Below are 56,739 nucleotides of genomic sequence, written 5' to 3'. Positions count from 1 at the left end.
CGGTCGGTCAGGAGGCCCTGGGAAGTGGAAATGATTGCCACACCCAGACCACCCAGAACCTGTGGCAGGTCGGTGGACTTTGCGTACACGCGCAGACCTGGCTTGGAGATACGGCGGATACCGGAGATAGAACGCTCGCGGGTTGGGCCGTACTTCAGCTCGATCTTCAGAGTCTTGCCGACCTTTTCGTCGGAGACAGAGTAGTTAGCGATGTAGCCTTCCTGCTTCAAGATTTCAGCGATGTTCGCCTTCAGCTTGGAGGATGGCATTTCGACTGCATCGTGGTGCGCGTTCGAGGCGTTGCGCACGCGCGACAGCATGTCGGCGATTGGATCAGTCATGGTCATGGTGGATGACCGTGTCCTTTCTCGTCACGGTTCCCTACTCACCTGGCGTTATCTTGACGATTTCGGGAAACTCCCGCCGGCATAGTTCAGTAACTATGTCGGCTCGCTACCCGGGACGGCAAGGACGCATTAGGCAAGGGGCCTATAACAAAGTTGAAGTTTGGATTTCTGCCCGACTGGATACCAGTTGCTTTTCGACGTATTGGTCGTCGGTTCGAATACCGAGACAGCACAAAGCACCCAATATGGGACTGTGTAACGCTACCAAGCGCCCCGCCCATACTCCAAATCCCGCATGAGGAAAAACTGCATGAAGTAGCGCCTATCACCCCATCGCCACCACACCCACAGATCTGCAGCAAACAAGAGTGCAGCCCCATAGGCGGCCAGTTCCGCAGAATTGGCGGTAACGCTGTCTGGGCTGGCTGCGCAGCTGGACGCCGATTTTGCCGCATACAAAGTTGCGTGAGTCGGCGGATGCGTACTGTTCGACCGCGCCAAACTGCTTGAGTGCGGCGGTTTCGAGTTGTGGTCGGAGCCCCCGCCGGAGCATGCGGGCGAAGATGTCCTTGCGCAGTGGCGGACCGGCACTGCGAGGCAACGGACTTACTGTAACTCCACACTACCTGCACCAATGCCCCAAAACTAGACAGATGGGTCTGCTTTCTATACGCTACCAAAACAGACAGACCGGTATGTATAGATTTGAGGATTTGTGATGACACTATTGGACGACACCGACGAAGCTCGGTCATTAGCCGTAATTGGGCTTGGCCCGCGAGGAGTCTCCACGCTCGAGAGGCTCACCTCCGCACTTCGCGCAGGGCACTATCCAGGCCATCAATTAACGCTGCACCTTATCGATGACGCTCCCCACGGCGGCCGCATCTGGGACATCGACCAAACTGACACTCTGTGCATGAACACACCTGCACATGGCATGACCCTGTTCAGCGAAACCGACTCGACAGTCACCGCCCCCGTCGTCGAGGGCCCCACCTTGTACGAATGGCTTCAACTGCAGCTGGCAGCAACCGGCGCCCCCGCAAACACCGCCGGAATCAATAGCGCCAAGCACGCCTTGTTCGCGTCGCATCCCCCAGCTAACGACCTGCTGTCCCGGTACGGCACGGGGCGCCTAGTCCGCTTCCGTCCGGAGTCATTTCTGCCACGAGCAATCTATGGCTACTACGTCCGCTGGGTGTTCAGCACCTGCCTGGCGCGTCTGCCGGAATGGGTTCACGTCGAACGTCACATCGCCCGCGCCGAATCAGTCACCCGCAGTGACCACACTGACACCATTACGCTTTCCACCGGTGAACAGCTCACCGTCTCCGCAGTTATCGCAGTAACCGGCTGGCAGCAACAGCCTCTCAGCGCCACGGAAGTTCGGCTGCAGGACGCTGTCGACAGCTACCCGAATCTGCGGTGGTTCCGTGCCGACAACCCCATTGAGCAGCAACTCGATCGCATCCCAGCCCGCGCCGATGTCCTTATCCGCGGCCTGGGCATGAGCTTTTTCGACACACTGGCACTGACCACCATTGAACGTGGCGGGCGCTTCCTCCCCGATGACACCAGCCGGTCCGGGCTGCGCTACGTGCCTACCGGGGAGGAACCAACTTTCTATGCCACCTCTGGCCGCGGCTACCCATTTTTGCCACAGGGCGACTATGGCCAACTTCAACCGCCAGCAGCGCTGCCTCGTACGAAAGCCACCATCGCTGAACTCTCCGCGCGTGTGGCCCCAGGCGATAGCGCATGCATCGACTACGGACGTGATGTGTGGCCGTCCGTCGCCCGCGATTCCTACGCCGCTTTCCTCACCGTGTTGGCCCGCACCCAGCCAGACGCCCTCCGCGTTCCGCTCGCCGCGGCGCTGAGCGAAGTCGATAACACACCGGTCGGCCCGACGGTCGGCGCGGCGGGCCTGGCCGCCCTAGACGCCGTCATCGCCGCAGTAAGCACTCGAAGCTTCAGCTTGACACGCTGGATCACCCCACTGACCAGCACCTATGACAACACCGAGCAGCTGACCGACGCGATTGCCCGCTCGCTAGAGTTCGACATTGCCGAAGCTGCCGCGGGCGACAATAGCCCAGTCATTGCCGCGCTATGGTCCGTTGGTTGCGCTCGCAAACCCACCCAGGTGCTCGGCGCAGAAGGACGCTACACCCACGAATCCCGCGTCCAAGCCTTCGACCGCGCCATTGCTCTCGGCCAGATGGCCTGCTCTGGGCCGCCGCTATTTCGCACGCGTCAGCTCCTTGCCCTTATCGATGCCGGCATTGTCCAGTTCATCGGCGCGCAGCCAGCGCTGAAGGTAAGCGTCAACACGCCCAATGAAAAACCCAATGGCACCGCAACATGGTCGGTGACCTCGCACAATAGCGGTGGCCACCCCGTGACCGCCGACGTTTTGGTTGACGCATGGGTGCATAAACCCACCATCCGACAGGCCAGCCACACCCGTGGGCGCGATGGCTTCATTCAGTCGCTTATTGACGGAAACCTGGCCCGCCCCTTTGCCGAACGCACCAGCACAGGGGAAGCAGCGCCAACGGGTTCACCAGCGCAGGACCCGGAAACGAGGCGGCTCATCACCGCTGATGGTCAGCCGGACCCGCGGATTGCCATGGTCGGAATTCCGGCGCACGCACAATACCCGGATACAACAATCTCGCCGCCGGTGCCGGGCACTGACCCCTGGTTCATTCAGGAAACGGACCGCGCGGCTGTGCATACACTGCGGCTGCTGAGTGCGGCGTGGGCGGGCACACGGCAGCAGGCGGTGGTGTCTGCATGAGCCAAACGACGACTGCTACCCGTGAACACGCGGTCGCCGACGGCGGCGCGACCCGGTTCACCCAAACGCAACGACGCCGAACCATCAGTGCGCTAATGACCGCTCAAATTATGGCGGGGCTCGCGCACGGCATGACCTTTTCCATGGGCAGCCTGCTGGCAGCCAAACTGCAAGGACCCGCCTGGGGTGGCACGGCGTTGGCGCTGACCATGGGTGGCGCAGCACTATGGGCAATTCCGCTGGGAAAAGTGGTGCGACGCTATGACCGACGGTTGTCGCTGATACTTGGTCTGGTACTGGCGATGTTCGGCGCAGCCAGTGCCCTCACCGGCGCACAACTACACATTTTCCCGCTGGTTCTCGTCGGCTTCTTGCTGATTGGCGGCGAAATCGCGATGAACTACCAGGCCCGGTTTGCCGCCACCGACGTGTCGACTGGCAACAACCTGGGGCGCGACCTGTCCCTAGTGCTGTGGTCGACGACCATTGGTGCGGTCATTGGCCCACAGCTATTCGGCACGACCGAACGGCTGGGCGCGGCGCTCGGGCTGGCGGAGTTCACCGGCGCGTATTTGGTTTGCCTAGGTGTGCAACTTGTCGGCGTGCTGACGCTCGCTATTGCAATGCCGAAGGGGATCAAACCGGCGCCGGAATCCGGACCAGGTGCAGCTGCCGGCCGTCGCACCACCACTGACAGCCGGAAACTTGATGTGGTGACGGTGAGCACGGCAATCAGCATCGCGGCACTGTCGCACTTCGCGATGATTGCAATTATGGCGATGTCCGCGGTGCATATGAAGTCGCATCACGCCAGCCTCGGTTTCATTGGCATCGTGATTTCCGGCCACGTCGGCGCCATGTATGTGCTCGCACCGGTTTTCGGACTGTTGGTGGACCGCCGCGGACCGTGGACCACCATCGGAATCGGCGCGGTACTGAATATGGTTTCCGGAATCATCATTTACCTATCCGGCCACGACAATAATGGCGTGCTGCTGGGGATGGTGCTGCTGGGGATGGTGCTGCTGGGATTCGGATGGTCCGCAACCCTCGTGGGCTCCTCTGCCCTGCTGCTCACCGGCACGCCGCTGCACCTGCGCACCAAATTCCAGGGCCGCAGCGACCTCATCATGAACTTGTGTGGCGCCGCTGGCGGCTTGCTGGCCGGGCCCATCGCTGCGGCGATCGGCCTGAACAACATGTCCGGCATCATCACAGCGCTCATCGCTGTGCAATTCGTCCTTGTCGCAGCCGTGTTCAGTAAACGCTTCAGCAAACGCGCTGTGCCATCTTCTCTCACTCTCAATTCCTGAAAGGAAACACTCATGACTTCTTTGACCCCTAACCACACTGCAGGCCAGCCCCTGGAAGCAATCGACGCTGCGGCACTGAGCGCATTGGCGGAAAAGAACCAGGTCAATCCTGGTGTTGGCAAGAAGCAGATTCGCACGCACACCGAAGCAGACGGGCAGTTCCGGAACTACACCCAGGTCCGCGACCTGGAGCCGGTGTTGGTGTCGGAGCCAGAAAAGCTGCTTGGCGACAACTCGGCCCCGAACCCAACGGAAGTGGCACAAGCTGCACTGGCGTCGTGCATTTCGGTGGGCATTCAGGCCATCGCGACGCACCGCGGGGTGACGTTGACGGCGATTGACATCGATATCGAATCCGATATTGATATCTCCGCGGTCTGGGGCGTCGGCGACCTTGACGACGATAAGCGCACGGGTGTGTCTGATGTCCGAGTGCGCATTCACCTTGAGGGCGACGCTGACCGGGATACGTTGGACAAGATTCAGCGCGATGCAGTCAAGTGGTCGCCGGTTGTGAACACCTACACTCGCCCGGCGACGCTGACTTCTACTTTGGTGTAATTAGTTCAGCATCTAGGTACGCGACATCGAGATCGACACCGTTCGCTGGTGCGTAAGAAAACGAAAGGGCTACAGCTTTACAGCTGTAGCCCCAATTCGTCGAAAAGCAAAAGTACTAACTAATGCCTTTCAACCAACCTTGCGGAAGGATTTATGCCTGTTCTGGCATCTGACGGCCTTCACCATCGTTGCGCTTGAATGGGAAACCCAGTTCCAGCAGCAGCGCACGACCTTCGTCGTCGTTGGTGGCGGTGGTCACGATGGTGATGTCCATACCGCGTGGGCGGTCGACCTTGTCCACGTCAATTTCGTAGAACATGGTCTGCTCGGTCAGGCCGAAGGTGTAGTTTCCGTGGCCGTCGAACTGACGGTCAGACAGACCGCGGAAGTCACGAATACGTGGCAGTGCAACGGTCAGCATGCGGTCCAGGAACTCCCACATGCGGTCGCCACGCAGGGTGACGCGGGCACCAATTGGCATGCCCTCACGCAGTTTGAAGTTAGCGATGGACTTGCGAGCGCGACGGATCTGTGGCTTCTGACCGGTAATCAGGGTCAGGTCTTCCAGCGCACCGTTGATCATCTTGGAGTCGCGAGCAGCGTCGCCGACACCCATGTTCACAACGACCTTGGTCACGCCAGGAATCTGCATGACGTTGTCGAACTCGAACTTCTTCTGCAGGTTCTCGCGGATTTCTTCGCGGTAACGAGTCTTCAGACGAGGAATGTACTTTTCAGTCATGATTAGATGTCCTTCCCGGTGCGACGGGAGATACGGACCTTCTTGCCGTTCTCATCAAAACGGTAGCCGACGCGGGTTGGCACGCCGTCTTCGTCGACCAGCATGACGTTGGAAACGTGGATTGGAGCTTCCTGGGTCACGATGCCGCCGGAAGAAGCGCCGCGCTCACGAGAAGAGTCAGCGACGTGCTTCTTGATGCGGTTGACGCCTTCCACCAACACCTTTTCGCGGGTTGGGTATGCGGCAATGACGGTGCCCTGAGCACCCTTATCTGGGCCAGAAATAACCAGAACGGTATCGCCCTTACGGATCTTCACCTAGATCACCTCCGGAGCGAGGGACACAATCTTCATGAACTTGCGGTCGCGCAGTTCACGGGCAACTGGGCCGAAGATGCGGGTGCCCTTAGGCTCGTTGTCGTTCTTAATGATGACAGCTGCATTCTCGTCGAACTTGATGTAGGAGCCGTCCGGACGACGGGTTTCCTTCTTGGTGCGGACGATGACAGCCTTGACGATTTCGCCGGACTTCACGTTGCCGCCTGGTGCAGCTTCCTTGACGGTGGCGACAATGATGTCACCAATGCCAGCGGAGCGTCGGGTGGAACCGCCGAGAATACGGATGCACAGGATTTCACGTGCACCGGTGTTGTCGGCGACTCGTAGACGCGATTCTGGTTGAATCACTTGAGTCTCTCCTAGACCTGGATTTGCTTCGTACGCCGGATTACCGTCCCGAACGTACATGGTCTTGCAGCGCGAACGGCATGCTCGCTACCAGCGGTAGGGTTATGCGCAGTTGGCTGCAACAGGAAAACGATAGCACGCTGCATCGATAGAACCAAAAAACCTTCCACAGGCCTAATTTGGCAAGTCTTCTACAGTCACGCCCACTTAAACAGGCCATAACGATCCTGTTTCACCACGAAACATTCCGGAACATTCCGCCCGCCCCGCCCTATCTCATGTGTGAACGCGAAACACAGAGAAGGAAATTTAGCCCATGTTCAAGCGCACCACTTTCGCAGCGGTCAGCTTGGTGTCCGTCGGCCTGCTCGGCGCGGGTCCAGCGTTCGCCGCTCCGCTCGCAATGCCAAATCTTCAGTTCAAGAACACCGACGATGCCGACAGCACGCCCGCCGACGATTGCAAGTCTATCGATTTAGCCGACACCGATTTTGGCTCCTACGCAGACTCCGGCCGCATCCCAGTCACTCGCGCTAACGAAGCGCCCACCAGGGACGGCACCTCCGACATCTATTTTCACTTCAAGCAGATTGAAGACAACCAATTCGATCCATGCGGCCAGCTCAGTTGGGTCACTGTTTCCGGCGAAAATGGCAAAATCGCCAACCCCGACGGTAAATCCACTTCCGAGGCCGAGGCAGTGCTGCTTTTTGACGGAAGCAAGCTGATCAAGCACATCAAACCGACCGAAGCTGACCGCATCGCTGAGGTAAAGCGCCTCGAGGACAATGTGGTTCAGGTTATTTACGAGTACTCCCCTGCCGGCGACGGTAATGCAGCACATACCAAGCGATACACCGACGTATTCAAGCTGGAGAACGGTGAGGTGAAGGTGACGAACTCCACTTACCCGCAGACGGGCAACGTGATGAAGCTTGATTTTTCCAAGCCAGCAGTACCGGGAAACTACGCGAAGCTGCGTTATGGCAATAAATACCGCACTGGTTTCGACACGGTGGTGCCACGCGCAGACGACAAGCCCGTGACCCCAGTGGTCATTGAGCTGGATGACAATGCCACGTTGTATTGCGTCGTCCCGAAAGGCGATGGCACCCCGCGTTGGGGCGACGACATGGCCTGCCAGCTGGACCCCAACCCCGGTTGGAAGGAGTTCCCACGCGACAACAGCAATGCTCGCCGTGAGCCACCACAAGGCTCGGGTGGCAGCAACAACGCGTTTGCTTTCTCCTTCAACCCGGACGTGGTCCTGAATTACTACCAGACCAGTTTGACGGCAACTGCCGTGTTTTCCGGTGCTGCTACCGCGCACGCCAATGGGGTGACGCTGGTCGATAAGGAAATGGTTGTCGACACCCGAGAAGGCGGCGCCGTCAAAATCACCCGCGGTGTGAGCGACCACGGCATCACGGTCACTAAGGAGGGGGTGAGCTACATGTAGCTAAGAAACTGAGCATCTAGGCCGAACCAAAGTACTAACCACCACTACTGAACCTTTTCATAGAAAGGACTTGACCATGGCCACCACAATCCGCACCACCATTGCAACCGCCGCCTTCGCCGCTCTTGCTGCTTTCGCTCCTGTCGGCGCAGCGCTCACCCTTCCGGCTGCCGCCCCGACGGCAGATGCCGCGCAGATGTGCGCGCCAAACCACAATCCGATCTACGAAAATATGCACAGGGTTCCGCCCGCGGTGCCCGGCGCCGAATGGACATTTGACGGCCGCACCACCAACGTCGACTTCTGTAAAGACCTGAGCTACGCCGAACTGACCACCAAGGGCGGCACCGTCTCTTCCCCAAAGCAGCTGATACTTTTCCACAAGGGCGAGTACCTCGGGGTGGGTACTGAAGTCAGCATGCCGTACCAGCGAATCACCCATTCCGATGGCACTTCCGTCACCGTGCAATACGGCGTGCGCGGCAGTTCGAATGCCGAAGTCATTTGGCAGAACTACGTGACCTACCGCTGGGTTGGCGACCATGTCCGCATGGAAGGCAAGCTACCTATCGGCTAGTGCGCAACACCTCGCGGCACCACAATTGGTGCGCCACCGGCGGGGTCCGGCCACACCTCTGCATCGAGTTGATAAGCCGCAGACAACGTCTCAGGTGTGAGCGCAGTGTTTGGCGCTCCCGCCGCGACGAGCTCGCCATTCTTCATGAAGACCAGTTGGTCGGAGCAACCTCCGGCCAACACTAGGTCATGAAGAACCATAATTATTGTTTTGCCTTCGCGGGCAAGTTCCCGAACAACCGAGAGCATGTCCAATGCATGAGCTGGATCCAGGTAGGTGGTCGGCTCATCCAGCAGAATCACGTCAGTGGTTTGCGCAAGCACCATTGCTAACCAGGCTCGTTGACGCTGACCACCGGACAGCTCTCCCAAGTCACGATCAACAAATCCGGTGATGCGGGTGCTTTCAATAGCGCGTTCAATCGCTTCTCGGTCTGAGGCCCGCAGCCCGCTAAACACTCCTCGATAAGGGTGCCGCCCCCTGGCAACAAGTTCCCTGACGGTCAATCCCTCTGGGGCTATTGGCTGCTGCGGTAGCAGCCCGATACGCTGCGCAGCTTCTCGGTGCTTCCACGTGTGCACATTGTGTCCGTCAATAAGCACCGAACCAACCGCAGGGGAAAGCAGACGCGCAATCGTCTTCAGCAACGTCGACTTTCCGCATCCATTTGGCCCCAACAGCGTGGTTACCGCAGCAGGTTCGGCGACCAGGCTGACATTTCTGACGATTGGGGCAGCCTCCTTCGAGTAGCCAACGCTGAGCTCTTTGACCTCAACTAATGCCATGAGGAACCTCCAAATTTCTGTAGTGAGCGGCCACCGTAAGTACGCAACACCAGCACAACTAAAACCGGTCCGCCAACCACAGCTGTAACCAGTCCGACCGGCGCAGTAAACGGCAAGTAGACAGACAACACCGCACAGCTCGCCAGTAGCGCCGCACCAGCTACCGCAGATCCCAACGGCGGCGGCGTAGGCGCTGCCAAGACCAGCCGCGCCACTTGCGGGGCGACAAGTGCGACGAAACCTATCGGGCCGACAACCGCAACGCTCACGGCGACAATGGCGGTCGCACAGAGAAGCAACAGCGCGCGCACACGACGAACCGGGACACCAAGCGAAAACGCCGTCTGGTCGTCATGGGCCAATATGGGCAGATCTCGGGCAACCCACATGGCCAACACAACAAAAGGTGCTAGCCCAAGAAGCATAGGGACGATGACGTCCCCACGAACAAAACCCGTTGAGCCAGCAAGCCATGTTTGGGCATCAGCAGCGCGCTGGAGGTTTGCCCGGACCAGTAAGTAAGAAACTGTGGCGTTGGCGAGCAACGACAGCGCCAATCCGATAAGCACGACGCGTTGGGAAGAACCGAAACCACCTAGCACCAGCAAAACCAGCACCACTGCCGTAGCGCCGACCAATGCTAACGCAGCGCGCCACCAGAAGTTGTCGATTCCCTCAGCGAACGCAGGTCGCACAACAACAGTGCCCAAGACCACTAGGACGGCTGCCCCGCCTGAAACGCCCAAAATATCTGGCGAGGCAAGTGGGTTACGCGCCATTGTTTGGGTGAGCGCGCCGGCAAAACCCAACGCTGCGCCCACAATTAGGGTGGTGAGCGCCACGGGGATACGCAAGTCCCACACCACCCGGATCGACCGAGCATCACCGCCGCCAGTTAGAGTGTCAAAAACTTCTGCCGGGGAGAGCTTCACTGGCCCAGCCCCAAGCATCAGGAAATAGCTGACGGCTGCGATAAGCGCCAGGACCACCACACCGCCACCAGTGCGGATACGCTGGGCGCTTACTAAGTCACTCCTCATTGCACTGCCCCTCTGCTGTCCAGCACTGACGCACTTCGTGAACCTTGGCGCACCACATAAATCATCAATGGCGCGCCGATAAAGGCCAAGACAATCGACATTTCAATTTCTCCAGGCCGTAGTAGCAGGCGCCCCACAATGTCGGCAGTGAGCACCAAAAGCCCGCCAGTCATAGCGGTCGGAAGGAGCAGCTTGGTCAGCGCTGGCCCGGTAAAACGCCGCACAATATGGGGCACCGCAAATCCAACAAAAGCTACCGGCCCCACCGCAGCGGTGGCAGTACCTGCCAGCACAATCACCGCGGCTGCAACTGCGGCTTCAATCCGGCGCGGTGAGATTCCTAAGCTTCGGGCGGTCTCCGTGCCCATCGCCAGCAGATCTAATGGCCGCGCGATAGCCACCGCGAGAGCTGCTCCTACTGCTAATCCGATAGCAGCGAGCTGAATTTCTGGGGCCGCGCGCCCGACAGTCGACCCGACCGTCCACTGGCGCATACTGTCCAAATTGCTGCTCGAATACAAAGACAGCAGTGTTGTCGCAGCATGCAGCGCCGCGGCCACACCAAATCCAACCAGCACCAGGCTCAGCGGATCGGCGCTGAGCTTCGCAATCGCAATAATGACTAGGGCGCCGAGTGCTGCACCGGCAATCGCCCAACCTGCTTTGCTAGAAATACTGGGCGCTAGTCCTGCCACTACCCCGACGGCGACTGCGAAGCTAGCACCGGCGGTAATCCCAATGATTCCCGGGTCCGCGAGCGGGTTCCGGGTCCACACTTGGCACAGCGCGCCAGCCAAAGCCAAGCTGGCTCCGGCCAGCACCGCAAGTATCGTTCGAGGTAGCCGCAGTTCCCATACAATGTGGCCGACGTCGCTGGTTGGGTCGGTAGCTTTTCCAATCAAGACGTGGGCAACGTCAGTGGCTGAGATAAACCGCGACCCAACAAAAAGCGACAGAACAGCCGCGGCCAGCAGCGCAATGCCGAGAATCGTGTTGAGCTTTGCACTCACAGAGCTGCTTCGAATTTCGTCACGGCCCATGGGATGGTGACTGGGTTCGGCATGCTCATGGCATTACCGACATCTTGCTGGAAGTAACGCACCTTCCCGGACTTCACCACGTCCAAGTTGGTGAAGGTTGCGTCCTGTTTGAGCGCTGCGGACGCGTCGTTGTAGTCCAGCACAAATAGGTAGTCCAAGTCGTTGAGCTTGTTGTAGTTTTCCGGAGCTATGTCACGGTAAAACTGTTGTGGGTCACCGGCCTCAAGTTCGTCGGGAATCTCCATGCCTAGGTCTTCTACGAATTGCCCGCGACCGTCGCCGTGAGTGTACAACCCCAGCTTCCCGGCATACGGCATGACCACAGCGACCTTCTTGCCGGCTAGCTCTGGGTGAGCTTTCCGAAAGGCTTCCATTGCTGCATCGGTTTCGGCGATCAGTTGGTCACCCTCTTTTTGCTTATTGACGGCTTGGGCGATCGTCCGAACCTGTTCTTTCCATGGAACCTGCCAGTCCGGGAACTGCGCGGGCTTCACCGTCGTCGGCGCGATCTCTTCGAGAGACTGCTTGGCCTGTGCATCGACTGCCTGGTTCACCGCAATGATCTGATCGGGGTTCTCTGCAGTGACTTTTTCGAGGATCTCGGTGGTCATGCCGGAGGCTGCCTGGTAGATGGGTGTTGGCTGGGCCTCCCCCAACAGGGCTTGCGACCATGGGCCAACTCCGTTTTGGGTGACGTTGTCGCCTTCCGCTCCCCACGGTGCTACTGCGACTGGCTTGATACCGAGCGCCAACAGCGTGTCGGCGTCCCCGAGGCCAAGGGAAACGATGCGCTTGTTCGTAGCGTTGTGTTCCGATGTGGCGTCTACGGAACCCTCGCCTCTTGAGCAGCCGGTGAGGGCTAGTGCCCCAACCATTGCCATCGCAATAACTGCCCGCACGCTTCGCTTCATTCTGGTCCCTTCCATCGTTACATACTCGGCCCGTATTTAGGTTCGCCTAACCTTAGTATGGGGTAGGATATTAGCGCAATCCATTCATTGCTTAAATCAATGCGCAGGAGAATTCATGACCACACCGACCGTGGCGCACAAACTGTTTTCGGCCACAGTTGCCCGCGCCGAGACTCTCAACGCACACCTCTCGCGCCTGACTTTCCACGCCAACGAGTTCCGCGAACACCAGCTCACCGGCCCCGACGAGTTCTTCGGACTACTCATGCCCAAGCCTGGCCACGAGTTCACCGCATTCAACTGGGAAGGCTCAAATATTCGCGCTGCAGTTGCGGCGCTGCCGGAAGCACAGCGCCCAGAATTGCGGTGGTACACGATTCGCCAGCACCGCCCAGAACAGGGCGAAATTGACGTCGATATCGTCACGCATGGCGACGAAGGCCCCGGAAGCAGCTGGGTTCTTCAAGCCCAGGCGGAGGACTCCGTTGGAATCTTCACCTGCGCTGCGCTTTGGCAAGCAAACGCCAACGACCAACTACTCATTGCCGATGCGACCGCAATACCAGCGCTGCAGCACATCCTCGAGTATCTGCAGACACACGCACCGGAAAGGCTCGCGACTACCAACGTCATCGCAGTTGCCCCGTCGGCATCGACCTACGAGCACACATTGCATGACTGGTCGCAGCGCGTTGCCCGGTTTCACTTCCTACAGAGCACGCCCGAAGGCCAACCGGAATCCGTGATTGCTGTTTTAGATAGCTGGTTCAATGGGGCAGCGAAACTACCCGATTATGTTTGGGTTAGTGGTGAGCGTGCGCTTACAAAGCAGATCCGCAAGTACGCAACGCAGGACTGGAACCTCTCGCCAGAGCAAGTGACCTTCGTGCCGTACTGGATCCTTGGACAGGCCCGGCCATAGAGCTCCGACCCAATCCGTCAATAAGCCCTCATAACATGGGCCAACGCAAAAGGCCACTGCCCAAGCAACCGAAGTTGCAGGCAGTGGCCTTAAGTGTTGTCGATGGCACCTAGAGCGGTGCCGTCAGCGACTACTTAGCCTTTTCGATGATCTCGACCAGGCGGAAGTGCTTGTCCTTCGACAGTGGACGGGTTTCTTCGATGAGAACGCGGTCGCCGACGCCGGCGGTCTCGTTCTCGTCGTGAGCCTTCACCTTCGAGTTGGTACGAAGGGTCTTGCCGTACAGCGCGTGCTGCTTACGGTCTTCGAGCTCGACAACGATGGTCTTCTGCATCTTGTCGGAGACGACGTAACCGGTACGAACCTTACGGCCGCGGGAGTCGTTTTCGTTGATGTTCATGGTTTCCTCGCTCATGCTGCACCGTCCGTAGGAGCTTCGGACAGGCCGAGCTCACGCTCACGCATAACGGTGTAGATACGCGCGATATCCTTGCGGACAGTACGCATACGACGGTTGTTGGTCAGCTGACCGGTAGCCAACTGGAAACGGAGGTTGAACAGCTCTTCCTTCGCTTCCTTCAGTCGGGCTTCCAGATCTGCGGCGTTCAGACCGCGGAGCTCATTTGCAGGAATTCCGGTAGACATTAGAACTGGTCCTCCTTCCGGATAACACGGGTCTTGCAAGGCAACTTAGCGCCTGCGCGGTTCAGTGCTTCGATAGCGGTTGCTTCATCAGGGAAGCTCATTTCGAACATAATGCGGCCAGGCTTAACGTTGGCCACCCACTTTTCGACGCCACCCTTACCGGAACCCATACGCACACCGAGTGGCTTCTGGGTCAACGGACGGTCTGGGAAGATGTTGATCCAGACCTTGCCACCACGCTTGACGTGGCGGTTGATGGCAATACGAGCAGCTTCAATCTGACGGTTGGTGATGTATGCCGGCTCGAGAGCCTGCAGACCGTAATCACCGAAGGTCACCTGAGTGCCACCCTTGGACATGCCCGAGCGGGTTGGGCGGTGCTGACGGCGGTACTTGACACGCTTTGGAATAAGCATGCTTAGCCCTCCTGGTTCTGCTTCTGCTCAGCGCGCTGACGGCGCTGACCACCACGACGTGGACGCTCGCGACGGTCGCGGCGTGGACGTGCGGCAGGTGCGTTCAATTCGGACTCACGGCGGCCGCCGACAACGTCACCCTTGTAGATCCACACCTTAACGCCAATGCGGCCGAAAGTGGTGTGAGCTTCAAAGGTGCCGTAGTCAATCTCGGCACGCAGGGTGTGCAGTGGGACGCGACCTTCGTGGTAGCGCTCAATGCGACCCATTTCTGCGCCGCCCAGACGACCGGCGCAGACAATCTTAATACCCTTGACCTGTGGCTGACGCATTGCAGACTGGATAGCCTTGCGCATTGCACGACGGAATGCGACACGGTTAACCAGCTGCTCGGCGATGGACTGAGCCACCAGCTGAGCGTCGGCATCGACGTTCTTGACCTCGATGATGTTCAGCTGAACACGCTTGCCGGTCAGCTTCTCGAGCTTGCCGCGGATGCGGTCAACCTCGGCACCACGACGACCGATGACGATGCCCGGGCGTGCTGCGTGCAGGTTAATGGTTATCTGTTCTGGCTTGCGCTGGATCTCAACGTTGGAGATACCGGCGCGCTCCAGGTTAGAGGTCAGCAGGTTACGAACCTTGATGTCCTCTGCAACATACTCGGCGTACTGCTTATCTGCGTACCAGTGGGACCGCCAGTCAGCGGTAATGCCGAGTCGGAGGCCGTGTGGATGAATTTTCTGGCCCACTACTTGGCACCTTCCTTCTGGCTCTCAACAACCACGGTGATGTGGCTGGTGCGCTTGCGGACGTGGAATGCACGACCCTGAGCGCGTGGACGGAAACGCTTCATGGTTGGACCTTCGTCAGCCCAGGCCGCGGAAACGACCAGGGAGTTACGGTCCAGACCGAAGTTGTTCTCGGCGTTAGCTGCTGCGGATGCGACGACCTTCGCAACTGGCTCCGAGGCGTACTGCGGTGCGTACTCCAGCATTGCCAGAGCATCAGACACAGACTTGCCGCGGATGGTGTCCAGCATACGGCGCGCCTTCATTGGAGTGACGCGGACGAAGCGCGCAGTGGCGCGTGCGGTGGTGATTTCTTCACTCATCGCTTATCGACGTCCCTTCTTGTCTTCCTTGACGTGACCCTTGAAGGTCTTGGTAGGTGCAAATTCACCCAACTTGTGGCCAACCATGGAGTCGTCGATGAAGACCGGAACGTGCTTCCGGCCGTCGTGGACGGCAAAGGTGTGACCGATGAAGTCAGGCAAAATGGTAGAACGGCGTGACCAGGTCTTGATGACCTGCTTGGTACCCTTTTCGTTTTGAGCGTCGACCTTGTTGAGGAGGTGCTCGTCTACGAAGGGACCCTTCTTCAGACTGCGGGGCATACTGTTTACCTCCTCTTAGCGCTTCTTGCTCTTGTTTGGACGACGGCGGCGAACAATCATGTTGTCGCTAGGGCGGTTCGGCTTACGGGTGCGAACTTCCTTCTTGCCCCATGGCGACACTGGGTGACGACCACCAGAGGTCTTACCTTCACCACCACCGTGTGGGTGGTCCACTGGGTTCATAACAACACCGCGGACCTGTGGGCGCCAGCCCTTCCAACGCATACGACCGGCTTTACCCCAGCGAATGTTGATCTGGTCAGCGTTGCCGACCTCACCAACAGTTGCGCGGCAGCGGTAGTCCACACGACGGATTTCGGAAGATGGCATACGCAGCACAGCGTACTTGCCTTCCTTACCCAGCAGCTGGATAGAAGTACCAGCGGAACGAGCGAGCTTAGCGCCGCCGCCTGGCTTCAGTTCAACTGCGTGAATGGTGGTACCGGTTGGGATGTTGCGCAGTGGCAGGTTGTTGCCTGGCTTGATGTCTGCGTTTGGACCGGATTCGACCATTGCACCCTGCTTCAGGTTACGAGGCGCGATGATGTAGCGCTTCTCACCGTCGACGTAGTGCAGCAGTGCGATGTTTGCGGTGCGGTTCGGGTCGTACTCGATGTGAGCGACCTTTGCCGGCACGCCGTCCTTGTCGTTACGACGGAAGTCGATGACGCGGTAACGGCGCTTGTGGCCACCACCCTTGTGACGGGTAGTGATGTGTCCGTGGACGTTACGTCCACCCTTCTTCGACAGCGGGCGCAGCAGAGACTTCTCTGGGGTAGAGCGAGTGATTTCGCTGAACTCGGAGACGGAGCTCTGGCGGCGACCCGGCGTAGTCGGCTTGTACTTACGAATAGCCATACTGTTTCGTCCTTAAACTTCCTCGGCGCGGCCTACTGAGCCGAGCCACCGAAGATGTCGATTGGATCGCTGCCGGCTGCGAGAGTCACGTAGGCGCGCTTGGTTGCCTTGCGCTGGCCGAAACCGGTGCGGGTGCGCTTGCGCTTACCCTCACGGTTCACGGTGTTCACGCTGGAAACCTTGGTGCCAAAGATCTGCTCGACCGCGATCTTGATCTGAGTCTTGTTGGAATCTGGGCGCACCAGGAACGTGTACACGTTCTGCTCCATCAGTCCGTAGGACTTCTCCGAGACCACCGGTGCGATGATGATGTCACGTGGGTCAGCAATCTTAGCCATTACTTCTCCTCCTTCTGCACGCCTGCGGCGCGGTTGATGAAGGCGTTCAGGGCCTCGACACCGAACACGACGTCGTCAGAGTTGAGCACGTCGTAGGTGTTCAGCTGATCTTCGCTCAGGATGTGCACGCCTGGCAGGTTGCGAGCGGACTTCCAGGAAGTCTCGTCAGCCTTGCCAAGCACAACCAGCACCGACTTGCGGTCGGTCAGGCGCTCGATGAACGCGCGAGCGGACTTGGTGGACGGGGTCTGACCCGAAACCAGTTCCTCGACCACGTGGATGCGATCGTGGCGAGCACGGTCGGTGAGGGCGCCGCGCAGAGCAGCTGCCTTCATCTTCTTTGGGGTGCGCTGGTCGTAATCACGTGGCTGTGGACCATGAACGGTGCCACCGCCGGTGAAGTGTGGCGCGCGGATGGAACCCTGGCGCGCACGACCGGTGCCCTTCTGACGGAATGGCTTCTTACCACCACCGCGGACTTCACCGCGGGTCTTGGTGGCGTGAGTGCCCTGACGACGGGCAGCCATCTGGCCGATAACGACCTGGTGCATGGTTGCCACGGAAACTTCTGCGTCGAAGATTTCTGCTGGCAGTTCCACAGAGCCGTTGGTCTTACCGTCAACGGTATGGACGTCAAGCTTCAGATTGGTCATGCGTGAGCACCACCCTTAACAGCAGTCTTTACAATCAGCAGGCCGCCGCGTGCACCCGGAATTGCGCCCTTGATGAGCAGCAAGTTCGAGTCAGCGTCAACCTTCTGAACCTTCAGGTTTTGGGTGGTAACGCGGTCGCCACCCATGCGGCCAGCCATCTTCTTACCCTTGAAGATGCGGCCTGGAGTAGCGCAAGCGCCAATACCACCGACACGGCGGTGAGCAGCCTGGTTACCGTGTGCAGCGCCCTGGCCAGCAAAGCCGTGGCGCTTCATGCCACCGGCAAAGCCTTTGCCCTTGGTGGTGCCGGTAACGTCGACAAACTCGACGCCATCAAAAATGTCCACGCCAACTTCCTGGCCAACCTCGTACTCCGAAGCATTCGGGGTACGGATTTCCACGGTGTGGCGACGTGGGGTTACGCCGGCCTTTGCAAAGTGGCCGGTTGCTGGCTTGTTGACCTTACGTGGGTCAATTTCGCCGAATGCGAGCTGCACGGCGCTGTAGCCGTCAACTTCCTCAGTGCGCACCTGAGTCACAACGCATGGCCCAGCCTCGACGACCGTGACGGGAACAACCCGGTTCTGGTCATCGAAAATCTGGGTCATGCCGAGCTTGCGGCCCAGGATGCCCTTCATCTCAATTTCACTCATATCTAGTCTCCGCTGCCTTTAAGTCCAGGTCTACTGAATCTTGACGTCAACGCTGGACGGCAGGTCAATGCGCATCAGCGCGTCCACCGTCTTGGAGGTCGGGTCGAGAATATCGATCAGTCGCTTGTGCGTACGCATCTCAAAGTGCTCGCGCGAGTCCTTGTACTTGTGCGGCGAACGGATGACGCAGTACACGTTCTTTTCGGTGGGCAACGGCACTGGGCCGACCACTCGGGCACCCGTGCGGGTGACCGTCTCGACGATGGTGCGCGCGGACGCGTCAATCGCCTCGTGGTCGTAGGCCTTCAGCCTGATGCGGATCTTTTGTCCCGCCACGCTTGTCCTCTTCCTCACTATTTGGTCACTGTCTTGGCGTAATGCCTGGCCAGCGCCAGTGTTCTCTTGAAAATCGTCTGTACTTCGTGTGAACCTTCATGATGCTGCGCCTACATGCGCGCATAGAGGACGGATCATCACCCGAATCTCAAGGTGGAAGAGGGTCCCCCGTGGTGACGAAACCAATATGGTGAAAATCGTCGGCCAGAAAAGGGCCTATATTCCAACTGCCGCTGTGTATTTGCCATGCACCACTCCGGTCCCGTGAACTTACGATTGCAGTCCACGAGAAGGTTGGTCATGCTCACTCCACCATCGCCGCAGCTAGTACGACGTTGTTGAAGTAACCTGGCTATTAAAGCACGTCGGATGGTGGTATTCCAAATCCCTGCTTGTTGACGTTTATGGCCCCGAGCTGCAGCGAGGCATTCGTCATAGGTTCAGGTGAGCAGCGTCACTGGCTCAAGGTTAATGCGGAGCTGAATAGAAGCGGGCAATATATAGGGTGCATCGTTTTTGTCGAGAGGAAGCCGCCATGACTGACCCGTTCGCACTTAACTCGGATTCGCCCGATCTCGTTACCGAACGCGGCAGCACCATGATTTCGGACACGGTGGTGGCGAAAGTCGCGGCGATGGCAGCGAGTGAGGTTTCAGGCGTCCACGATTTAGGTACTGCTGCTAATCGAACTGCCGCATTGCGGGATCGGATCCAGCCTGCCCCACGACCGGCAGGTCAACCCGGCATTTCCGTGGAAGTCTCCGGCACAAAGGCCACGGTCCAGGTTGGGGTTATTGCCGAGTATGGGGTGGCGCTGCATGAACTAGCCGAAGCAATTCGGCGCAATGTGATTGTCTCAGTTGAGCGGATGACTGGGCTGACCGTCACCGGCGTCAATATTCACATCCATGACATCTATCTGGGTATTGAAGACGTCGACGCTGCTGAAGTTTAGGGCATAGCAATGAACCCCGGATTCGAACCATACCTACCACCGGAGGCTGCCCAGGCTATTGCCGCTGCCGCTATGGCGGTTCCTGGGGTGGCTGGGATGTACCACGGAGTCGTTGGCGAGTTGGCGTTGCTCTACCCGCGACTGCGGGTGCCTGGCTTAGCCGTCACCGGCAACCAGCTGGATGTGCATGTGACCGTCGAGGTTGATATTCGCCGGCCGCGGATGCTTCCCGACGTGGTTTCGCAGGTCCATTCCGAGGTGATGCACATTCTTCAGCAGTATCCGGAGTCCGGCGTGACACGCGCGCGGGCGATTGCCAGCGACGCTGTGCCCGCCCCAAGGGAGTTGGAGCCATATGAATAAACCACTTCGCCCAACAGATCCACGTTATCTGGCGCAGCGCCGCGAGATTATCCGTCGACACCATCCCGACCGCGGCGGCAATCAGGATGAGCTCATCAGCGAATTGGATGCGCTCGACCGTAAGTGGCAGCTCCGCAGCCAATTGGAGCAGCTTCCCGTCCCAGGTTTCCTGCGCGGCCTCGGCGATGATGAGGCCACGCGCAAAGCGGCGCGGGTCGCGGTGCGCCGTTTGGCGAAGTTCCGCAGTGCCACTAACCGCACTATCGACCGGATGTCTGACTTTTTGGAAACCCTCGCCGACGAGGTCGAACAAGGCTATAACGAGGATCCAGGAACTGAAAGGCCGAAGCGATGAGTGCACCCCAGTTCGGCGCCTTGGTCGGCATCTTGTTAGCGATTGCCGCAATTGTCGGCGGCCTTGGCGGCTTCCTGCTGGCAGTCGCATTCGCACTGGTCGGCGGTATTTTGGCAGCGCAGTTCACGGGTCGCGTTGATGTCAGCACGTTGTCCTTGCGCTCCGCGGCACAGTGGTTCGACTCCTTCCGGCCGTCGGCGGGTACTGCCCCGAGGAAGGAGCGCTAATGCCTACTTCGCGTATTCACCACGGTCCCACCGGCAGCACCATTGTTGAAGAGCGCGCCATCGCGGCCATCATTTCCCGCGCCATTGACTCAGTTCCTGGCACTGTTCGGCACGCGAGCGGGTTTGATCGGCTTACTCGACGGCCGCTACCTCGGGTGGAGCTATTCATGGATAGTGACGGCAGCGCTATCGCAGTCGAGGCGATGATCGCCGCGACATGGCCCTCGCCGGTCGCAGATGTCGCGGCGGCGGTTCGGGCAACCATCACGCAGTGGGTTACAGAGTTCACGCACATCCCGGTGGTATCGGTCAATGTTTCTGTCGGCGCGGTAGTTCCGGCGAAGCTGACGGCTCCCGATGCCAGTGTCGGCGCCCCTGCGCCGCGGCTGCGCCCCGTCGTGGCATCGCCCCTGTCCATTGTGGCGATTCCAGAGCCCCGCCCACTCGAGCCGTTTATCCCCATCACCGTAACGCCCTTCGTTCCGCGGAAGGAGCTGTAATGGATTCGCGACACCACCCCGCTACCCCGGTGTCCTTCGGACTAAGGCCGAGCCGGCGCCCGGCTGCTGCACCTGGCGCGCTTGCGGTCGCAGCCACTGTTGTGCCGGTCATCATTGCCATCATCGTCATTGCGGTACGCGATATTTTGGTCCGAGCTGACCTAGTCAATGGCGACCAATGGATACCCATCATTTTCGGCTGGCTTGCCGATGCCCCGTGGCAGTGGTGGGTGGTGCCAGCTGGGCTAGCCGTCATCGCGATCGGAATTGGCCTCATGGTGGTCGCTTCGCTGCCCCGCCGCCGCACACATATCCGCCTGTCCCCCGCCGAGCATGATCTATGGACCCGCCCCGTCGACTTCTGCCGCATGTGTTCGGCCACAGCGGAAATGGTGCCGGGAATTATGGGAGTGCACAGCACCTTCTATGGCCGCCGCGTCATTATTAACGCCCGCGGTGGTGGCGCGTCCGTGGAGGAGTTGCGCTCACGGGTAGAAAAGGCCGTCACCCCGCTTGTTGACGTATTGGAAGACACTCCAGAGCTGAAGGTCAATGTCTCTTTGCTCGGCTACACACCGGAGGAACTTCGCGACGAGCACCTCAGTGATTTGAAACGAAGGAGCGGCAAATGAGTGAACTGGCAGGCACACTCAACCGAATATTCACCGCGCTCTTGGGTCTTTCCTTATTCCTGGTTGGCGCATGGGCCATCGGTGATGCGCTGAGTTGGCCACCCGCACGCTACTTGGTAGAGAACATTGACTGGCGGGAAGCGACCACGTGGTCGCTGCGTGATGGCTGGTCGTGGATTCTCACCGCAGTCGCTACTGTCGGCGTGCTGTTTATTGCGCTGCTAGTGTGGGCGAATTTTCGCACTCGGCAGCCACAACAAGTGTATTCGCGACAGTCGAATGAGACCGGCACCATTGACTACTCACTGCAGCTGATAGCTAAGGCAGTTGCTGATGATATCGCTACGCTGCCGAATGTCACTCGTGCCCGAGGCAAGGCTGAGTTGGACCGGGGCACCGAAACGCTGACGATCATTGTCGATGTCCCACCGCAATATGACGTCGTAGAGCTGCGCGATGAGTTAATTCGTCAGCGCCAATACGTCGCAAGTGCGGTCGAGGGCCGTGATTTGGCGGTGCGCTTCCTCATTCATTTGGGCACTGTGCCGCGGGAAAGCTATTAGCCCATAGAACGCAGAAAACCTCACACCTGCTGGTGTGAGGTTCAAAGCAGTGAGATGGCCCATGCGGGCCACCTATTCGTCAACAAGCAATTGCTTACTTGATGATCTTGGTGACACGGCCGGCACCAACGGTACGGGAGCCTTCGCGGATAGCGAAACGCAGGCCCTCGTCCATTGCGACTGGCTGAATCAGGGTGACGGACATGTCGACGTTGTCGCCAGGCATGACCATCTCGGTGCCCTCAGGCAACTTCACAACACCGGTAACGTCGGTAGTGCGGAAGTAGAACTGTGGACGGTAGTTGTCGAAGAATGGGGTGTGGCGGCCGCCTTCTTCCTTGGACAGGACGTAGACAGAGCCCTCGAACTCGGTGTGAGGGGTGTAAGCGCCTGGCTTAGCAACAATCTGGCCACGCTCGATGTCTTCGCGCTTGATACCGCGGAGCAGCAGACCACAGTTGTCGCCAGCTTCGGTGTAGTCAAGCAGCTTGCGGAACATTTCGATACCGGTGACGGTGGTCTTCTGGGACTTTTCCTTGATACCCAGAATTTCAACTTCGTCGTTGACGTTCAGCTGACCGCGCTCAACACGACCGGTAGCAACGGTGCCACGACCGGTAATGGTGAAGATGTCCTCAATAGGCATGAGGAATGGCTTCTCGGTTTCACGAACTGGGTCTGGAACGTTCTCGTCCACAGCTTCCATCAGCTCAGCAACGGACTCAACCCACTTCTCTTCGCCGTTCAGGGCGCCCAGAGCGGAGATGTGAACGATTGGAGCTTCTTCGTCGTAGTCCTGCTCAGCCAGCAGTTCACGAACTTCCATTTCGACGAGCTCGAGGAGCTCTTCGTCTTCAACCATGTCGCACTTGTTCAGTGCAACCAGGATGTATGGAACGCCAACCTGGCGAGCCAGCAGCACGTGCTCACGGGTCTGTGGCATTGGGCCGTCGGTTGCAGCAACAACGAGGATAGCGCCGTCCATCTGAGCAGCACCGGTAATCATGTTCTTGATGTAGTCGGCGTGGCCTGGGGCGTCAACGTGTGCGTAGTGGCGCTTCTCAGTCTGGTATTCAACGTGAGAAACGTTAATGGTAATACCGCGTTCCTTCTCTTCCGGCGCCTTGTCGATGGCGTCGTAAGCGAAAGATTCGTTCAGGTCTGGGAACTTGTCAGCCAGAACCTTGGTGATTGCAGCGGTGGTGGTGGTCTTACCGTGGTCAACGTGACCAATGGTACCGATGTTAACGTGCGGCTTTGTACGCTCGAACTTAGCCTTCGCCACTTTAGTCCTCCTGGACGTCTCGGTGGCTACGACTTTCGCAGCCACGTAGGTGGTTAGACCCAAGAAAATCTCAGGTCGTTTTTATTGATTGCCAGTTACAGCATATTAAAGGGTTACCGGGCCGTTTTACAAACCCGCCCCTATTGACGCGGGGTAACGGCCGGCTCCCCACTACCTTGCCACGAAAGCAGGTAGCAGAGGGCCGACCCCTACCCCGTCGAACTACTGCCGAATGCTGACTGGCACTGGGCTTATCAGCAGCAGCCCGACCGGGCACTAGCGCTGGGCTAGTTGCCCTTGGGAGGCAAAATTAGTTGCCGGTGCGCTCTGCAATGATATCGGCTGCAACGGAGGAAGGAACCTCAGCGTAGGAGTCGAAGATCATCGAGTAGTTAGCGCGGCCCTGGGTCTTGGAACGCAGGTCACCAACGTAGCCGAACATTTCGGACAGTGGGACCTTCGCCTTGACGACCTTGGCGCCGGAGCGGTCTTCCATTGCGTTGACCTGGCCACGGCGGGAGTTAACGTCACCGATAACTTCGCCCATGTATTCCTCAGGAGTAATGACTTCCACGGCCATCATTGGCTCCAGCAGAACTGGCTTAGCCTTCTGGACAGCTTCCTTCAGAGCCTGCTGACCAGCAATCTTGAAGGCCATTTCGGAGGAGTCAACGTCGTGGTAAGCACCGTCAAGCAGGGTGGCCTTGATGTTGACCAGTGGGTAACCAGCCAGGAAGCCGTACTGCATTGCGTCCTGAATACCAGCGTCGACCGAAGGGATGTATTCCTTCGGAACGCGGCCACCGGTGACCTCGTTGGCGAACAGGTAGCCCTCTTCGCCTTCTTCTGGCTCGTAAGGCTCGATGGAGATGATGACCTTTGCGAACTGGCCCGAACCACCGGTCTGCTTCTTGTGGGTGTAGTCCAGCTTTTCGACTGCCTTACGAATGGTTTCGCGGTAGGCAACCTGTGGAGCACCAACGTTAGCTTCGACCTTGAATTCGCGCTTCATGCGGTCAACCAGGACGTCGAGGTGCAGCTCACCCATACCGCCGATGACGGTCTGGCCGGTTTCGTCGTCCAGCTTCACGGTGAAGGTTGGGTCTTCTTCAGCCAGACGCTGAATAGCGGTAGCCAGCTTCTCCTGGTCGGCCTTGGTCTTAGGCTCGATGGCGACCTCAATAACTGGGTCTGGGAATTCCATCGATTCCAGCACGACTGGGCGGTCGGTAGCGCAGAGGGTGTCACCGGTGGTGGTGTCCTTCAGGCCAACGACAGCGTAGATGTGGCCAGCCACAGCGTTGTCGACTGGGTTCTCCTTGTTGGAGTGCATCTGGTATAGCTTACCGATGCGTTCCTTCTTACCCTTGACCGAGTTCATGACCTGGTCACCGGAGGCAACCTGACCGGAGTACACGCGGACGTAGGTCAGACGGCCGAAGAATGGGTGTGCAGCAATCTTGAACGCCAGAGCGGAGAATGGCTCAGACTTGGAAGGAGCCAGTTCGATGATCTTCTCTGGGTCCTTGACGTCGTGCGCATCGATGTGGCCAACGTCCAGTGGGTTTGGCAGGTAAGCAACAATTGCGTCCAGCAGTGGCTGAACACCCTTGTTCTTGTATGCGGTACCACAGAACACTGGGTAGATTTCCGCGTTCACGGTCATCTTGCGGATGGCGCCCTGGATTTCTTCCTTGGTCAGCTCTTCGCCGCCGAAGTACTTCTCCATGAGAGCTTCATCAGATTCAGCAACAGCTTCGAGCAGCTTCTCGCGGTACTCTTCAGCCTTTTCCTGCAGGTCTGCTGGGATTTCCTGAACGTCAGCAGGGGTACCTGGGTCGACCTTGCCTTCCCAGACCAGTGCCTTCATGTCGATGAGGTCAACGACACCGTTGAAGTCATCTTCAGCACCGATTGGCAGCTGCATGACCAATGGCTTTGCACCCAAGCGGTCAACGATGGTGCCGACGGTGTAGTAGAAGTCAGCGCCCAGCTTGTCCATCTTGTTCACGAAGCAGACACGTGGAACTTCGTACTTCTCAGCCTGACGCCAAACCTGCTCAGACTGTGGCTCAACGCCTTCCTTGCCGTCGAAGACAGCAACTGCGCCGTCGAGGACACGCAGGGAACGTTCAACTTCCACGGTGAAGTCAACGTGGCCCGGGGTGTCGATGATGTTGATCTGGTTGTCGCCCCAGTAGCAGGTGGTAGCCGCGGAGGTAATGGTGATACCGCGTTCCTTTTCCTGCTCCATCCAGTCCATGGTGGATGCACCGTCGTGGGTTTCGCCCACCTTACGGCTGATACCGGTGTAGAAGAGGATGCGTTCGGTCGTGGTCGTCTTACCAGCATCGATGTGGGCCATGATGCCGATATTGCGGACCTTGTTCAGGTCGTCAAGCACTGGAAGTGCCACAGTAGCCCCGCTCATTCGTCGTTCGGCAGGGCCGAGGAAATCCTCCACGAACCCCGCAAGTGGTTTATTGCTTTATCTATTTTGCCACCTAACTGCGTAAGTGGCGATATGAACAGCCGATCAACCCGAAGATAAGGGGCAGCCGACTGTCCACTGCCCCAGGGGTTGCCGTGGTATTACCAGCGGTAGTGTGCGAAGGCGCGGTTCGCCTCAGCCATCTTGTGGACGTCTTCGCGACGCTTCACGGATGCACCCAAGCCGTTGGATGCGTCCATGATTTCGTTTGCCAGACGTTCGATCATGGTGTTCTCGCGGCGCTGACGGGAGAACATCAGCAGCCAGCGCAGTGCCAGGGTGGTTGCGCGGCCTGGGCGCACGTCAACTGGAACCTGGTAGGTTGCGCCACCGACACGACGGGAGCGAACCTCGAGAGCAGGCTTAACGTTGTCGATTGCGCGCTTCAGGGTCTGAACTGGGTCAACGCCGCCGGTCTTTTCGCGGGTGATTTCCAGTGCGCCGTAAACGATGCGTTCTGCAGTGGACTTCTTACCGTCGATCAGAACCTTGTTGACCAGCTGGGTAACCAGTGGGGAGCCGTAAACTGGGTCGTTTACGATTGGGCGCTTTGGTGCAGGACCTTTACGTGGCATGGATTACTTCTCCTTCTTTGCGCCGTAGCGGGAGCGAGCCTGCTTGCGGTCCTTGACACCCTGGGTGTCGAGGGAACCACGGACGATCTTGTAACGGACACCTGGAAGGTCCTTCACACGACCACCGCGAACCAGAACCATGGAGTGTTCCTGCAGGTTGTGGCCTTCGCCTGGAATGTAAGCGGAAACCTCAACGCCAGAGGTCAGGCGCACACGGGCGACCTTACGCAGCGCAGAGTTAGGCTTCTTAGGAGTGGTGGTGTACACGCGGGTGCAAACGCCGCGACGCTGTGGGGAGCCCTTCAGCGCAGCAGTAGCAACCGGCGACTTCTTGTCGTGGCGGCCCTTACGGACCAGCTGCTGAATAGTTGGCATGAACCGTCTTTCTATGTTGATCGGCTAGTCTTGGCCGGATTAGCCGACCGAGAAAACTTCTTTGTCAGCTCAACTTGAGCGAATCATTTTAGACGCGCGAAACCCAGTCAGCCGCTCTCGCTGGCCTACTGGGTAAAAGTTAAGCCCCCACCCTGGAGACGTGGGACTAGTTGTTTACGGTACAGCACCCTTTCCACAGAACCAAAAACCGCTCATCCCAGCTACTTCCATCGCAGGCAGCTAGCATGTTCATATGCCTTTCAACAACACTGCTACTCCTGCGGAAGTCACTGGCCACATCGCTGCATTCCACGATCGGAACGTCAAACAGTTTGGATGGTTGGATAAGTGGCCGGAAGAGCTATGCCAGGAGTTCCGGCAGTTGCTTGTTGACGGAATCACTGCCGTAAACCCACAGGGCCCATGGCCGTTGGACATGGAGTCGCTTCGCGCACTGCATGAACTACGCAAGCTGCAGTTGGACTTTTTCATCAGCACTGATGACATCCCTGCCGCGGCAAAAACCGCTAGTCGCTCGGGTCCGCTTGCGCTTGTGATGGGCGACCTTGGTTACATCAATCAAGCTCAGCATACGATCGCGGTTCATGCTTCCGACTCTGGGCAACCGGCGGAAGGGGCGAAGTTCTATTTAGCTACTGCTGCCACCTCTGCGACGCTGGGCAACGTCGATACGGCGGAACATGCGACACACATGGCAGAACAGCTGTTGCTCGATTCCTCAGCGCAGACTTTTGCCGCGAGTCAAGCGCCGGTCCCCATCCCGCCCCAACCGGCGACACCTGCTCCCGCCCCTACGCCAGCCCAACCGGCGGCCTCAGCTCCCGCCCCTACTCCAGCATCGCCGCCAGCTACTGATTGGGACGCGGTCATTGCCGACGCCCTTCGAAAGGATGAACGGTCCGGTCTGCAGCAACTGGAAGCCGTTTTGGCTGCGTCCGGCACCCCAGGCGGCCCGAATGACGATCAACTTGCCGACGCGATTATTCACCGAGTCGAGTTAGCATTTGATTCCTTCCTTCCGCCCGCGGCCGTGGAAGATATCCACGAAGTGTCATGGGAAGCTTTGGGCAAGCTGACCAGTGCACCAAAATTCACTGAAACACGCGACCGCTTCCACGACACTATTACCGCCAAGTGGGACAAGTTCTTTGATACCGCGGTGGAACGCTCCTTTGACATTCAGATGGTGCGAACAGTGTTGACTCATTCTGTGTCTTTCCTCGGTCTCGACTTCGGCCCGACTGAAGAGCAGCTCACCGACGCTTTGCGACAAATGACGCACCGTATTCTCATGGCTGAAGATGCTGACCTACTGTCTGAGTTTTCCGTCACCGTCATCCAGACAGCGCAGACATTGCCAAACAAGTCCACTTCTGGTGCTTTGCTGAAGAATGTTGGCTTGGCTGTGCCGCGTCAACCAAACTATTTGCCGCTGCGCGAGCTGTTCCTGCAGTCGGCGATGAAAGAGTTTCGAAGCGATGGCAATGAAGCGCAGGCAAGCTTCGTGGATATCGAGCTGGCGTTGGACTTCGTCTCGCAGCGCAAGTTAAAGGAAGCCCACGATGTGCTGACGAAGGTGCACCGCAATGCACAGGTGATGGGTGATTTGCAGCTCATCTGCGAGGTCACATTGCATCTGAGCAGGTCGTGGGCCTTTGCCAAACGTTTTGACACTGCAATCGGCTTGATTAATCGCGTCCTGAACAGCAATCCGCTTCCAGCAGCGAAGAACGCAGAAACTCGTCGCCTCATCGGCAAGCTACTGATGGAAAAGGCGCGCTACATGCATGCGCAGGCAAAGGGCAATACCGCGCAGATGGGTGTGGTGCACAACTTGGTGTCCGCCGCCCTAGAGATTTTCATGGCCGGCGAGTTCACTGAGGAAATGGCCGAGGCGAACTACTTCCTCAAGACTGGCTCCTTCCAGTAGTTCGCTCGGCGTTCGTCACCTGCTCAGCAGTTCTGCTCAGGCGCTCTGCTCAGTAGTTGTGGGTGAACCATTCTCGGTTCACCGGCAGCCAGATCAGCACGATGGTGATCAAACTGAGCAGCCCCACCGGCGCAAACCCGCCCAGCGCCAGCAGCAGCACCCCAAAAACGCACATCACGGTCAGTGCGATACGCGCAATTGGGTCACCTTTAATCACCAACGCAGCTAACGCCACCAGCACGATCAGCACAATCGTCCAGCCGACCACAATTTCGGTGTAGTTGTCAGGCCGATCCATGGTTTGCAGTTTGTAAATCACCCAACCGACCGTGCCCAGCTGCGCCAGCCCCGCCAGCAGTAGGGTCCACGGCGCCCGGTAACTCACCCGGGTCCGCATCCGTTGCGCGAAGCTAGGCATTGGCTTTTGGGGGCTTATTGACGAAGCGGAATCGGCGAATCGGTAATCCATATCCGCACGAGACGGCCCCTGACCAGGCTGACCGAATCCGCTCTGGGACCCCGACTGAGACGGCTGGCCAAAACCTCCGAACCTACCCTGCTGGTGTGGTTGTCCAAACCCACCGTGCTGGCCTGCCTGACCAAAGCCGCCATGATTGCCTTGCGGACGAGGCTGGCCGAAGCCACCCTGACCACCTTGTGGGTTTCCGCCTTGTGGGTTCCCGAACCCGCCGAATCCCTGCGTCATAGGAAAATCCCTCGCTTAGTGATCTGCCACAGCACTGGATCCAAGCACCGGTAAGGCGCGATACCAGTTCGAGCAATCATCCGTCCCTTCGGCGCATTGCCCAGTGCTGATGTCGCAAAGTACCGCACGTTCTGAGAGTCATGGAGCTGGTAGGAATTCCTGATGGTGTTCAGCAAGTCCGTAGCTTTGAGCAGGTGCAGCATACTTTTGACCTCAAGGTCAACCAGTTGGCTGTCCTTTTCGTCGAAACGCATCCCGTTGTCGCGGCGGAACGCTGCCCCGTAGTTACCCAGAATGGGGCGCCACTCCGAACCATGCACATCTTCCAGCTTCTGCAGCGCATCAAACTTCGACAACGCAAGCGCTAATGGCGGACGGGCGTCCCCCAGAATGCGGAGCAAATTCGTCAATACGCTCAAAGGGTCGCCGCCAAGTTCTTGGACCTCAACCAAACCTTCCAGGTTCGTTTTCACTGACGGGACGCGCAGCGGGTCAAAGAGGAACACCACTTCATCGGCGTGGCGGAAGAACTCCAAGTCATTGAGGTCGGACGGCAAGTTTTCCAGGTCTTCGCCGGCAACATCGCGCAGCACGAAGAAGAAACGGCGATCTTCACCGTTGACTTGCCATATGCCCAGGTCATAGATGAGTGGGTCCCGGTGGTAGGCGTCCTCCGAAGCCATCCCTGGGGTCGACTTAATCAGCCCCATCTCCTCAAACAGCGGCGACTCATAGTGCTCCGAGTACTGGCGCTGCGTATTCTCATTCGCCGGCCACGCCACCTTGTTGTTCTGCGAGGTCAACTGCCTCAGCAGTTTCACCAACACCGCAATATAAAAACTCTTACCGGAGGCTCGCGCACCAGCCATCGCAACGCAAATAGTCGCCGAATTCGCCCAGTTCGGCGGCAACTCTCGGTAAACGAACTCGCTGGTAGTCGCGGTCGGATCCGACAACACTTTGAAAGTGTATGGGCAGCGGGTCGGGGTATGTGGGAACGCTGGAGCTGACATCTGAGGTGCCATCGGCTGCTCGTAGCTATTGTCCGGATTCACGTTAGTCATGGCGTGCTCCCAAAGCGCGGGCTACCACGACCATCTTGTCGACGCTGCCGCCAATGGCATCCGTCTGGCCTGCTTCAAGAGCGGTCGCCAGCGACGCATTAACCGCAATCGTCTTTTCCGCCCCCTGCGCTTCATCACCGAGGACAAGCGCCAACGCGTTGACGTTGCCTGCAGCCACCGAGCTCAGCAGCTGGTCCGAAATAGCTACAACATATGTACCCGGCTGCGGAGACACCGTCTGAACGCCACCAATACGCTGCTTACCTGCAGCGACATATTCCTGCAGCTTCTCACCAATTTCTGCCTGCGGCACTGAAACCGGCCGCTGCCCAGGAATCTGCAACTCAATGTCATTTCCTGGTGCCAACTCATCGGCCATGCCAGTAATGACGTCAGCTGCAGTAGCCAGATACCGGGCAGTCGACGGCACCGACATCGACGCGGAAGTATCCAGCAGCACGCTAAACCGCATATCCGCCGGTAGTCTCACCCCGTCAAGACGGCTACGCAGCGCCGCACGAATAGTCTCCGCGCCCCGGCCAAGCTGAGCATCAAACTTCGAAGCGACCGCGGAGATGGCTAACTTATCGCCGGTCTGGGTCAACTGCCCCACTACGAGTTCACTGCGGCCATCCAACGTGACCATCGGCAGTTCCCAAGCTGAATATGCCGGGGTGTTCGGCCGCCCCCGTGACAGCACCACCTGCACATGCGTGCCCGGCGCGAACACATCCTGGCCCACTGGCCGCAATGCAATGCTGGCGGTTCCGGTCAAGCCAGTGAGCTTCGTTGCGCTCTGGCTCATGCTGTTGGTGTGCACATTCGTGCCAGTGACCACAAGTTCGACGGCGCTGCGGTTGCCCAGGTTCTGCGCTTCAATCTGCATCATGCCGCTGGCGCTGGTGGTGACAGTATCGCCTTCGCGGAGAGAAGTAATGTTCACAAGTAGCTCCTATTGTTGGCGTTCTATTGTTGGCATTTACGCAAAATGTCGCGCAGCCCATCGGGCACCTGCGGTTGCTGAATAAGTTGATCGTATTGTGCTGCTGACACGTCCGGAACAAGGTCGCGCACTGAGGCCGCCACAGTGCCGAAATCAGCATCGGATAGCTCCGCCACCCGCCACCACGGCAACATGCGCACATCATTGTCGCGGCCCATTTGAGCTGCAAACGCAGCCGCGGTAATCAACACATGATGCTGCGCGCTGGCAAGCACATCTGCGTGCTCGGCGCCGTGAGCAGATAGCCGCAGGATATCGGCAACCTCCCACCATTCCACGCGACGCCCGCGAATAATCGGTGGCAACGGCGCGTAATGGTCAGCCACTGCTTCCAAGTCTTCGTAGCTCCACGCCGGCACTTCCGCAGCCGCCAATTGATTCGTCGGCGGGGTCTCTCCCCAAGGGTTGCCGAGGCCTGCCGAACTCTCCAGTGGGTCAGCGGCGGACTCCCCGATATCAAAAACATTCGAGTTGAATTGGCCGGAAAAACTGTCCAGAGCTGGCGCGTGGTCATCGTATGGATTACTGGCCCCAGCAAATGGCGAATGTGCTTCGGCTGCCTGCACTAGTGCCGTTACCTGCGAGCTCGCGTCACTGAGTAGATACGGGTTCTCTGCAAGGTAGTTAGCCAACATCCACCCTTTTTGCGCGCCCTGTACTGGAACCTGCTGGTTAGCAGCTGCCTGGAAATCTGCCTGGTTGCGCAACACCAACTGTGCCAATTGTGCCCACGGCGACTGCGTTTCTGTGGCGGTCACCTGGTCATGTGTTCGGAATGTTGTCCATTGACGATTGCTCTGCGCTTCGGCGAAGTCAGCATCAGGCAGAAACACGAGCTGCAGCTTTTTGGCGGTGGCGTGGTCTAGCCCTCGTGCCCGCTCTAGCGTCGACCACGACAATTTCACTGCATTCGCTGGCGCCAACGTTGTATTCAATGCCGCGATCCATGCTGCGGCTTCAGCTAGGTCCCCGCAAATGGCCACTTGTTGCTTCGCTTCAAGAGCATCCATGATCTGCATCAGCAGTTCTCGGCGGTGCTGCCCGGCGGCTGGGTCCGTTTCTGGGTACAACCACTCCGCGACCGCCGCGGTGTCCGCCAGTGGACCCGGCTGCACCCGGCATTGTTCCATGGTCACCGTATGCGTATTGACGGCTACCGCACCGAAAACTTGTGCAAAGTCTGGGGAAGCTAACAAGTCACTTGGCCGAAAATGTGGTGCATCCCCATTGCGGAAAACATACACCTGGGAAAACACATTTCCTTGACGGCCCGAGGCATCTTCACCAGCTGGTGTCGAATAGAACAAGGCTTTGTCGCCCTGCCCCCAAGGTGCATCCAGCCACGCTGTACGGCGGATGAACTGGGTCACTTGCTCATTCGATGGGTACTTCGGCAGTGGTATCCCAGTGTCGATTTGGGTTGGTGTCCATTTAAGGAGCGCTTCGATTTCTGAATCGCTTAGTCCATCCGACTGGCCTACCTGCCAACCGCCACGGCCTCCCTTAGAGAAGGATGCATAAGTAAAGAACCCGCTGCAGTTCATCAGTTGCTCCAATAGCTCGGGTAGAGGACCGGTGGGGTCATCAGATGTTCGTCGGTCAAGATGCGACGCGGTCCGCTAGATTCCTCGTAATCGTCATCAAGCAAAAACAACCGCAAATAGGTCGGGCCGGAAAGCCTGGTGATTTCCGAAGCTGCAATGAGCCATGGAGTTTTCTGCGCTTCTACTCGGTTGTTTGGCAGGCGCGCTGGCGTGATAATAATGCCTGGTTGTTCGTGGTTTCCGTTCTCATCGCGGCGCGCGGTGCTCAACGGGCCGGCGCCAGGCTCGTGAGTGTCTTGGGCGGACAGCGGGAACCGCACCGGGTTCTGCACCAGCTGGAATCGTGGTGGGTTCAGTACCTCTGCGCCGTCGCACCAAATGCTCAGGTAGAGCCCCTCTTGCGCAGCGTCGATGGCGTAGTGGAAACGGCGCAGCCCCGGGTAGTTTGCGACGGTCTCCTTGGCCACGGTGTCGTCGCCGCCGTGGCGGCTGAGCGGCGTCAAAATGACCATTTCACCGTTCTGCTGCAGCTTCATGCGGACACCACCGGTTTCAGCGTAGGTGCTCTCGTCAACCTCAGTGAACCGCACTCGGTTTGCTGCATCAGTTTCGCCAAGCGATGCCGTCTCCACGCGGACGTAATCGGCGCCCCGTGGCCACTCAAACGTGACCAACTGCGAGTCCGCGCGCTCTTGCAGCTCCAGGTTGGTAATCGAATCCACCCGCTGCAGAACTTGGGTTTTGCCGACAGCAGCTTTGTCCTTCACGATGGTTACCGGAGTGATATGCACCTCGGTCCACTCATTAGGCCAAATGATGCTCTTTTCGCCATCGCTGCCATGCGTGCCCGGCTCCATGTCGAACTTCATCGCAGTTGCTCTGCGGCCTACTGCCGCAGACGGGTCCAAGTACAACGCTGGGTCACGTTCAACCGCGTCAACCGAAATCTCATCTTCATAGTTCAGCTCTGTCGACGGGCTGGTTTGGCTCAGGTAGATCCGGACATAGCCAGCTGGTGGTGTGTACCAATGCAGGTAAATCTGCTCTTTATCGTCATCGAAGCGACGTTCGCAGATGTCAAAGTCGACTTTCTCCAGCGTTGCACTAATGAGCAGCTCATAGTTGGTGGTCGGTCCCACTCGCTGGGTGTCCCGGAACATCACTACCGGCTGCAGTGCATACCGCATCACCACGCCACGAATCAGCGGACGATGCTCGAAGTTGTGGGGCGTCACTCGGGTCCGCAGCTGGTGATCCGGATAGGTAGGCTCATGAGGCTCCGAAACCGGAGATGCGAACACACGCACGCTGGTGTGTCCCGGCAACGACGTCCAAGTGCCTTCGACGACGCCTTGTGACTCATCGATGGAGACATCATGGAGTGGGGCGATATAGATTTCTTCACCCACAAACACCGGCTGACTATCGACACAGTTTTGTGGGTCAGTGCCGGTGCTTGCCCACACTTGGTAGTGGCGGAAAGCGATGCCTTCTGGGACCGGCTCCTCATAGCCACGGCCCCCAGTGACAAGGGCTAGGTCGCCCTCATCCGGCGTGTGATTGAGTTCTCTGTCCGCGACAATAACCCGGTAAACCACAAAGTGGTCTGCCGGAGCTTCGATGGGGTCCCAGGTGACCTGGACGATATCGCCGTCTTCGAGTTCGCGCACATGGACGTTCAAGCGACGGTCCAGCACCGATTCGTCCTGGATCGTGCTGTAGTCGAAGTCCGCGAACATCGTACGAGCAACGTCAAGCTTGTCCTCTGGGCGCATCACCGAGCGGTAGGTCGGGGCTTGCTTCGCGAACTGCGCGAACTGCTGCTGCAGCGTCATTGGCTGCTCCGCAGCTGGCGCAGCTTCTGCGGCGGGCGTAGGCTCAGGCGCAGGCTGCGGTTCTGGCGTAGGCTGCGGTGCTGGCGTAGGTGGTGGCGTCGCTGGCATTGGAACCGGTTCTGGTTCTGGCGCGGCCCCTGGTACTGGTTCTGCTTCTGGCTCAATGCGCTGCGGCGTGGTCATCCGCTGCTGCAAAGCTTCAGCAAAGTGCACAAACTCCGGCGGCAGAATTTCTGCGACTTCATGCACGGTAGGGTCAGCAAGCCCCAAGACGTTAAACAGCACGGACTCGGGGATACGAGCCAGCTGCAGGATCTCCTCTTCCGAGGTTTTCATCGAGAGTTACACCAATCCTTCGCCGAAATCTGGGAGGCCCCAGTCAGTTGCTTGATCCGAGGCAGCCCAATCAGAGCTCGTCGACGTAGTAGTTTCTGTGCCGCTGGTCAACCAGCTGGACTGCGCCAACTGGCCGTACTGCACCAGTGTTGCGAGCTGCGACAGTGTGTTCACTACCCCGGCGTCCTGGCGTGGATGCTGGTGGACGCTACTGACCGCTGCGTCAATGGCCGTACCATTGGCATTATTTCCGGTCGCGTTCAGCGCATGGTTCGAGAACCCTGAGTCTGCACTGGTATCCATGCCACTGGTCAACTGAGCCATGTCATATTGCTGCACCTGGCCATTGTGGTAGCCATGAAGATTGCCCATCAGATGGTGCGCCGCACCGCTGTGCTGCAGCTGAGTCAAAGCCCGTGCCCAAGCCACTTCTGGGTTATTGCGTCGCGGCAGAATCCGTTTCACAGCAATATCGGACACCTTGTCCAACGAGGTGTTCGACTTCCGTCCGGTCTGCCCATAAAGCTGCGACAGGTCCTCCACCCAAGTGCCTTCCTGCTGCGCGGCAGCAGAGGCCGACTGCAGTAGGTCCTCCAGCGAGTCACTGGCCCAGTTCGCTTGGAACACACTGTTACGCATTGCATTAAACGTATCGCCACTTGCACCAGCATCGGCAGCGCGTGCAATGATGGTCGCTGCCGGCATACCGGAATGTGGAATCTGAACTGGCGCTGCGGCCGCACGCTGCGGGCCAAAAGGCTGCGAAATAGCACGACCAACCAGCGCACTCCAAGACACAAACTGGCTATATGCCCAGCTGATGCGTTCCACATCAGCAGCCGCTTGGTGCAAGTTCCGCGAAAGGACAGCCTGGTCATCGAGCAGCTTCTGGCGCTGCGCGATCTCATCCATAATGCCGCGCTGGGATCGCGCAAAAATCACCATCATGCAGATAAGCACCACGACAGTGGTCAACACGAAGGCCAATAGACCCCAGTTCCACGACAATACGTCGGCGTACGTTAGATAGCCGATGAGTAGCGACAACAAGAACCAAATCAAAGTGGCGGCGCGGAGCTTTCGCACCAGTTTGCGCGGCTTTTCTGGGTCGGCTTCTCCCATTCCCTCTAGCTGGCCATTAATTGCAGTCAAGGATTGATGGCAGCGCCCCAGTCGCTGCTGGGCCTCTTCCATGAAGCCAGTCAGACCTGTGCCAATCCGCCATGCGAAGGATTGCTCATGCGTTGCCTTCCATTGACGGAACTTATTCTGTAGGTCAGAAACTGCACGGTCAGTGGTTTGCCGCGCTGCAAAGTCCACGGTCTCGGAGTACATCAGCGCGGCGTAAGGGTCGTAGGGTTCGACAGTGGTCTCGCCCAAGTTTTGCCCCATGATATTGGTTAGCGCGGTGCTGGCTCCGTCAAAACGCTCCGAATAGTCGGCGACCGCCTGACGTGGCTGCGCAACAATAATTGGGTTGTCGTTATAGTCCTTCGGCATTGGCAACCGGTCGGCCTGCCGTTCGGTGCCGTCAACCATGCTCAGCGAAGTGTCTACATACGCGCGCCACATTTCCGATAGAGCCGGTGGCCGACCAATGCGTACATCCGCAGAATTGTCGAGCTTTTCGCGCAATTGCGCAGCTGCTCTTGTGACCTGGTCCATGCTGTGCATCTGGCGATGCCCCGAGTGGCGACCGCACACAACTTCCATCGCAGGGCCTTGGCCATACAATGCGTTTTGTACCGCGGTGGCAAAACCTTTCTGAAGTGCGCCAACCTGTGCTTGGTACCACGACTTCGGGCCGCCGATAACGGCAGTAAAGAAGAAGTGGAAGAACTTCTTCACAGCTTCCCAGGCAGAAATCCGCGTGGTTTCCGCTGGCTTGAGCTGTTCAGGAGGTGTCAGCAGTTCTTGACCAGCAATGTTCAAGAATGCGTCGGACATCTTGTCCACCACTTCTGCTGGATTGTCCGCGATCATGACGCGGTGCCCATCGCGGCGTTCTGCCTGTGGCAGGCGGTCCGTCACGTCGAGCACCTCATTGCGGGCTTCCGATTCCATTTGAGTGGTATCAATCCGGCGGTGGTACACGCGCACTAAACGCACATTGCCGACTTCGCCAGTTGAGACTTGCCCATCCGGTCCGTCCAGCGCTGGGGTTGTCTCGTCGCCTTGCCAGAGGCCGGTCAAACCAGCAATTGCAGGCGCAGCATATTCAGCCAACGCATCTGGACCATCGGTACGACGCTTCGCCTGCTTTGGTGCCGCTGGGTTCACCGAGTCCTCTGGGGAAAGCGCCAGGGTCGGCCAGCCATGCATCTGGGTAGGTGCCTGGTGCGGAAGTGGCAGTCGAGGCAGATAGAGGTGCAGACGGTAGTAGATGTGGTTCAGCGAGGTCGCAATGGCTTCAGACCACTGCTGCGTCGCGACGACGTCAAGCGTCGAGCCGTTTTCGTCAGGCTCATCTAGCGCAACCAGCAACACCCGGCTGCCGCCATGGTTGCGCAAGGCATCGGCGATTGAGACACTACGGCGAAGCACCCCTTCTTCTGGGTGAGTACTGATGATGTCGATGCGGGCAGTGCCGTCGACCAGCGCTGCCACCGGCTGCGCAGCAACATCGACCCAGTAAAACTGGTCGATGAGGCCGAGGGTAGCTAGGTCAGTGAGGTTGCCCCGGATGGCGTCTGGCCCGGCTCCATTGCCGAAGAAAATTACTGTGTCGGTCATTGATCAGTTTCCTCTACACCAAACCGTCGCCGAAGCTTGGCAACGTTGGACCTGCATCGAGGTCATCGGCTGGGGTCGACAGTGGCGCACCGAACGGAGAGCCCGGCACAGTTGGCGTTTCTGCCTGCACCTTGGCTGCTTCGAGCTTTTTGACGAGGTCCGCCGCCATGATGTCTACATCAGGAGCAAGGTCACGATACAGCGGCATCCGAGAAGCAACGCGACGGTCTGAGACGTTAGCCCACGCTTTATCCTGACTAATGGCATCTGGTAGCGCAGCGCGGCCACCAGTTGGCAAGAACACCGCTGCCTTCTCGCGAGCCTGTTCCAGAATCTTCTTCGCTGCGTCAAAACGCTCAACAATGGTGCTACCCAACTGGGTGCCAGCAGAACCGGTCCGTGGGTCGTCTCCGGTGGCCAACCACTTCGCAAGCAACTGCACCACGGAATGGTCCACAGCACCGGTCGTTGGACCTTCTTCACCAGTGTCGTACAGACCGCGGAGCAGGTGATATGGCCGCAGCGAATCACCGATCTTGCCACCCGGTGGAGTGGACTGTACCTCGGCATAGGCCAGCAGAATCGACTCCATCACTGCAGGCATCCAGTCAAGAGGAATCATGAATTTCGTCGGCGGCGTGAGCATCTGCGGCGGGAATGGCACCCACTCCTGCTCATGGTCATCCCAAATATAGGCCGCGGCGTTTGGCTGGCCAGGATTTGCGATGTAAATACGGCCCGTGATGTTACCGACGAGCCAGCCACCAACCATCGCTTGACGTTCTTCATCGGTCATTGGCAGCGCAGCTGGCAGCGGCCGAGAACGACGCAAGTTCCAGAACCCCTCCGAGTTGCCATGGCGGCTTGCCCAGTCTTTCGCAATGTGTGGGAACAGGGAGCTAAACACTACTGGTGAGTAGTTCGGGTAGGAACCAAACACCTCAATGCGATAGACCTTTTCTTCGTCAGTGAATGCACTCTTGAAGGTGTCCTCGGTCGCGGCATCCTTCGTACGGTCTTGTTCCATCACTTGCTTCACCACGTCCGCGGCCGGAAGTTGCTTCAGTGGGATTTCCGAGAAGTTGAAGTGATACGTTTCCTTGTTCACGTTATGCACAGCATTCAGCATGTTCGTGTCAACCGCCGCCAATGGGCGAGCAGACCGAAGCGCAGCATAGAAGCCCTGACGCAGGCGGTCGAGACGACCGAGGTAATCGTCTCTGTTCTGGGCGTCGGCTTCAGTCAGATAGGTGCGCATATCGACGGTGATGAAGTCCGCGAATGGTTTGCCGGTGCGGTCAATCCATTGACGAGAACGTCCGATTAGGTCGGTTGGCTGCAGTTTAATGTCGAACGTTGCGCGACGAGATTCTCGACGCTCACCACTACTTCCAGACCGTACTAGGTCCTTGGCAACCCACCCTGCCCGGTTACCGACGCCAGTGGTCGGTGGCGCCAGCGTGTCTTTTGGCGGCTGCTGCGCACCAACTGCGTCCCAGTGGCCAAGGATCACTTCACGGGTGGCCAAAGGTACTGCATCATGGAACTGCTTCAGCTGAGGTTCAACCTCTTGCATGGTGCGCACCATGTGTTGCACATATTTGTCAGCAAACTCGTTGGTGTCCGTCAGCAAGATTTCGTTGTCGCTAGTAACGAAGCGATCGTCGATCTGCGGATCGCTGTCCTGCGGCCATGCCACTGGGTCATCCGTCGCAACATCCGCGAGGTTAATCTTGACTTCTTTTTCTCGGCCAGCGCGAGCCAAGTCAAGGTGCAGGTTATTCACATTTTCTTGCAGTGGGCGTAGGAAGTTGATCCGGAAATCTTCCAGCACGGGCGCTAGCGTCCTTGCCACCATCGCTAGGCAGTAAACGTAGAACTGCTGGTAGTAGCTTTCCGCGATCCGGTCGGCAGTCTGCGCAGTTTGGTTCACAGTGCCGCTGCCGGACAATGGTGCCAAAATGCTTTCCAGCTGCGGAGATGGCGCCATTGGATTGACGTTTCCGGAACTGGCAGCCACATCTTGCAGCGCTGGTACCAACATTTCCTGGAGCTGCTGCGCGGTAAGCGCAATGAGTTTTTCAGTGTATGGAATCCCGTACTTACTGAGTGCTCTCTCGAGTGCCGCCAGCAAACTGTCAGCAAAATTGTCTGCAAACGAATAAACCATGTCATACGCACGGCTAGATAGGCTTTCGGCCACTCCAGTGCTATCTGCAAGCTGGTTGCGGACTTGGTTAGCCCAGTCGTTTGATTTCATTCCATCGCCTAGCGGAATTCGATGGCGAACAAGTCCCACGGTTTCTCGCGCTGCAGGCTGCGCCAGAGGCCCAAAGACGCCGTCCAGCCAATTCATCGCATCTAGCTGCAGGTTGCTGCCAAAGTTGTCGCTCGGCGGGAGATACACTTCCATGCGGAAGCTCGGGAGATACTCTGCTAGGCGTTTATCGAGCTGTTCTTTGGAAGTGGATCCACGATCAGTTGGGTCTAGATGACCTGTGAGAAGCCGATCGAAAGTGCTTCGTGCCAAACGCTGAGCCGCGTATTCGCGGTAACGGTCGCGCCCCATCGAGAGTTGGGAGTAGCCCATCGAGCCCCATGGCAAATCGTTCCAACTGACTTTTCCAGACCCCCAGCCCAGATAGGAACGCTTGACGTCGATGGACCCAGGGTTTGCCAGGGTGTAGGACTTGAAGCTAGTTGAGGCTCGCTCCGAAGACATCAGTGCCGCAAGCGCACGAGCCAGTCCACGGTAAACCGCAGTGACGGAGCCGTCACCGAAACGGCTGCCTTGGCCACCCATGCGCGCGCCAATTGGGAATAGGCGTGCGAAAGTCGTTCGTTCTGGGCTTGCGGACAGCCCCATCGCTTTGAACAGAGCGCGGTCATGTTCAACTGCGGCTCCAGTTTGGGCAGCCATTGCTTCGCCGAACAAGGCCAAGGAGTTAGGCCACGCGCCGACCTGCGAGGAGGCGGAGAGCGACTCAAATACCTCTGGAGTGAGCATAAATACCGCAGTATGTGCCGGCTTGATGTCTGGCAAGGTCGACAACACGCGGCAGACATCCAAGAACATGGAAGCACCGGCGCCACCAGCCATCGAAGAAATCACTAGGACTACTGGCTGTTCATCCGACTTGTCCGTGTCAAAGCCGGTGATCTTTTTGTTAAGCGCATTGAGCTCACGGTTAGTGTCCATCAATTTCAGACGATCAACCGCGCGGCTCAGACCGGAGTGAATCTTGCCCAGGTTCTGAATCGTGAGCATGCGGCCAATACCGCGATACTGGCCTGCGCCATCCGAAATCGGGGTGTTCAAGGTTTCCGGGTTGCGGCTTGCCCATGTGGAAACCTCTCCGAGAGACTTGGAACGGCCGAGCTCAGTCGACAAACCCGAATCAAATTGGGAGTAGTGCTGGGTGGACCCAATCGAAATGTAAGTACCACCGGCTTCTTCAACGTTTGCTAGGCCAGCCGGACCCTTCTCCGGCACAATTGGAACGTCAATGGTGACGAACTGCCAGGCTTCAGGCAATGTCGTGATTTCTGGGTCAATTGTCCGCAGATACGCTTTGAGCTGGTCAATCATAAAAGACTGGGTTTTCGCACCCGAGCCACCGCAGCCGACGACGAGATATTTCTGCACTTTGTTTGCCTTTCCTAGCTAAACGTTTTCACGCAAAGTCAAGCGTAATTTAGAAGCGATTGTCGGGCTGGCCGAATCCACCCTGCCCTGGCTGGCCGAACCCACCTTGCCCTGGCTGGCCGAAGCCACCTTGGCCTGGTTGACCGAAGCCACCCTGCTGAGGATTCTGGTGCGGCGCCCCAAAACCATCCTGCTGTGGCGGCTGCCCCGGCTGACCGAAACCGCCTTGGTTTGGCTGACCAAAGCCACCTGGCTGTGGTGCTTGCGGAGCCTGTGGGGTCTGTCCGAAACCACCAAAATCACCCTGTTGTGAGGCTTGTTGCGGCGCAACAAACCCGCCGAACTGCTCTGTCGTTGCGGCTGCAACACCAGTTGCGTCATCATCAGGGTTGCCGTTCATTTCTGCTTGCTCCGTCAGCTTTTCAAACCGCTGCGGACCATAGTGACGAATATCTGCCAACACCTTGTCCAACCGGTCCTGGGTGATGCCCTCATCAGCTGCGATAATCACCGCTGCGGTATCCGTATTATTTGGACTCATCAGCATGAACCAGTGGTCATGCACGCCCAGCGGCAGCTGTGCCTTGCCACCGGACTGCGCGCCCTCATCAGCAATCGACAGTTCCGTGTCAGCAAAAGCCCGCGGCGGCTCAAAAGGATTCCATCCGGTCTTGACAGCAACGTCGACACCGCACAGGTTCACGGATCGTCCACTCGAGACCATCCGCGGTGCCTGGATCACTTCTTCTTTGTCCACACTGAATTCGCTGCCGCGGTCGGTACGAATCAACTTCCCGTCTTTGAGCGCCACTTGCACCCGCACTGGGCGGAAACCTGGTCGACTCGGAATGCGTCCGGTGAAGTATTTCATCAGATACAGCACCAGCAGCGGAATCAGCAGCGCCAGCAGCAGCACACCGACCAGCGCTGCGCCAAACACGGCAGCGTCCACTGGCGCAGTCATCGAACCGGTGGCCTTCACATCCACGGTTTCTTCCCCATCGCCTGATTCCTCGGCAGCTTTAACCGGCACGACCCCATCAATGGTGGCGTCGACGGCCTTGTCGGTGGTCACCTTCAGCGTCAGCATTTTTTCTTCGCCGCGCTGCAGAGTCAGCGGCGAGTCCTTGGTGCTTTGCGACGAAATCTTCAGATCGGAGCCATCCGAAGCAGTAATCGTGGTGTCGTCGATCCACACTTTGCCTGGACCAGTGATTGGCAGTTCCACTTCGGTTTCATTACCGACCATGGACAGCGTCACTTTGCCAGGAAGCTTCGGCATGTTGGATGGCGCAATAGAAATCGGTGCTTCCAATTCCAGTGGCTCCAACTTGGTGCCCGGCGCGTCATCAGCGTCTGCGGTGGTGATGTCTACGCGCAGTCGCAGGTTACCGGCGAAGCGGTTTTCCACCGTGTTCAAACCAATCTTGGTTTCACCGGAGGCAATGTCTTCATTCGTTGCCAGCTGTTTTGGTTTACCACCATCAACCGGCACCAACTCGGCAGTCAGTTTCGCTGAACCGTCCAGCTTGCGCACTGCCCCATCGGCACCAATCAACGCCACTGCCAATTCTTCATCTGAAGACTTGGAAATCGAACCTGCCCCGTCATCAACCTTCAGGGTTAGACCGGGCGCAATCGACATGGTCGCGCGGTAGCTCGCGTCCTTATTATCTGTGCGGTAGCCGAATTTCCATTGCCCTGCCCACTTGCCGTCGCCTGGTTCCAAGCGCACGTCGACCATGCCCGGCAGTGCGGCATTGGTCTTCACTGCAAGCTTGTGTCCATCAACTTCGACGTTATCGCCGGTCAGGTCTACTTTGTCACCCGATGGACTAGTCAAAGTTGGCACAATTTCGCCGTCGGTTTTCCGGTCAGGCTGTGCCGAGAGCTGAACGGGTGCCACTGAGTCATCCAAAACGAAGGTGTAGAGATCATCGATGGCGATGTCTTCGCGGCTGTTCGACGCACCCTTCGGCAGCATGGAGCGGAACGCAGCAAACAACGCTACTGGGTCGTCAGCTGGCAGCATCGCCCCGTTGGCTGGAACCCCGGAGCAGTCATCATTTTCGGCAATGTCCTTCAGGCGTTCTGACGGCGAATCGTCACTGTCGCCGACGCTTAGCCCGATGGTGAAAATTCGAATGCCCGCGGACCGCAGTCGCGCCACGGGACCGGCTTCCGAGCACACTTCGTCCATAATTTGGCTAGACGAGGTGCCATCAGCAGTTGGCTGACCGTCCGAGAAGAACAGCACGGCGCGACAATCTGAGCCGCTGCTGGCGGCATCCTCGAAAGCACCAGCGAGGCCTTTGCGGTAGTCAGTCCAGTTGCCGTTGTCGCGGTCGCGGAATTTCTCCACTTCGGACTGGACTTTCCCGCCGTCGCCTTCCAGCTCCATCCAGTCGCCGTAGCGGGTGTAATCATCAGCGAAACCGGCCAAACGCAGGTTGAACTTCGCCCCAGTGTCCTGCGAGTAGTTCGCCAGCTGAGCAACGAAGTCGTTCGCTGCGTCCACACGCATGCCCTCTGGGTCCGTACCCTTCCAATTGTCACTGTCGGACAGCGAACCAGATTCATCAATCACCAGCACCAAGTCCGCGCCGCCGCTACCGGCAATGCACGCACCGAAGTCAGCCAGCGCTGGCGGAGTTTTGGCGTCGGTGCCGGAATTGTTCGACTTCGGGGCTGCACTTGGTGGCTGTTGGGTGGCACTTGGCGCAGGCGAATCGGGACTGCCCGGTGCCGGAGCATCAGGGTTAGGTGCCGGCATTTCCGGAGCTGTAAACTCCGGCAATTCCAGTTGCGCTGACGCCACCGGAGCGCCGACCCATAACGTCAATAAGCACGAAAAGACAACTGCAACAAGACGTTTCATGGCTAAATAATCCCCGACTTCGACACGGACAAAGCGATTTCAATAGCGGTAACCACGACGGCAACCAGCCCGATGCCAGCAGCGGCACGGTAGGTCACAATCTGCCCGTAAATGCCAATGTAAGGCCCCTCGGACTGCCGCTTAGTGTCCTCAGTCAGGTACACGCCGAGCAGCACAAACGTCGCAATACCGGCCAGCGCCCACCCGATGACCGCGAGCACCAAGTACGACGTATCGGTCGCAGTAAACGGACCAAAGTGCGCGACCAGCCCCAGAATCAAACCAAGGACAGCGGCCACCATCGCGGCAATCACCCAACTCCACGGACCGGAGCGGAAGGTCAACGGTTCCGAGGAGGTACCGCCGTCAAAACCGGAGCTTGTCGACGAATTGGAACCGAACCCACCCGACTGAGCTGGCGCTGGGGAACCAAACCCACCGGACGGGGCAGGACTAGGGGCTGGGGAACCAAAGCCCTCGGAATTCGGGGAGCCGAACCCACCAGAGTTGGGGGCGCCAAAACCACCGGGATTCGGAGCGCCGAAGCCGCCAGAGGTTGGGCCAGCAGCTCCCGGAGTGCCGAAGCCGCCGCTAGGGCCTGGCTGGTTAGGCTGCGGTGAGCCAAACGGACTGCTCATTAAGAATGCCTCTCATAAACACGTATTTAATGAGTCAACCATATGTGAAAACCAGCAAGTAGACCGTTCAAGTAGCCCAAATAGAAAATTTGGTACACCGAATCAGGTAGAATGGCAGCCATAATTTAAGACTGACTTTGACCTCACGGGAGCGCCCACCGATACCGGCGCTGAGAGGACGCCAGGAATCGGGCGTCGACCGGTTGAACCTGACCGGGTAATTCCGGCGTAGGAAAGGAAGACATGGCTACTCGTGCCGAAAAGTCTGCCCCACCACAGGCAGGCCACGTAACCACCGGTCCGATCTACCGCAGCGAAAAGCGCTACGAAACCCTCACCCACGAGGGTGTGGAGATGCAGATCCCATGGCGCCGCATCAACCTCACGGATGGCACCCACTTCGACGCGTACGACACCTCCGGTCTGTACACCGAAGAAAACCCAGAACTGAACCTGGAAGTTGGTCTGCCAAAGACCCGTAACAGCTGGCCAAAGCCAGAAGCTGCCCAGGCGTCTGAGCAGAAGCCAGAACTGAAGGCCACCACCCAGCTGGCATGGGCCCGCGCCGGCATCGTCACCCCAGAGATGGCGTTTGCGGCTGCTCGTGAAGGTGTTGACCCAGAAATCGTTCGGGAAGAGGTCGCTGCCGGCCGTGCAGTTATCCCGGCGAACCACAAGCACCCAGAAGTCGAACCAATGGTTATTGGTAAGCGCTTCGCCGTGAAGATTAACGCCAACATTGGTAACTCCGTGGTCACCTCTTCCATTTCGGAGGAAGTGGAGAAGATGGTGTGGGCTACCCGTTGGGGCGCGGACACCATCATGGACCTGTCTACCGGTGCCGACATCCACGAAACTCGCGAGTGGATTCTGCGTAACTCCCCAGTGCCAGTCGGCACCGTGCCTATCTACCAGGCGCTGGAAAAGGTCAACGGCGACCCAGCTGCCCTGACCTGGGAAATCTACCGGGACACCATCATTGAGCAGGCTGAGCAGGGCGTTGACTACATGACCGTCCACGCTGGTGTGCTGCTGCGCTACGTGCCACTGGCTGCCAACCGCGTCACCGGCATTGTTTCCCGCGGCGGTTCCATCATGGCGGCATGGTGCCTGGCGCACCACCGGGAATCCTTCCTGTACACCCGCTTTGCTGAGCTGTGCGAAATCTTCGCCAAGTACGACATCACCTTCTCCCTCGGCGACGGCCTGCGCCCAGGCTCCATCGCCGACGCCAATGACCGCGCACAGTTCGCGGAGCTGGAAACCCTCGGCGAGCTGACCAAGATTGCCAAGAGCTACGGCGTGCAGGTCATGATTGAAGGCCCAGGCCACGTGCCAATGCACAAGATTGCCGAGAACGTACGTCTGGAAGAAGAACTGTGTGAAGAAGCACCGTTCTACACCCTAGGCCCACTGGCAACCGACATTGCACCAGGCTACGACCACATCACCTCCGCGATTGGTGCGGCGATTATTGCGCAAGCTGGCACGGCCATGCTCTGCTACGTCACCCCGAAGGAGCACCTGGGTCTGCCGAACCGCGACGACGTCAAGGTCGGCGTGATTACCTACAAGATTTCGGCGCACTCCGCTGACCTGGCGAAGGGCCTGCCGAAGGCGCAGGAGCGCGATGACCTGCTGTCGAAGGCGCGTTTCGAGTTCCGTTGGCACGACCAGTTCGCGCTGGCGCTGGACCCAGACACTGCGCTGGACTACCACGACGAAACCCTGCCAGCGGAACCGGCAAAGACCGCGCACTTCTGCTCGATGTGCGGTCCGAAGTTCTGCTCCATGCGGATTTCCCAGGACGTGCGCGACTATGCGAAGGAAAACAACCTGGAAACGGTAGAGGCTATCGAAGCGGGTATGGCGGAGAAGTCGGCGGAGTTCACCGAAGCTGGCAGCCGAGTTTACCTGCCGATTACCGAACAGTAGTCATAATTTCGTATCCTGTTTGCGTCTGAGCAAACAACCTCAGTATTCACGCGGTGACCTTGTGTCCCGCGTGATACCTATTTCTATCGCCCAATAAGTAAGGAGTTGGCCGGTGGCATCTTCGACAACAAACCCTGCTCTAACTGAAGAGTTCTGGAACGCGAAAGCCGCAGACTTCGCCCGTTCCCAGGACCTCGAGGACAGCCGTGTCGTCGACCTGACAATCGAGTCCCTGAACAAGCATGTGGGCCTCGCTGGCCAACTCATCCTCGATGTGGGCGCGGGTTCCGGTCGCTTCGGCTTGCCGCTGGCCGCCCACTGCAAGCGCGTCGTGCTTACCGACGTATCCCCGCGCATGCTGGAAGAAGCACTTCACCGCGCCGAGGAACGCCACATCACCAACACTGAATTCCGCGTCGCCAACTGGATGAATGTGGACCTTAGCCTTGAGGGCTGGAAGGGCGCATTCGACCTTGTTTTCGCATCCATGGTGCCGGTGTTTGCGCACCCAGAAGCCCTTGCCACTATGACGGCCGCCAGCCGCGGGTGGGTAGCAATCACCCAGTTCACGCGTGGTGACGATAACATCAGCGACGCGATTCGTACCGGACTCGGGGATACCGCTGCCGATCCACACAATGATCCGCAGCGCACTGCCGACCTGATCGAGTTGTTGAAGGCCCAGGGACACGAGCCAATTGTGGACACCATTGGCTTCGACACTGAGATGACCTACACCTTTGATGGGGCAGTGCAGCGCTACTCAGGCCGGTTCAGTTCTCAAGCGCAAGCGCAGGGTACTTCCGTCAATAAGCTCCTGGAACCGCTCCGCGAACAGTACGGTGACGCCATTCCGGTACGCCGCCGCACTGAAAAGTCCATCGTGTACTGGCGCGCACAGTAGAGCCGCACCGGGATTTCCGATGCGGCTTTTGGGTATCCACTTATTGGATGTAACTAGCTCTTGACTCGGTGTTGCCGAACCTCAGCAGGAGGCAGTCAGACTGCCGGGTTTTTAGGCGGTGGCGTCGATGGACGCGGTGTGGGTCTTCTTCTTCAGCAGCAGCGCGCCGCAAGTAGCAATCAGACCAACCACGGACATCATCAGGCCGACGCCGACGCCGCCGTACTCAGCAGCAATTTGTGGGGCCAGCAGCGGTGGCACTGCACCACCGATAATCGCGGCCAGGTTGTAGGCCATGCCTGCGCCGGTGTAGCGGTTCTTGGTGGAGAACATCTCTGGCAGCAGTGCGCCCGCTGGGCCGTAGGACATCGCGAAGATAACCAGGGTCAGGGTGAGGCCAGCACCGAAGGCCAGCAGGGAGCCTTGGTCCATAATCATGAAGATTACTGGGCTGAGCAGCAGGGTGCCGATGGTGGACATCAGCATGACATTGCGGCGACCAATGCGGTCCGACAGGATGGCCGCACCCATAATCACAGCGCCGAAGATAACCGAAGCGGTCATCCCCATAGCCAGAACCTCGGTGCGGGAGTGCTCCAGAATCTTGGTGCCGTAGGCGGTCAGGTAGGACGTGCCCATGTAGAACATGGAGAAAATAGCCGAGCATGCAATACCGCCGATGACAACCTCACGCCACTGCTCCTTGAAGGTGGCGGCAAATGGCAGACGGACCTTCTCTTCAGCAATGGTGTTGCGAGCAGCAGCTTCGCGTTCCTTTTGCTTCTGGAATGCTGGGGTTTCGCTAATTGCAGTACGGACATACAGACCGACAACAACCATGACGATGGACAGCAGGAATGGGATACGCCAGCCGTAGTCCATGAAGGCATCAGACTTGTCGCCGAGCACCAGGCCGGTAACCAGGAAGGTGCCGGAGGACAGGAAGAAAGCAATAGCGGCGCCGACCTGTGGGAACATACCGTAGAAGCCACGCTTGCCCTCTGGTGCGTATTCTGCGGTCAGCAGCGTTGCACCGGCCCATTCACCACCGATGGCTAGACCCTGCAGGAAGCGCAAGACCACCAAGCTGATTGGTGCGAGTACGCCGATACCGGATTCGAAAAGTCCGAAGACACCGGTGTTGGCGCCTGGCAGCACACCGATGAGGATGGTGGCGATACCCATGATGAGCAGCGTCCACACTAGGGTCTTTTTGCGGCCAATGCTGTCACCGAAGTGGCCGAAGAAGATGGCGCCGAGCGGGCGGGCCAGGAAGGCGACGCCGAAGGTGGCGAAGGAGGCGACCACAGCGAGGGCCGGGGTCATCTCTGGGAAGAATAGTGCTGGGAAGACCAGCGCGGCTGCGGTGCCGTAGATAAAGAAGTCGTAGAACTCAATGGTGGTGCCGACCAGGCTGGCTACGGCGACGCGGCCCATGCCCGGCTTCTTACCGCCGGCGAGTTCAGTGTCGGTGGCGCCAGCGGCAGGTGCGCCGGCGGTTGGGGTGGCGACGGTTGCATTCCGTCGCGTGGTTACGTTCGTCAACTCGAGTCTCCTTGCTCAAATACTTACTCAGTTTTTGTGACTGCCATCACAAGTGAACTTGTGTGAGAAGGAATCTAGCGAGCGACGATTAACCGGCAATACACCCCGAAGAGGGTATGACCTATTTCACACTCACGGCAGCAGGCCTAATGCCCGGGCGCGCGCCACGCTGGCGGTCCTGCCGCTGGTACCCAATTTGCGGGCTGCGCTGCGCAAATACGCTTTCACTGTTTCTGTTTTTAGCGCCAATCGGTCGGCTGCTTCGGCGTTGGAACACCCCAGCGCGACTTGCGACAACACGTCTAATTCGCGGGTAGTAAGGGTGGGCAACGCTTCCCCCTCCGGCACCGGCGCCGAACGTCCAACCCGCGCCAACCCCAACCCCGCATTGAGCAGCCGCTGCCGCAGGTCCGCATCCTCAACGCTGGCCGCAATCGTCCGCAGCTCCGCATGCAACTCCCGCAGCTCTTCCCGCACAGAGGTGGTGACAAACTCCTGGGCACTATTGGCCGCCGCAGTTTCTGCAAGTTGCATCCTGCGGTCCACTTCATCGCGAATCCGCAGCTCTTGGCCAGCTTGTCGCGCCAGCGTCACCAGCCCATCTTTAACACGGTCGCCGAATTGCAGCTGCGCCCGGTGCGCAACGTACAGCACCATGCGCGTACGGTCGCCCATAATTGGCACTGCCGCAACCGTCCGCAACCCCTCGCGTACCACCGCGAATTGATAGTCGTCGGTAATGGTTGCGGCGGTGAGATAGTCCGCCACTGCGCCGGGCCTATTATCCCGCAATGCCAAGCCGCCAAGCCCGCGACCTGCAACAATGTTGAGGTTTTTCACGGCATCGGTTTGAGTTCCGGAGTAGGCCCCCATCACTACCCCGGCGCTATCCCCTAGTCCGGCGAATGCCACCGGCAGGTCAAAGTCTTTTCGGACATTCCGCACGAGTTGGCGTGCAAGGTCGATATCGGCGGGCCTCATGATTGCGGTCCTTGTTTACACTTACAGGGGTCGATTACCAGTATAAATCATACTTTTGGCGGGCTAAATACCTCCATATCTGCGCACGTCATTCACCCCAGTACCCGCACTTCCGATACCCCCGCACAGGGTCGCCGCGCACCATATACTTAAGCCATGAATGCGAACCTCCGTGCCTCCGACGATGATCGCCAGCGCGTTGCAGACCTCCTTGCCCACGCCGTTTCCCGCGGCCAGATCACCCTCCCTGAGATGGAAGATCGCATCACCGAGGCTTGGGCGGCCGTGAAGGTGGCCGACCTATATCCGCTTATTGACGATTTGGTTCCGCATCCCGAGCAAGCGCTCAGCGCACCTTACGCAGGCAGCGGCCCTTATACTGCGGGCTTGCCAGTTCCGGCACCGAACTATGCTGTCGCAGAAACCAGTGACGCGCGTTCGATGCCGCCGCTGGACGTGGCAAAGCAGTATGTCGTCGAAGGAGCAGATGCTTTCCCGGTCTCTGTTTGTTTGATGTTCGGCCTTGAACGCAATGGCAGTTGGACTGTGGCGCCGCAACACACCAACTTCACCATCCTGGGCGGTACTGAGTTGGATCTCACCCGCGCGCGGCTGAGCGCGCAGCACACCACTATTACTGCGATCGCGATTATGGGTGGTATCCAAGTAGTGGTGCCGGAAGATATCCGCCTGACGGTCTCCGGGTTCGGCATTATGGGTGGTTTCGGGTCTACTAGCCACAAAGACGTCACCATCTATAACGATCATCTGCCCGCCGATGCGCCATCGGTAACCGTCAACGGCGTAGCGATTATGGGCGGCGTGGAAGTGAAACGAGTTCCTCGGTACCGCAACCGCGCTGAGCTTGAAGGCTAACCACTTAGCTAACCAGATCCGTCTGCTCATCGATCCGTCTGCATTTCTGCGCGCATCGCCAGACTGATTCACATCGCGCTGGTCATTGCACTCCGAGGTGCTCCAATACGTCAACAAGCGCGGACGTCGCGGCGCCACGCCCACCCTCGCACCACCGCAAACACGCTTGCCTCACCAGCACTGCCGCACTGCCAAGTGCGGCGCTGCACCACGGCGATCACTTTCGCACTGCCAACCAAAGCCCACCACGCCAAAATCCTCCCGCATGGCAGTGCGAAAGTGACGACTAGGGCCACGCACCAACCTTCAGCACCACACACCTCGGGTCAGCACGGGGATATTTCCCTCGCCACCGGCACCGCTGCTCCACCGGAAACACCCACGGACCAAGGCAAACTCCCTCGCACCACCGCAAACATGCTTGCCTCACCAGCACTGCCGCACTGCCTGGTGCGGCGCTGCACCACGGTGATCACTTTCGCACTGCCAACCAACACCCACCACGCCGAACCCCTCCCGCATGGCAGTGCGAAAGTGACGACGAAGCTGACATCGGTTTTGTGCAGGAGAACCTAAAGGTAAAGAGGGCTGTATCTGTCAAGCATTACGACTATGGTGATAATCGTTCGCAACTATTCACCGCCCGGAAGGTTACTTTCATGAGGTTCATGGAAATCGCAGACTTCGCAGCGCTTCAAAAGCAGCCGGAGCTCGAGGGATGGATCCGGTCCAGTGCCGAGGTCACCACTTCCCTACCTGTTCACGACCTCATCGCTGACGGCGACATGTCGCTCATTGACAAGTGCGCCGAGCTCGAACGCCGCATTATTAGCTATTTCGAGCAGCACATCACGGGCAGCGACGACCCAATGAGCGTTGGCGGTTCAAGGCGGATTGACGCTCAAGAACGCATTGACACTGATGACCGCATGCTGGAAAAGAGCATCGGCGAAGTCATTCGTACGCACACGAACGGCCGTTGGGTGCGACTTTCCCCGGAACTAGGTGGGCTGGATGGGTACGGAGTATGGGTGCCCTCTGAGCAGATCGTGGTGCCATTGACCATGCTGAAAGAGCTGCACAACACGCGCCGAGAACACACCTTCGACATCTACATCATCGGCCTTGAGGGTGAGAGCGACCCCCAGGAGAGTGAGAGCGACCCGACGGAAAGGTGAGCAGTTCCAACGGAGGCGCGAGAGCGGCCACAACGTCAATAAGCCCAAACGCCAACAAACAAAAAACCCGCACGGTAGCTGCCAACATGGCAACCACAGTGCGGGTTTACAACTGCCGCAACCCGGCGAAACCGGGCAGGCGGGCTAGGGTGAGCTAGCCCAGCAGACGGTGACTAGTCGCGGAAGTCCGACAGGTCATCCAACGGAACGGCAGGGCCAGCGGTGTCGAAGTAGCCGTCCTCCGCGGAGTAGAAACCATCGCCGTAGGACGGGATGGAGTACGCCGCAGCGCGGGCCGCATCAGTCGGCTCAACCGAGATGTTGCGGTAACGCGCAATACCGGTACCAGCTGGGATGAGCTTACCGATAATGACGTTTTCCTTCAGACCGATCAGCCTGTCGGAGCGCTTGTTGATAGCAGCATCGGTCAGGACACGAGTGGTCTCCTGGAAGGATGCAGCCGACAGCCACGACTCGGTCGCCAGCGACGCCTTGGTAATACCCATGATTTCCGCACGGGCCTTCAGCGGCTCGCCACCCTCAGCCATCACCTGACGGTTAATGTGCTGAGCCTCGGTGTGCTCCACCAAGGAACCAGGCAGGTACTCGGTCGAACCAGCGTCGACAACAATGTCGCGACGCAGCATCTGACGGACAATGACCTCAATGTGCTTATCGTGGATAGCCACACCCTGGTCACGGTAGACGCCCTGCACCTCATTAATCAGATACTTCTGCACGCCGACGCGGCCACGAATCTTCAGCACCTCGTGCGGATCCGCGCCACCCTTCAGCAGCTGCTGACCAGCAACAACGCGGTCGCCGGAACGCAGTGGCACACCCTGCATGACCTCAAAGAGGCCCTGACGCTTCGACAGCTTCTCGTAGACAACGTCGTCGAACTCCATGCCATCCTGCTGATCTGGGTGCAGGGTGATGGTGTAGAACGCCGCGTCGGAGGTCTCATCGATGGTGATGGTGCCGGAGTACTCAGCCAGTGGGGACTTCGCCTTTGGCACACGAGCCTCGAAAAGCTCCTGAACACGAGGCAGACCACCGGTAATGTCGCCACCGGTACCACCGGAGTGGAAGGTACGCATGGTCAGCTGGGTACCAGGCTCACCAATGGACTGTGCCGCAACAATACCGACAGCTTCGCCGATATCGACCAGCTTGCCGGTCGCCATGGAGCGGCCGTAGCAGGTAGCACAGACACCGGTGGTGGTGTCACAGGTCAGAATCGAGCGGACCTTAATCTGGTAGACCTCAGCGGCCAGCAGCTTCTCAATGTCGTCCGCACCAATGTCAGTGCCCTTAGCGACGATTACGTTGCCTTCGGCGTCGACAGCGTCGGCAGCAAGGATACGAGCCATCGCGGAGGTCTCGATGTAAGGGTCGCGGACGAAGTTACCCGATGGGTTACCGTCGATACCGATTTCCTCATTAGCCAGGTTGACCAGCACACCGCGGTGGGTGCCACAGTCGTCCTCGCGGACAATGACGTCCTGCGCGACGTCGACCAGACGACGAGTCAGGTAACCGGAGTCTGCGGTACGCAGCGCGGTGTCAGCCAGACCCTTACGGGAACCGTGCGAGTTGTTGAAGTACTCCAGAACCGTCAGGCCTTCCAGGAAGGAAGACTTAATTGGGCGGGTGATGTACTCACCGTGTGGGTTAGTAACCATGCCCTTCATGCCGGCCAGGGAACGAATCTGGCCCATGTTACCGGCCGCACCCGACTTCACAATCATTGGAATTGGGTTGTCCAGCGGGTACATGGCTTCCAGCTTCTGGCCGACCTCTTCGGTCGCAGCCTTCCACAGCTTCACCAAGTCCTCGTGGCGCTCCAGCTCGGTGATGGCACCACGGTCGTACTTCTTCTCCAGGCGCAGCGCCTGCTTTTCGTAGCCGTCCAGAATGTTGAACTTCTCTGGCAGGGTCAGAACGTCGGACATGGAGATGGTGACACCGGAACGGGTTGCCCAGTAGAAACCGGCGTCCTTCAGCTTGTCCATGGTCTGCGCCACGGTGATCATTGGGTACTTGGCAGCCAAGTCGTTGATCATCGGGGTCAGGCCACGCTTCTTATCCATAACGCCTTCGACGTATGGGTAGTTCCATGGCAGCAGCTCATTGAACATGACGCGCCCCAGGGTGGTTTCAGCCAACCAGGTCTGGCCCTTTTCCCAACCATCTGGGAACTGCTCAGCTTCAACCTCTGCAGGTGGACGCAGGTGCGAAATACGCACGCGCATCGGTGCCTGCAGGCCGAGAGAAGGTACGCGTGGCAGCGTTGGGTTCTCTGGGTCTGGGTCCGATGGGTCAACCACTAGACGGTCGTGCGCCATGATGGCTTCAGCCACAGACTCGTAGACACCTTCAGCTGGCTGTTCGCCTTCAGCTGGCTTGTAACCGCCGAGCTGTTCTGGCTTCTCCAGGGTCAGGTAGTACAGGCCGGTGACCATGTCCAGACGTGGCATAGCCAGTGGCTTACCGGAGGCTGGCGACAGAATGTTGTTCGACGACAGCATCAGGATGCGGGCTTCCGCCTGCGCCTCTGCAGACAGTGGCAGGTGAACTGCCATCTGGTCACCGTCGAAGTCGGCGTTGAACGCTTCACATGCCAGTGGGTGCAGCTGAATAGCCTTGCCTTCCACCAGCACTGGTTCGAAGGCCTGGATACCTAGGCGGTGCAGGGTTGGTGCACGGTTCAGCATCACTGGGTGCTCACGAATGACATCTTCGAGCACGTCCCACACGACGGAACGCTGACGTTCCACCATGCGCTTAGCGGACTTGATGTTCTGTGCCTCGCGCTTTTCCACAAGCTGCTTCATGACGAAAGGCTTGAACAGCTCGAGCGCCATCAGCTTCGGCAGACCACACTGGTGCAGCTTGAGCTGCGGACCAACGATAATCACGGAACGGCCGGAGTAGTCGACACGCTTACCCAGCAGGTTCTGACGGAAACGACCCTGCTTACCCTTCAGCAGGTCAGACAGCGACTTCAGCGGACGGTTGCCCGGTCCGGTGACTGCGCGGCCACGACGACCATTGTCGAAGAGGGCGTCAACGGATTCCTGCAGCATGCGCTTTTCATTGTTGACAATGATTTCTGGCGCGCGCAGGTCGATCATCCGCTTCAGACGGTTGTTGCGGTTGATGACACGGCGGTACAGGTCGTTGAGGTCGGAGGTCGCAAAGCGGCCACCGTCCAGCTGCACCATTGGGCGCAGCTCTGGTGGGATAACCGGGATGCAATCCAGGATCATCGCAGCTGGGTCGTTTTCCGACTGCAGGAAGGCCGAAACGACCTTCAGGCGCTTCAGCGCACGCAGCTTCTTCTGGCCCTTGCCGTCGCGAATGATTTCGCGCAGGGACTCAGCTTCAGCTTCCAGGTCGAAGTTGCGAATCAGGGTCTGAATCGCTTCAGCACCCATGCCGCCGGTGAAGTAGTCCTCGTAGCGGTCGAGCAGCTCATTGTAGATGTTCTCATCTGGAATGATCTGCTGCGGAGCCAGCTTGACGAAGGTGGTCCAGATTTCATCCAGACGGTCCAGTTCGCGCTGGGCAGCGTTGCGGATGGAGTTCATCTCACGCTCAGCAGCGGACTGCACCTTCTTGCGGGCGTCAGCCTTGGCACCTTCAGCTTCCAGTGCCGCCAGGTCCTCTTCCAAGGTCTGGGCACGGTCGTTGATGTCGGAGTCACGCTCGCCTTCGACGATGCGCTTTTCCTCTTCCATCTCTGCCAGCAGCGTTTCCATGTCTTCATGGCGCGCTTCTTCATCAACGGTGGTGATGATGTTGGCAGCGAAGTAAATGATCTTGTCCAGATCCTTCGGCGCCAAGTCCAGCAGGTAACCCAGACGGGATGGCACACCCTTGAAGTACCAGATGTGGGTCACTGGAGCGGCGAGCTCAATGTGGCCCATGCGCTCACGGCGGACCTTCGACTTGGTGACTTCAACACCACAGCGTTCACAAATAATGCCCTTGTAGCGGACACGCTTGTACTTGCCGCAGGCACATTCCCAGTCGCGGGTTGGACCGAAGATGCGCTCACAGAAAAGGCCGTCCTTCTCTGGCTTCAGGGTTCGGTAGTTAATGGTCTCAGGCTTTTTGACTTCGCCTTTGGACCAGCGGTGAATATCCTCGGAGGTCGCCAGACCAATCCGAAGCTC

The 56,739-nt window shown here is 58.5% G+C and carries 54 protein-coding genes and 1 riboswitch (2 of these 55 running past the window's edge); of the genes, 18 read left to right on the top strand and 36 right to left on the bottom strand.

All coding sequences use genetic code 11. The features are described from left to right. On the bottom strand, positions 1 to 347 hold the 5' portion of the coding sequence (rpsH, locus tag A3EC_RS0101105; RefSeq protein WP_018023311.1) for a 30S ribosomal protein S8. It extends 52 nt beyond the left edge of the window; only the first 347 of its 399 coding nucleotides appear in the window; it begins with the start codon at positions 345 to 347; the stop codon falls past the left edge of the window. 718 nt (positions 348 to 1,065) lie between these two features. On the opposite strand from rpsH, the gene A3EC_RS10870 reads away from it, so the two are divergent. The 3 genes from A3EC_RS10870 to A3EC_RS0101090 are packed head-to-tail and all read left to right on the top strand — an operon-like array spanning position 1,066 to position 5,027. After that, positions 1,066 to 3,153, top strand: a complete 2,088-nt coding sequence (locus tag A3EC_RS10870) for an FAD/NAD(P)-binding protein (protein WP_051060963.1) — start codon at positions 1,066 to 1,068, stop codon at positions 3,151 to 3,153. Then, a complete protein-coding gene (locus tag A3EC_RS0101095; protein ID WP_018023309.1) occupies positions 3,150 to 4,466 on the top strand; it encodes an MFS transporter in 1,317 nt (438 codons plus the stop codon). Before A3EC_RS10870 ends, A3EC_RS0101095 begins: the two co-directional genes overlap by 4 nt. 12 nt (positions 4,467 to 4,478) lie before the next feature. After that, complete coding sequence (locus A3EC_RS0101090) at positions 4,479 to 5,027, top strand: OsmC family protein (RefSeq protein ID WP_018023308.1); 549 nt, start codon at positions 4,479 to 4,481, stop codon at positions 5,025 to 5,027. Between the two features lie 151 nt (positions 5,028 to 5,178). On the opposite strand, the gene rplE is transcribed toward A3EC_RS0101090, so the two are convergent. From rplE to rplN, 3 genes are read right to left on the bottom strand one after another with little or no spacing between them, the layout of a single operon-like run. Then, on the bottom strand, positions 5,179 to 5,769 hold the full coding sequence (rplE, locus tag A3EC_RS0101085; protein ID WP_018023307.1) for a 50S ribosomal protein L5: 591 nt from the start codon (positions 5,767 to 5,769) through the stop codon (positions 5,179 to 5,181). A gap of 2 nt (positions 5,770 to 5,771) precedes the next feature. After that, entirely contained in the window at positions 5,772 to 6,086 is a 315-nt protein-coding gene (gene rplX, locus A3EC_RS0101080; RefSeq protein ID WP_018023306.1) for a 50S ribosomal protein L24, read from the bottom strand. Then, positions 6,087 to 6,455, bottom strand: coding sequence for a 50S ribosomal protein L14 (gene rplN / locus A3EC_RS0101075; protein WP_018023305.1), 369 nt, complete (start codon positions 6,453 to 6,455; stop codon positions 6,087 to 6,089). Between the two features lie 316 nt (positions 6,456 to 6,771). Here rplN and A3EC_RS0101070 point away from each other — a divergent pair, with 316 nt between their 5' ends. Further along, the gene (locus A3EC_RS0101070; protein WP_018023304.1) at positions 6,772 to 7,914 is read left to right on the top strand and encodes an LppP/LprE family lipoprotein; all 1,143 of its coding nucleotides are present in this window, start codon (positions 6,772 to 6,774) and stop codon (positions 7,912 to 7,914) included. Positions 7,915 to 7,990: 76 nt separating this feature from the next. Continuing rightward, entirely contained in the window at positions 7,991 to 8,491 is a 501-nt protein-coding gene (locus A3EC_RS0101065; RefSeq protein WP_018023303.1) for an LppP/LprE family lipoprotein, read from the top strand. Here A3EC_RS0101065 and A3EC_RS0101060 read toward each other — a convergent pair. Genes A3EC_RS0101060 through A3EC_RS0101045 form a run of 4 tightly spaced genes read right to left on the bottom strand, consistent with a single transcriptional unit; the run spans position 8,488 to position 12,267 of the window. Beyond that, positions 8,488 to 9,276, bottom strand: a complete 789-nt coding sequence (locus tag A3EC_RS0101060) for an ABC transporter ATP-binding protein (protein ID WP_018023302.1) — start codon at positions 9,274 to 9,276, stop codon at positions 8,488 to 8,490. The two genes, A3EC_RS0101065 and A3EC_RS0101060, sit on opposite strands and share 4 nt — an antisense overlap. After that, complete coding sequence (locus tag A3EC_RS10865) at positions 9,267 to 10,316, bottom strand: FecCD family ABC transporter permease (RefSeq protein ID WP_051060962.1); 1,050 nt, start codon at positions 10,314 to 10,316, stop codon at positions 9,267 to 9,269. The genes A3EC_RS0101060 and A3EC_RS10865 overlap by 10 nt, the downstream gene beginning before the upstream one ends. After that, on the bottom strand, positions 10,313 to 11,326 hold the full coding sequence (locus tag A3EC_RS0101050) for a FecCD family ABC transporter permease (protein ID WP_018023300.1): 1,014 nt from the start codon (positions 11,324 to 11,326) through the stop codon (positions 10,313 to 10,315). Before A3EC_RS0101050 ends, A3EC_RS10865 begins: the two co-directional genes overlap by 4 nt. After that, positions 11,323 to 12,267 (bottom strand): iron-siderophore ABC transporter substrate-binding protein, encoded by a 945-nt coding sequence (locus tag A3EC_RS0101045; protein WP_018023299.1) that lies wholly within the window; start codon positions 12,265 to 12,267, stop codon positions 11,323 to 11,325. Before A3EC_RS0101045 ends, A3EC_RS0101050 begins: the two co-directional genes overlap by 4 nt. Positions 12,268 to 12,382: 115 nt before the next feature. On the opposite strand from A3EC_RS0101045, the gene A3EC_RS0101040 reads away from it, so the two are divergent. Beyond that, complete coding sequence (locus A3EC_RS0101040; protein WP_018023298.1) at positions 12,383 to 13,189, top strand: siderophore-interacting protein; 807 nt, start codon at positions 12,383 to 12,385, stop codon at positions 13,187 to 13,189. Between the two features lie 130 nt (positions 13,190 to 13,319). On the opposite strand, the gene rpsQ is transcribed toward A3EC_RS0101040, so the two are convergent. The 11 genes from rpsQ to rpsJ are packed head-to-tail and all read right to left on the bottom strand — an operon-like array spanning position 13,320 to position 18,484. Next, entirely contained in the window at positions 13,320 to 13,589 is a 270-nt protein-coding gene (rpsQ, locus tag A3EC_RS0101035; RefSeq protein ID WP_018023297.1) for a 30S ribosomal protein S17, read from the bottom strand. A gap of 11 nt (positions 13,590 to 13,600) precedes the next feature. Continuing rightward, positions 13,601 to 13,834, bottom strand: a complete 234-nt coding sequence (gene rpmC / locus A3EC_RS0101030) for a 50S ribosomal protein L29 (RefSeq protein ID WP_018023296.1) — start codon at positions 13,832 to 13,834, stop codon at positions 13,601 to 13,603. Continuing rightward, a complete protein-coding gene (gene rplP / locus A3EC_RS0101025; protein WP_018023295.1) occupies positions 13,834 to 14,250 on the bottom strand; it encodes a 50S ribosomal protein L16 in 417 nt (138 codons plus the stop codon). Before rplP ends, rpmC begins: the two co-directional genes overlap by 1 nt. 2 nt (positions 14,251 to 14,252) lie before the next feature. Beyond that, entirely contained in the window at positions 14,253 to 15,002 is a 750-nt protein-coding gene (gene rpsC, locus A3EC_RS0101020; RefSeq protein WP_018023294.1) for a 30S ribosomal protein S3, read from the bottom strand. After that, positions 15,002 to 15,364 (bottom strand): 50S ribosomal protein L22, encoded by a 363-nt coding sequence (gene rplV / locus A3EC_RS0101015; protein WP_018023293.1) that lies wholly within the window; start codon positions 15,362 to 15,364, stop codon positions 15,002 to 15,004. Before rplV ends, rpsC begins: the two co-directional genes overlap by 1 nt. Positions 15,365 to 15,367: 3 nt before the next feature. Next, positions 15,368 to 15,646 (bottom strand): 30S ribosomal protein S19, encoded by a 279-nt coding sequence (gene rpsS, locus A3EC_RS0101010; protein WP_018023292.1) that lies wholly within the window; start codon positions 15,644 to 15,646, stop codon positions 15,368 to 15,370. Positions 15,647 to 15,661: 15 nt separating this feature from the next. Continuing rightward, entirely contained in the window at positions 15,662 to 16,504 is an 843-nt protein-coding gene (gene rplB, locus A3EC_RS0101005) for a 50S ribosomal protein L2 (RefSeq protein WP_018023291.1), read from the bottom strand. Between the two features lie 32 nt (positions 16,505 to 16,536). Beyond that, a complete protein-coding gene (gene rplW / locus A3EC_RS0101000) occupies positions 16,537 to 16,842 on the bottom strand; it encodes a 50S ribosomal protein L23 (RefSeq protein ID WP_018023290.1) in 306 nt (101 codons plus the stop codon). Further along, the gene (gene rplD / locus A3EC_RS0100995) at positions 16,842 to 17,495 is read right to left on the bottom strand and encodes a 50S ribosomal protein L4 (RefSeq protein WP_018023289.1); all 654 of its coding nucleotides are present in this window, start codon (positions 17,493 to 17,495) and stop codon (positions 16,842 to 16,844) included. Before rplD ends, rplW begins: the two co-directional genes overlap by 1 nt. Next, the gene (gene rplC, locus A3EC_RS0100990) at positions 17,492 to 18,148 is read right to left on the bottom strand and encodes a 50S ribosomal protein L3 (RefSeq protein WP_018023288.1); all 657 of its coding nucleotides are present in this window, start codon (positions 18,146 to 18,148) and stop codon (positions 17,492 to 17,494) included. The genes rplD and rplC overlap by 4 nt, the downstream gene beginning before the upstream one ends. A 30-nt stretch (positions 18,149 to 18,178) precedes the next feature. After that, positions 18,179 to 18,484, bottom strand: coding sequence for a 30S ribosomal protein S10 (gene rpsJ / locus A3EC_RS0100985; protein WP_018023287.1), 306 nt, complete (start codon positions 18,482 to 18,484; stop codon positions 18,179 to 18,181). A gap of 535 nt (positions 18,485 to 19,019) precedes the next feature. On the opposite strand from rpsJ, the gene A3EC_RS0100980 reads away from it, so the two are divergent. Genes A3EC_RS0100980 through A3EC_RS12260 form a run of 7 tightly spaced genes read left to right on the top strand, consistent with a single transcriptional unit; the run spans position 19,020 to position 22,079 of the window. Next, entirely contained in the window at positions 19,020 to 19,439 is a 420-nt protein-coding gene (locus A3EC_RS0100980) for an Asp23/Gls24 family envelope stress response protein (RefSeq protein ID WP_018023286.1), read from the top strand. 9 nt (positions 19,440 to 19,448) lie between these two features. After that, the gene (locus A3EC_RS10860; protein ID WP_018023285.1) at positions 19,449 to 19,802 is read left to right on the top strand and encodes a hypothetical protein; all 354 of its coding nucleotides are present in this window, start codon (positions 19,449 to 19,451) and stop codon (positions 19,800 to 19,802) included. Further along, on the top strand, positions 19,795 to 20,157 hold the full coding sequence (locus A3EC_RS12275) for a hypothetical protein (protein WP_018023284.1): 363 nt from the start codon (positions 19,795 to 19,797) through the stop codon (positions 20,155 to 20,157). Before A3EC_RS10860 ends, A3EC_RS12275 begins: the two co-directional genes overlap by 8 nt. Next, the gene (locus A3EC_RS12840) at positions 20,154 to 20,384 is read left to right on the top strand and encodes a hypothetical protein (protein ID WP_018023283.1); all 231 of its coding nucleotides are present in this window, start codon (positions 20,154 to 20,156) and stop codon (positions 20,382 to 20,384) included. Before A3EC_RS12275 ends, A3EC_RS12840 begins: the two co-directional genes overlap by 4 nt. Next, a complete protein-coding gene (locus tag A3EC_RS12270) occupies positions 20,384 to 20,884 on the top strand; it encodes an Asp23/Gls24 family envelope stress response protein (RefSeq protein WP_018023282.1) in 501 nt (166 codons plus the stop codon). The genes A3EC_RS12840 and A3EC_RS12270 overlap by 1 nt, the downstream gene beginning before the upstream one ends. Next, on the top strand, positions 20,884 to 21,516 hold the full coding sequence (locus tag A3EC_RS12265; protein WP_018023281.1) for a DUF6286 domain-containing protein: 633 nt from the start codon (positions 20,884 to 20,886) through the stop codon (positions 21,514 to 21,516). Before A3EC_RS12270 ends, A3EC_RS12265 begins: the two co-directional genes overlap by 1 nt. Beyond that, entirely contained in the window at positions 21,513 to 22,079 is a 567-nt protein-coding gene (locus A3EC_RS12260) for an Asp23/Gls24 family envelope stress response protein (RefSeq protein ID WP_018023280.1), read from the top strand. The genes A3EC_RS12265 and A3EC_RS12260 overlap by 4 nt, the downstream gene beginning before the upstream one ends. Before the next feature lie 94 nt (positions 22,080 to 22,173). Here A3EC_RS12260 and tuf read toward each other — a convergent pair whose 3' ends face one another. The 4 genes from tuf to rpsL form a co-directional block, all read right to left on the bottom strand. Beyond that, positions 22,174 to 23,364: an elongation factor Tu gene (gene tuf / locus A3EC_RS0100945; RefSeq protein WP_018023279.1), complete on the bottom strand. Its 1,191-nt coding sequence runs from the start codon at positions 23,362 to 23,364 to the stop codon at positions 22,174 to 22,176. 310 nt (positions 23,365 to 23,674) lie between these two features. Beyond that, positions 23,675 to 25,795, bottom strand: a complete 2,121-nt coding sequence (gene fusA, locus A3EC_RS0100940; RefSeq protein ID WP_018023278.1) for an elongation factor G — start codon at positions 25,793 to 25,795, stop codon at positions 23,675 to 23,677. Between the two features lie 161 nt (positions 25,796 to 25,956). Further along, a complete protein-coding gene (gene rpsG / locus A3EC_RS0100935; protein ID WP_018023277.1) occupies positions 25,957 to 26,430 on the bottom strand; it encodes a 30S ribosomal protein S7 in 474 nt (157 codons plus the stop codon). A 3-nt stretch (positions 26,431 to 26,433) separates the two neighbouring features. Then, on the bottom strand, positions 26,434 to 26,805 hold the full coding sequence (rpsL, locus tag A3EC_RS0100930) for a 30S ribosomal protein S12 (protein ID WP_018023276.1): 372 nt from the start codon (positions 26,803 to 26,805) through the stop codon (positions 26,434 to 26,436). Between the two features lie 253 nt (positions 26,806 to 27,058). On the opposite strand from rpsL, the gene A3EC_RS0100925 reads away from it, so the two are divergent. After that, complete coding sequence (locus tag A3EC_RS0100925) at positions 27,059 to 28,756, top strand: hypothetical protein (protein ID WP_018023275.1); 1,698 nt, start codon at positions 27,059 to 27,061, stop codon at positions 28,754 to 28,756. Positions 28,757 to 28,805: 49 nt separating this feature from the next. On the opposite strand, the gene A3EC_RS13140 is transcribed toward A3EC_RS0100925, so the two are convergent. Genes A3EC_RS13140 through A3EC_RS0100875 form a run of 9 tightly spaced genes read right to left on the bottom strand, consistent with a single transcriptional unit; the run spans position 28,806 to position 45,139 of the window. Further along, on the bottom strand, positions 28,806 to 29,462 hold the full coding sequence (locus tag A3EC_RS13140) for a hypothetical protein (RefSeq protein WP_156812791.1): 657 nt from the start codon (positions 29,460 to 29,462) through the stop codon (positions 28,806 to 28,808). After that, positions 29,459 to 30,526 carry a TRAFAC clade GTPase domain-containing protein gene (locus A3EC_RS0100910; protein ID WP_018023272.1) on the bottom strand — a complete coding sequence of 356 codons (1,068 nt, stop codon included), beginning with the start codon at positions 30,524 to 30,526 and terminating at the stop codon, positions 29,459 to 29,461. Before A3EC_RS0100910 ends, A3EC_RS13140 begins: the two co-directional genes overlap by 4 nt. After that, a complete protein-coding gene (locus A3EC_RS0100905) occupies positions 30,519 to 31,469 on the bottom strand; it encodes a hypothetical protein (protein WP_018023271.1) in 951 nt (316 codons plus the stop codon). The genes A3EC_RS0100910 and A3EC_RS0100905 overlap by 8 nt, the downstream gene beginning before the upstream one ends. 23 nt (positions 31,470 to 31,492) lie before the next feature. After that, entirely contained in the window at positions 31,493 to 33,073 is a 1,581-nt protein-coding gene (locus tag A3EC_RS0100900; RefSeq protein WP_018023270.1) for a GAP1-N2 domain-containing protein, read from the bottom strand. After that, positions 33,073 to 35,244, bottom strand: coding sequence for a SaeA-related protein (locus A3EC_RS13090; protein ID WP_018023269.1), 2,172 nt, complete (start codon positions 35,242 to 35,244; stop codon positions 33,073 to 33,075). The genes A3EC_RS0100900 and A3EC_RS13090 overlap by 1 nt, the downstream gene beginning before the upstream one ends. A gap of 6 nt (positions 35,245 to 35,250) precedes the next feature. Then, complete coding sequence (locus tag A3EC_RS0100890; protein ID WP_018023268.1) at positions 35,251 to 37,977, bottom strand: hypothetical protein; 2,727 nt, start codon at positions 37,975 to 37,977, stop codon at positions 35,251 to 35,253. A gap of 13 nt (positions 37,978 to 37,990) precedes the next feature. Beyond that, positions 37,991 to 41,623, bottom strand: coding sequence for a tubulin-like doman-containing protein (locus A3EC_RS0100885; protein ID WP_018023267.1), 3,633 nt, complete (start codon positions 41,621 to 41,623; stop codon positions 37,991 to 37,993). 49 nt (positions 41,624 to 41,672) lie between these two features. Beyond that, positions 41,673 to 44,501, bottom strand: a complete 2,829-nt coding sequence (locus A3EC_RS0100880; RefSeq protein WP_083879911.1) for a VWA domain-containing protein — start codon at positions 44,499 to 44,501, stop codon at positions 41,673 to 41,675. A gap of 2 nt (positions 44,502 to 44,503) precedes the next feature. After that, positions 44,504 to 45,139: an ICP22 family protein gene (locus tag A3EC_RS0100875; RefSeq protein WP_018023265.1), complete on the bottom strand. Its 636-nt coding sequence runs from the start codon at positions 45,137 to 45,139 to the stop codon at positions 44,504 to 44,506. 135 nt (positions 45,140 to 45,274) lie between these two features. Further along, a riboswitch (TPP riboswitch) is annotated at positions 45,275 to 45,393 on the top strand. Here A3EC_RS0100875 and thiC point away from each other — a divergent pair. Next, entirely contained in the window at positions 45,383 to 47,074 is a 1,692-nt protein-coding gene (gene thiC, locus A3EC_RS0100870) for a phosphomethylpyrimidine synthase ThiC (protein WP_018023264.1), read from the top strand. It overlaps the preceding riboswitch by 11 nt. Before the next feature lie 112 nt (positions 47,075 to 47,186). Next, complete coding sequence (locus tag A3EC_RS0100865) at positions 47,187 to 47,978, top strand: class I SAM-dependent methyltransferase (protein ID WP_018023263.1); 792 nt, start codon at positions 47,187 to 47,189, stop codon at positions 47,976 to 47,978. Positions 47,979 to 48,089: 111 nt separating this feature from the next. Here the strand turns inward: A3EC_RS0100865 and A3EC_RS0100860 are convergent, their stop codons facing one another. Together A3EC_RS0100860 and A3EC_RS0100855 are read right to left on the bottom strand one after the other, a co-directional pair. Continuing rightward, the gene (locus tag A3EC_RS0100860; RefSeq protein ID WP_018023262.1) at positions 48,090 to 49,523 is read right to left on the bottom strand and encodes an MFS transporter; all 1,434 of its coding nucleotides are present in this window, start codon (positions 49,521 to 49,523) and stop codon (positions 48,090 to 48,092) included. Between the two features lie 132 nt (positions 49,524 to 49,655). Then, a complete protein-coding gene (locus A3EC_RS0100855; protein ID WP_018023261.1) occupies positions 49,656 to 50,504 on the bottom strand; it encodes a LuxR C-terminal-related transcriptional regulator in 849 nt (282 codons plus the stop codon). Between the two features lie 156 nt (positions 50,505 to 50,660). On the opposite strand from A3EC_RS0100855, the gene A3EC_RS0100850 reads away from it, so the two are divergent. Beyond that, positions 50,661 to 51,380 carry a DUF1707 SHOCT-like domain-containing protein gene (locus A3EC_RS0100850; protein WP_018023260.1) on the top strand — a complete coding sequence of 240 codons (720 nt, stop codon included), beginning with the start codon at positions 50,661 to 50,663 and terminating at the stop codon, positions 51,378 to 51,380. Positions 51,381 to 51,490: 110 nt separating this feature from the next. Here the strand turns inward: A3EC_RS0100850 and A3EC_RS12830 are convergent, their stop codons facing one another. Continuing rightward, positions 51,491 to 51,676, bottom strand: a complete 186-nt coding sequence (locus tag A3EC_RS12830) for a hypothetical protein (RefSeq protein ID WP_156812790.1) — start codon at positions 51,674 to 51,676, stop codon at positions 51,491 to 51,493. Between the two features lie 363 nt (positions 51,677 to 52,039). Here A3EC_RS12830 and A3EC_RS0100845 point away from each other — a divergent pair, with 363 nt between their 5' ends. Continuing rightward, entirely contained in the window at positions 52,040 to 52,558 is a 519-nt protein-coding gene (locus A3EC_RS0100845) for a hypothetical protein (protein WP_156812789.1), read from the top strand. A 173-nt stretch (positions 52,559 to 52,731) separates the two neighbouring features. Here the strand turns inward: A3EC_RS0100845 and A3EC_RS0100840 are convergent, their stop codons facing one another. Continuing rightward, a protein-coding gene (locus tag A3EC_RS0100840; RefSeq protein WP_018023258.1) for a DNA-directed RNA polymerase subunit beta' crosses the window boundary here: on the bottom strand, positions 52,732 to 56,739 show its 3' portion. 24 nt of this gene lie beyond the right edge of the window; the window shows 4,008 of its 4,032 coding nt (coding positions 25–4,032); the start codon falls outside the window, past its right edge — the gene reads right to left on this strand; its stop codon occupies positions 52,732 to 52,734.

Origin of the sequence: Corynebacterium ulceribovis DSM 45146, from assembly GCF_000372445.1 — a bacterium.
GTDB lineage: Bacteria > Actinomycetota > Actinomycetes > Mycobacteriales > Mycobacteriaceae > Corynebacterium > Corynebacterium ulceribovis.
Note: the sequence above shows the minus strand (reverse complement) of the source record. Positions and strands in the feature narration are given on the sequence as shown.

Excerpts from the sequence above, each read along its gene's own strand:
- A3EC_RS10870 (WP_051060963.1), top strand. The coding sequence starts at position 1,066 with ATGACACTATTGGACGACACCGACGAAGCTCGGTCATTAGCCGTAATT.
- A3EC_RS0101095 (WP_018023309.1), top strand. The coding sequence starts at position 3,150 with ATGAGCCAAACGACGACTGCTACCCGTGAACACGCGGTCGCCGACGGC.
- A3EC_RS0101090 (WP_018023308.1), top strand. The coding sequence starts at position 4,479 with ATGACTTCTTTGACCCCTAACCACACTGCAGGCCAGCCCCTGGAAGCA.
- rplE (WP_018023307.1), bottom strand. The coding sequence starts at position 5,769 with ATGACTGAAAAGTACATTCCTCGTCTGAAGACTCGTTACCGCGAAGAA.
- A3EC_RS0101070 (WP_018023304.1), top strand. The coding sequence starts at position 6,772 with ATGTTCAAGCGCACCACTTTCGCAGCGGTCAGCTTGGTGTCCGTCGGC.
- A3EC_RS0101065 (WP_018023303.1), top strand. The coding sequence starts at position 7,991 with ATGGCCACCACAATCCGCACCACCATTGCAACCGCCGCCTTCGCCGCT.
- A3EC_RS0101060 (WP_018023302.1), bottom strand. The coding sequence starts at position 9,276 with ATGGCATTAGTTGAGGTCAAAGAGCTCAGCGTTGGCTACTCGAAGGAG.
- A3EC_RS10865 (WP_051060962.1), bottom strand. The coding sequence starts at position 10,316 with ATGAGGAGTGACTTAGTAAGCGCCCAGCGTATCCGCACTGGTGGCGGT.
- A3EC_RS0101045 (WP_018023299.1), bottom strand. The coding sequence starts at position 12,267 with ATGAAGCGAAGCGTGCGGGCAGTTATTGCGATGGCAATGGTTGGGGCA.
- A3EC_RS0101040 (WP_018023298.1), top strand. The coding sequence starts at position 12,383 with ATGACCACACCGACCGTGGCGCACAAACTGTTTTCGGCCACAGTTGCC.
- rpsQ (WP_018023297.1), bottom strand. The coding sequence starts at position 13,589 with ATGAACATCAACGAAAACGACTCCCGCGGCCGTAAGGTTCGTACCGGT.
- rpmC (WP_018023296.1), bottom strand. The coding sequence starts at position 13,834 with ATGTCTACCGGAATTCCTGCAAATGAGCTCCGCGGTCTGAACGCCGCA.
- rplP (WP_018023295.1), bottom strand. The coding sequence starts at position 14,250 with ATGCTTATTCCAAAGCGTGTCAAGTACCGCCGTCAGCACCGCCCAACC.
- rplV (WP_018023293.1), bottom strand. The coding sequence starts at position 15,364 with ATGAGTGAAGAAATCACCACCGCACGCGCCACTGCGCGCTTCGTCCGC.
- rpsS (WP_018023292.1), bottom strand. The coding sequence starts at position 15,646 with ATGCCCCGCAGTCTGAAGAAGGGTCCCTTCGTAGACGAGCACCTCCTC.
- rplB (WP_018023291.1), bottom strand. The coding sequence starts at position 16,504 with ATGGCTATTCGTAAGTACAAGCCGACTACGCCGGGTCGCCGCCAGAGC.
- rplW (WP_018023290.1), bottom strand. The coding sequence starts at position 16,842 with ATGGCTAAGATTGCTGACCCACGTGACATCATCATCGCACCGGTGGTC.
- rplD (WP_018023289.1), bottom strand. The coding sequence starts at position 17,495 with ATGACCAATCTGAAGCTTGACGTCCATACCGTTGACGGTAAGACCAAC.
- rplC (WP_018023288.1), bottom strand. The coding sequence starts at position 18,148 with ATGAGTGAAATTGAGATGAAGGGCATCCTGGGCCGCAAGCTCGGCATG.
- A3EC_RS0100980 (WP_018023286.1), top strand. The coding sequence starts at position 19,020 with ATGACTGACCCGTTCGCACTTAACTCGGATTCGCCCGATCTCGTTACC.
- A3EC_RS10860 (WP_018023285.1), top strand. The coding sequence starts at position 19,449 with ATGAACCCCGGATTCGAACCATACCTACCACCGGAGGCTGCCCAGGCT.
- A3EC_RS12275 (WP_018023284.1), top strand. The coding sequence starts at position 19,795 with ATGAATAAACCACTTCGCCCAACAGATCCACGTTATCTGGCGCAGCGC.
- A3EC_RS12840 (WP_018023283.1), top strand. The coding sequence starts at position 20,154 with ATGAGTGCACCCCAGTTCGGCGCCTTGGTCGGCATCTTGTTAGCGATT.
- A3EC_RS12270 (WP_018023282.1), top strand. The coding sequence starts at position 20,384 with ATGCCTACTTCGCGTATTCACCACGGTCCCACCGGCAGCACCATTGTT.
- A3EC_RS12265 (WP_018023281.1), top strand. The coding sequence starts at position 20,884 with ATGGATTCGCGACACCACCCCGCTACCCCGGTGTCCTTCGGACTAAGG.
- A3EC_RS12260 (WP_018023280.1), top strand. The coding sequence starts at position 21,513 with ATGAGTGAACTGGCAGGCACACTCAACCGAATATTCACCGCGCTCTTG.
- fusA (WP_018023278.1), bottom strand. The coding sequence starts at position 25,795 with ATGAGCGGGGCTACTGTGGCACTTCCAGTGCTTGACGACCTGAACAAG.
- rpsG (WP_018023277.1), bottom strand. The coding sequence starts at position 26,430 with ATGCCACGTAAAGGTCCTGCACCAAAGCGCCCAATCGTAAACGACCCA.
- rpsL (WP_018023276.1), bottom strand. The coding sequence starts at position 26,805 with ATGCCAACTATTCAGCAGCTGGTCCGTAAGGGCCGCCACGACAAGAAG.
- A3EC_RS0100925 (WP_018023275.1), top strand. The coding sequence starts at position 27,059 with ATGCCTTTCAACAACACTGCTACTCCTGCGGAAGTCACTGGCCACATC.
- A3EC_RS13140 (WP_156812791.1), bottom strand. The coding sequence starts at position 29,462 with ATGACGCAGGGATTCGGCGGGTTCGGGAACCCACAAGGCGGAAACCCA.
- A3EC_RS0100910 (WP_018023272.1), bottom strand. The coding sequence starts at position 30,526 with ATGACTAACGTGAATCCGGACAATAGCTACGAGCAGCCGATGGCACCT.
- A3EC_RS0100900 (WP_018023270.1), bottom strand. The coding sequence starts at position 33,073 with ATGAACTGCAGCGGGTTCTTTACTTATGCATCCTTCTCTAAGGGAGGC.
- A3EC_RS13090 (WP_018023269.1), bottom strand. The coding sequence starts at position 35,244 with ATGAAAACCTCGGAAGAGGAGATCCTGCAGCTGGCTCGTATCCCCGAG.
- A3EC_RS0100890 (WP_018023268.1), bottom strand. The coding sequence starts at position 37,977 with ATGACCGACACAGTAATTTTCTTCGGCAATGGAGCCGGGCCAGACGCC.
- A3EC_RS0100880 (WP_083879911.1), bottom strand. The coding sequence starts at position 44,501 with ATGAAACGTCTTGTTGCAGTTGTCTTTTCGTGCTTATTGACGTTATGG.
- A3EC_RS0100875 (WP_018023265.1), bottom strand. The coding sequence starts at position 45,139 with ATGAGCAGTCCGTTTGGCTCACCGCAGCCTAACCAGCCAGGCCCTAGC.
- thiC (WP_018023264.1), top strand. The coding sequence starts at position 45,383 with ATGGCTACTCGTGCCGAAAAGTCTGCCCCACCACAGGCAGGCCACGTA.
- A3EC_RS0100855 (WP_018023261.1), bottom strand. The coding sequence starts at position 50,504 with ATGAGGCCCGCCGATATCGACCTTGCACGCCAACTCGTGCGGAATGTC.
- A3EC_RS0100850 (WP_018023260.1), top strand. The coding sequence starts at position 50,661 with ATGAATGCGAACCTCCGTGCCTCCGACGATGATCGCCAGCGCGTTGCA.
- A3EC_RS0100845 (WP_156812789.1), top strand. The coding sequence starts at position 52,040 with ATGAGGTTCATGGAAATCGCAGACTTCGCAGCGCTTCAAAAGCAGCCG.